At 44.1% G+C, this 57,671-nt stretch carries 46 protein-coding genes (2 of these 46 only partly in view); 23 read left to right on the forward strand and 23 right to left on the reverse strand.

Annotated features, from left to right (window positions below; translation table 11 throughout):
• The 7 genes from B6K83_RS06040 to B6K83_RS06070 all read right to left on the reverse strand — a co-directional run.
• Positions 1-1,446, reverse strand: the 5' portion of a protein-coding gene (locus tag B6K83_RS06040; protein ID WP_085284063.1) for a TonB-dependent receptor family protein. Its footprint begins 729 nt before the window's first position; only the first 1,446 of its 2,175 coding nucleotides appear in the window; its start codon is at positions 1,444-1,446; its stop codon lies beyond the left edge, outside the window.
• A 162-nt stretch (positions 1,447-1,608) separates the two neighbouring features.
• Positions 1,609-2,718, reverse strand: a complete 1,110-nt coding sequence (locus B6K83_RS06045; RefSeq protein ID WP_085284064.1) for a glycosyltransferase family 4 protein — start codon at positions 2,716-2,718, stop codon at positions 1,609-1,611.
• A gap of 71 nt (positions 2,719-2,789) precedes the next feature.
• On the reverse strand, positions 2,790-4,307 hold the full coding sequence (locus tag B6K83_RS06050; protein ID WP_085284065.1) for an oligosaccharide flippase family protein: 1,518 nt from the start codon (positions 4,305-4,307) through the stop codon (positions 2,790-2,792).
• Entirely contained in the window at positions 4,308-5,633 is a 1,326-nt protein-coding gene (locus B6K83_RS06055; RefSeq protein WP_085284066.1) for an O-antigen ligase family protein, read from the reverse strand. It abuts the gene before it with no gap.
• Positions 5,630-6,715, reverse strand: coding sequence for a glycosyltransferase (locus tag B6K83_RS06060; protein ID WP_085284067.1), 1,086 nt, complete (start codon positions 6,713-6,715; stop codon positions 5,630-5,632). The genes B6K83_RS06055 and B6K83_RS06060 overlap by 4 nt, the downstream gene beginning before the upstream one ends.
• Positions 6,708-7,859, reverse strand: coding sequence for a glycosyltransferase (locus tag B6K83_RS06065; protein WP_085284068.1), 1,152 nt, complete (start codon positions 7,857-7,859; stop codon positions 6,708-6,710). Before B6K83_RS06065 ends, B6K83_RS06060 begins: the two co-directional genes overlap by 8 nt.
• Positions 7,859-8,290 (reverse strand): serine O-acetyltransferase, encoded by a 432-nt coding sequence (locus tag B6K83_RS06070; protein ID WP_085284069.1) that lies wholly within the window; start codon positions 8,288-8,290, stop codon positions 7,859-7,861. The genes B6K83_RS06065 and B6K83_RS06070 overlap by 1 nt, the downstream gene beginning before the upstream one ends.
• Positions 8,291-8,371: 81 nt before the next feature.
• Between B6K83_RS06070 and B6K83_RS06075 the strand changes: the two genes are divergently transcribed.
• The 4 genes from B6K83_RS06075 to B6K83_RS06090 all read left to right on the forward strand — a co-directional run bounded on the left by B6K83_RS06075 (position 8,372) and on the right by B6K83_RS06090 (position 12,889).
• A complete protein-coding gene (locus tag B6K83_RS06075; protein WP_269844005.1) occupies positions 8,372-9,016 on the forward strand; it encodes a sugar transferase in 645 nt (214 codons plus the stop codon).
• The gene (locus B6K83_RS06080; RefSeq protein WP_085284071.1) at positions 9,013-9,660 is read left to right on the forward strand and encodes an acetyltransferase; all 648 of its coding nucleotides are present in this window, start codon (positions 9,013-9,015) and stop codon (positions 9,658-9,660) included. Before B6K83_RS06075 ends, B6K83_RS06080 begins: the two co-directional genes overlap by 4 nt.
• Positions 9,661-9,668: 8 nt before the next feature.
• Positions 9,669-10,850 carry a DegT/DnrJ/EryC1/StrS family aminotransferase gene (locus B6K83_RS06085; protein WP_085284072.1) on the forward strand — a complete coding sequence of 394 codons (1,182 nt, stop codon included), beginning with the start codon at positions 9,669-9,671 and terminating at the stop codon, positions 10,848-10,850.
• 134 nt (positions 10,851-10,984) lie between these two features.
• Positions 10,985-12,889: a polysaccharide biosynthesis protein gene (locus B6K83_RS06090; protein WP_085284073.1), complete on the forward strand. Its 1,905-nt coding sequence runs from the start codon at positions 10,985-10,987 to the stop codon at positions 12,887-12,889.
• Positions 12,890-12,974: 85 nt separating this feature from the next.
• On the opposite strand, the gene B6K83_RS06095 is transcribed toward B6K83_RS06090, so the two are convergent.
• Positions 12,975-14,105, reverse strand: coding sequence for an MltA domain-containing protein (locus B6K83_RS06095; protein WP_085284074.1), 1,131 nt, complete (start codon positions 14,103-14,105; stop codon positions 12,975-12,977).
• Between the two features lie 191 nt (positions 14,106-14,296).
• On the opposite strand from B6K83_RS06095, the gene B6K83_RS06100 reads away from it, so the two are divergent.
• Positions 14,297-15,376, forward strand: coding sequence for a site-2 protease family protein (locus B6K83_RS06100; RefSeq protein ID WP_085284075.1), 1,080 nt, complete (start codon positions 14,297-14,299; stop codon positions 15,374-15,376).
• 48 nt (positions 15,377-15,424) lie between these two features.
• Positions 15,425-15,829, forward strand: a complete 405-nt coding sequence (locus B6K83_RS06105; RefSeq protein ID WP_085284076.1) for a hypothetical protein — start codon at positions 15,425-15,427, stop codon at positions 15,827-15,829.
• A gap of 124 nt (positions 15,830-15,953) precedes the next feature.
• Here B6K83_RS06105 and B6K83_RS06110 read toward each other — a convergent pair whose 3' ends face one another.
• Positions 15,954-16,613, reverse strand: coding sequence for a YceH family protein (locus tag B6K83_RS06110; RefSeq protein ID WP_085284077.1), 660 nt, complete (start codon positions 16,611-16,613; stop codon positions 15,954-15,956).
• Between the two features lie 446 nt (positions 16,614-17,059).
• Between B6K83_RS06110 and B6K83_RS06115 the strand changes: the two genes are divergently transcribed.
• Entirely contained in the window at positions 17,060-20,395 is a 3,336-nt protein-coding gene (locus B6K83_RS06115; RefSeq protein ID WP_085284078.1) for a S8 family serine peptidase, read from the forward strand.
• Positions 20,396-20,745: 350 nt separating this feature from the next.
• Here B6K83_RS06115 and B6K83_RS06120 read toward each other — a convergent pair whose 3' ends face one another.
• From B6K83_RS06120 to B6K83_RS06135, 3 genes are all read right to left on the reverse strand, one after another.
• Positions 20,746-21,189: a DoxX family protein gene (locus tag B6K83_RS06120; protein ID WP_085284079.1), complete on the reverse strand. Its 444-nt coding sequence runs from the start codon at positions 21,187-21,189 to the stop codon at positions 20,746-20,748.
• Between the two features lie 616 nt (positions 21,190-21,805).
• Positions 21,806-22,642: a pirin family protein gene (locus B6K83_RS06130; RefSeq protein ID WP_085284081.1), complete on the reverse strand. Its 837-nt coding sequence runs from the start codon at positions 22,640-22,642 to the stop codon at positions 21,806-21,808.
• A gap of 54 nt (positions 22,643-22,696) precedes the next feature.
• Positions 22,697-23,659, reverse strand: a complete 963-nt coding sequence (locus tag B6K83_RS06135; protein ID WP_085284082.1) for a glutathione S-transferase family protein — start codon at positions 23,657-23,659, stop codon at positions 22,697-22,699.
• A gap of 1,073 nt (positions 23,660-24,732) precedes the next feature.
• Between B6K83_RS06135 and B6K83_RS06140 the strand changes: the two genes are divergently transcribed.
• The 12 genes from B6K83_RS06140 to B6K83_RS06200 all read left to right on the forward strand — a co-directional run bounded on the left by B6K83_RS06140 (position 24,733) and on the right by B6K83_RS06200 (position 39,399).
• The gene (locus B6K83_RS06140; protein WP_085284083.1) at positions 24,733-25,023 is read left to right on the forward strand and encodes a helix-turn-helix domain-containing protein; all 291 of its coding nucleotides are present in this window, start codon (positions 24,733-24,735) and stop codon (positions 25,021-25,023) included.
• Positions 25,013-26,377, forward strand: a complete 1,365-nt coding sequence (locus tag B6K83_RS06145; protein ID WP_085284084.1) for a type II toxin-antitoxin system HipA family toxin — start codon at positions 25,013-25,015, stop codon at positions 26,375-26,377. The genes B6K83_RS06140 and B6K83_RS06145 overlap by 11 nt, the downstream gene beginning before the upstream one ends.
• A 19-nt stretch (positions 26,378-26,396) precedes the next feature.
• A complete protein-coding gene (locus tag B6K83_RS06150; protein ID WP_085284085.1) occupies positions 26,397-27,395 on the forward strand; it encodes a YecA family protein in 999 nt (332 codons plus the stop codon).
• A gap of 358 nt (positions 27,396-27,753) precedes the next feature.
• Positions 27,754-28,086: an HVO_A0114 family putative DNA-binding protein gene (locus tag B6K83_RS06155; protein WP_085284086.1), complete on the forward strand. Its 333-nt coding sequence runs from the start codon at positions 27,754-27,756 to the stop codon at positions 28,084-28,086.
• Complete coding sequence (gene dcm, locus B6K83_RS06160; protein ID WP_085284087.1) at positions 28,076-29,338, forward strand: DNA cytosine methyltransferase; 1,263 nt, start codon at positions 28,076-28,078, stop codon at positions 29,336-29,338. The genes B6K83_RS06155 and dcm overlap by 11 nt, the downstream gene beginning before the upstream one ends.
• A complete protein-coding gene (locus tag B6K83_RS06165) occupies positions 29,325-31,598 on the forward strand; it encodes an McrB family protein (RefSeq protein WP_085284088.1) in 2,274 nt (757 codons plus the stop codon). Before dcm ends, B6K83_RS06165 begins: the two co-directional genes overlap by 14 nt.
• Positions 31,599-31,634: 36 nt before the next feature.
• Positions 31,635-33,980, forward strand: a complete 2,346-nt coding sequence (locus tag B6K83_RS06170; protein ID WP_085284089.1) for a DUF2357 domain-containing protein — start codon at positions 31,635-31,637, stop codon at positions 33,978-33,980.
• A gap of 132 nt (positions 33,981-34,112) precedes the next feature.
• Positions 34,113-35,147, forward strand: a complete 1,035-nt coding sequence (locus B6K83_RS06175; RefSeq protein WP_085284090.1) for a virulence RhuM family protein — start codon at positions 34,113-34,115, stop codon at positions 35,145-35,147.
• Positions 35,148-35,617: 470 nt separating this feature from the next.
• Positions 35,618-35,908: a helix-turn-helix domain-containing protein gene (locus B6K83_RS06185; protein ID WP_008110245.1), complete on the forward strand. Its 291-nt coding sequence runs from the start codon at positions 35,618-35,620 to the stop codon at positions 35,906-35,908.
• Positions 35,898-37,247 (forward strand): type II toxin-antitoxin system HipA family toxin, encoded by a 1,350-nt coding sequence (locus B6K83_RS06190; RefSeq protein ID WP_085284092.1) that lies wholly within the window; start codon positions 35,898-35,900, stop codon positions 37,245-37,247. The genes B6K83_RS06185 and B6K83_RS06190 overlap by 11 nt, the downstream gene beginning before the upstream one ends.
• An 18-nt stretch (positions 37,248-37,265) precedes the next feature.
• A complete protein-coding gene (locus tag B6K83_RS06195; protein WP_008110241.1) occupies positions 37,266-38,270 on the forward strand; it encodes a YecA family protein in 1,005 nt (334 codons plus the stop codon).
• Between the two features lie 10 nt (positions 38,271-38,280).
• On the forward strand, positions 38,281-39,399 hold the full coding sequence (locus B6K83_RS06200; protein WP_085284093.1) for a hypothetical protein: 1,119 nt from the start codon (positions 38,281-38,283) through the stop codon (positions 39,397-39,399).
• A gap of 143 nt (positions 39,400-39,542) precedes the next feature.
• Here the strand turns inward: B6K83_RS06200 and B6K83_RS06205 are convergent, their stop codons facing one another.
• Complete coding sequence (locus tag B6K83_RS06205; protein ID WP_085284141.1) at positions 39,543-40,856, reverse strand: ATP-binding protein; 1,314 nt, start codon at positions 40,854-40,856, stop codon at positions 39,543-39,545.
• 317 nt (positions 40,857-41,173) lie between these two features.
• Here B6K83_RS06205 and B6K83_RS06210 point away from each other — a divergent pair, with 317 nt between their 5' ends.
• From B6K83_RS06210 to B6K83_RS06225, 4 genes are all read left to right on the forward strand, one after another.
• Entirely contained in the window at positions 41,174-41,479 is a 306-nt protein-coding gene (locus tag B6K83_RS06210; RefSeq protein ID WP_036984862.1) for a helix-turn-helix domain-containing protein, read from the forward strand.
• A complete protein-coding gene (locus tag B6K83_RS06215) occupies positions 41,476-42,741 on the forward strand; it encodes a type II toxin-antitoxin system HipA family toxin (RefSeq protein ID WP_008110230.1) in 1,266 nt (421 codons plus the stop codon). The genes B6K83_RS06210 and B6K83_RS06215 overlap by 4 nt, the downstream gene beginning before the upstream one ends.
• 330 nt (positions 42,742-43,071) lie before the next feature.
• On the forward strand, positions 43,072-43,314 hold the full coding sequence (locus tag B6K83_RS06220) for a helix-turn-helix transcriptional regulator (protein WP_007146785.1): 243 nt from the start codon (positions 43,072-43,074) through the stop codon (positions 43,312-43,314).
• Positions 43,301-45,043, forward strand: coding sequence for a DUF927 domain-containing protein (locus tag B6K83_RS06225; protein WP_085284094.1), 1,743 nt, complete (start codon positions 43,301-43,303; stop codon positions 45,041-45,043). The genes B6K83_RS06220 and B6K83_RS06225 overlap by 14 nt, the downstream gene beginning before the upstream one ends.
• Positions 45,044-45,185: 142 nt before the next feature.
• On the opposite strand, the gene B6K83_RS06230 is transcribed toward B6K83_RS06225, so the two are convergent.
• From B6K83_RS06230 to B6K83_RS06275, 10 genes are all read right to left on the reverse strand, one after another.
• The gene (locus tag B6K83_RS06230; RefSeq protein ID WP_085284095.1) at positions 45,186-45,932 is read right to left on the reverse strand and encodes a M48 family metallopeptidase; all 747 of its coding nucleotides are present in this window, start codon (positions 45,930-45,932) and stop codon (positions 45,186-45,188) included.
• On the reverse strand, positions 45,932-49,195 hold the full coding sequence (locus B6K83_RS06235; RefSeq protein ID WP_085284096.1) for a type I restriction endonuclease subunit R: 3,264 nt from the start codon (positions 49,193-49,195) through the stop codon (positions 45,932-45,934). The genes B6K83_RS06230 and B6K83_RS06235 overlap by 1 nt, the downstream gene beginning before the upstream one ends.
• Positions 49,192-50,430 carry a restriction endonuclease subunit S gene (locus tag B6K83_RS06240; RefSeq protein WP_085284097.1) on the reverse strand — a complete coding sequence of 413 codons (1,239 nt, stop codon included), beginning with the start codon at positions 50,428-50,430 and terminating at the stop codon, positions 49,192-49,194. Before B6K83_RS06240 ends, B6K83_RS06235 begins: the two co-directional genes overlap by 4 nt.
• Complete coding sequence (gene dinD / locus B6K83_RS06245) at positions 50,427-51,272, reverse strand: DNA damage-inducible protein D (protein WP_085284098.1); 846 nt, start codon at positions 51,270-51,272, stop codon at positions 50,427-50,429. The genes B6K83_RS06240 and dinD overlap by 4 nt, the downstream gene beginning before the upstream one ends.
• 109 nt (positions 51,273-51,381) lie before the next feature.
• Entirely contained in the window at positions 51,382-53,016 is a 1,635-nt protein-coding gene (locus B6K83_RS06250; protein WP_198951664.1) for a type I restriction-modification system subunit M, read from the reverse strand.
• 80 nt (positions 53,017-53,096) lie between these two features.
• Positions 53,097-53,327, reverse strand: a complete 231-nt coding sequence (locus B6K83_RS06255; protein ID WP_085284099.1) for a hypothetical protein — start codon at positions 53,325-53,327, stop codon at positions 53,097-53,099.
• 8 nt (positions 53,328-53,335) lie between these two features.
• Complete coding sequence (locus B6K83_RS06260) at positions 53,336-53,581, reverse strand: DUF2188 domain-containing protein (RefSeq protein WP_005085359.1); 246 nt, start codon at positions 53,579-53,581, stop codon at positions 53,336-53,338.
• Positions 53,582-53,675: 94 nt separating this feature from the next.
• Positions 53,676-54,254 carry a restriction endonuclease subunit S gene (locus B6K83_RS06265; RefSeq protein WP_054823117.1) on the reverse strand — a complete coding sequence of 193 codons (579 nt, stop codon included), beginning with the start codon at positions 54,252-54,254 and terminating at the stop codon, positions 53,676-53,678.
• A gap of 463 nt (positions 54,255-54,717) precedes the next feature.
• The gene (locus B6K83_RS06270; RefSeq protein WP_008111250.1) at positions 54,718-55,404 is read right to left on the reverse strand and encodes a hypothetical protein; all 687 of its coding nucleotides are present in this window, start codon (positions 55,402-55,404) and stop codon (positions 54,718-54,720) included.
• 467 nt (positions 55,405-55,871) lie between these two features.
• Positions 55,872-57,671, reverse strand: the 3' portion of a protein-coding gene (locus B6K83_RS06275; RefSeq protein WP_008111251.1) for a TOTE conflict system archaeo-eukaryotic primase domain-containing protein. Its footprint extends 609 nt past the window's final position; 1,800 of the gene's 2,409 nt are visible here — the last part of the coding sequence; its start codon lies off the right edge, out of view; it ends in the stop codon at positions 55,872-55,874.

Genomic DNA, 57,671 nt, shown 5'->3' on the forward strand with positions numbered 1-57,671 from the left:
CGCTAATGAAGGTAATAATACTGAAACATCATTGCTAACATCTTTCTTTAACGGTTCGTTACGATCAATAACGCCTTTGGCCCAATCTTGACGTGAAATCGTCATGTCTTCATAACGTAAACCGGCATTAATAATGAAGTCACCAATCGTGTATTCATCATGAACAAACAAAGCCAACGCTTCTGCGCTATCGATACGGTTTGAATTAGAGCCAGGTACGCCTGCCGACAGTAATGACATCTGGTAGCTACTGTCCATGCTATAGCTATCTACCCACTGAAAACGGTCCATGTTATCTTCATGATAACGAGCACCAAATTTCAGCTGATGAGCACCAAAGTCTGCATCTAATACCGTTTGAATGCCTTGAGATTCATAGGCACGACTGTTGGCTTTAACATCAACATCAAGTGCAGTGCCGGCAAAGCTACCGTTATCAAAGGCTGCGGCGTCATTAATACCGCCACCACCTAAGCTGTTACCGTTGACACTGCTGGCTTTATACCAGTTACGGCTAAACTCATTGTAGTAGGCAGAAGTGCCTAACGTGAATTGCTCAGACAGCTTAATATGATGGTTGATTTGCAATTGCTTATGGCTAGTGGTCATTTTATCAAGCTGCGACGCAGAGTAACGTGCATACGGGTTAGCTTGGTAGTCTGTTGCCGTTAAGCCCATATATGTTTCATCTGACTCTTCATCAGAATACTTTAATTTTAACTCTAGCTCTTGATAGTACTTGGCATCAAGATCACTATTAATCATCACTTTCGCTAATAAATCATTTTTGACAAAACCAGTTTTATCATCGGTATGGTTTACATCTTTAAAGCCATCAGCTTGATAGCGAAATAATTCAAACACAGAGGAAACATTTTTACCCGCTCCCCCTACATAGGCATGTGCTTTTGCAAAACCGTCTTCGCCGGCACTTAAGTTGACTTGCCCCGCTAGCGCTTGCTCTGGGATAGCGCGCGATAACATATTAACCACACCACCTGTGGTGCGCGGGCCATACATGGCACTTGAGGTCCCTTTTAGTACTTCAATTTGCTGCATACGACCTGCGGTTGGAAAATAATAAGCAGAAGGCGCTGAGTAAGGCGCTGGTGCCGCTAATACACCATCTTCCATAATAGTAATTTTTTCACTACGGTTTTGACCTGTACCACGCATACCTATGTTAGGGCGTAAGCCATAGCCGTCTTCTTCTAGTACATAAACACCCGGCACTGAAGTCAGCGTGCGCATAATATCGGTAAAATCAAATTTTTCTAATTCAGTTTTTGACAACATGTGTGCACTACCTGGCACATCATTTACCGCATTTGCATTACCAAATATAGCTAAATGCTCCATATCATCGTCAGCAAAAGCGACTGTTGATAAGGCAGAAAAAACAGATAAAGCAAGTAACGCGGGTTTAAATGGAGAAGTATTTCGCATGGTTAACGCCTGTAAAAATTACACAATAATTGGAATTGCGTGCATTAAATCACGATTCTAAATGGGAATCAATATCATTTGCATTATTTATACTGACAAATTTGATCTAAAACAAGCTCAGCTTAAATTAGCAAAAATCTTCATAGTAATTGTCGCAAAGGCTTACAGCGCCAATATCTTAGCAATTTGTGCGTTAACCTCTGCCACATTAAATTGACCTTCTGCCATGCGGCGACTGCTGTTGGCCATTTGCGGCCAACGCTCTGGGTGTTCAATAAACCACAACATGCGCTGCACCAAGGCATCAACATCGCGAACCGGCACTAAATAACCATTTGCTCCTGCAACTACAGTATCGCGACAACCTACTGTGTCTGTGGTTAATATCGCTCGTCCTATGCTCATGGCTTCAAGCACAGTGCGGGGTAAGCCTTCATGATAAGAGGGTAAGGTGTAAATATGGCAAGCTGCTAAATACGGTTTTACATCATCCACGGCGCCTAAATAGTCAAGCTGCCCGCCGGCTTGCCATTGTGCTACCTCAGCCGCAGATATTTTATCTGGTGAGCTGTCATAGGGCCCAACAAGCTGAAATTTTGCTTGCGGATAAGTTTGTTTAACAATGCGCGCCGCTTGTGCGTACTCTCGAATACCTTTATCACCTAATAAGCGCGCTATCAGTAAAAATGTCACCTCGCCAGTAGGTAAAGGCTGTTGCTTAAATTCTTGCGTATCTATGCCTGAGCCAAATACCCGATAACACTGCTCAGCACGCGCTAAACCTAAGTCGATAAAACATTGTCGATTGTCTTGATTTTGAAAAATGACGTTTTGCGCTTTGAGCAATGAAAATTTATACAAACATTTCACAATAAGGCTAACTGAGTTGCGCAGCCAGTTGCCTTTTTCAAAGGCATAACCTAAGCCGGTTATCATGGCATTAAAGTTGTCAAAGCGGGTAATATGCGCAGCAATGCCGCCCCATATAATGGGTTTTATGGTGTACGCCAATACTTTATCTGGCGCTATGGCATGATAAGCACGTTTGATATCGAGCAAGGTTTGCAAATCGATAAACGGATTCAAGCCGTTGCGCGCCACGCGATAAGGCCGAAAACTCGCGCCAAGCGCATGTAGTTGTGCAATCACATCAGCGCTTGCCGGCGCACTCATCACAGTAACCTGATGACCGGCTGCAATAAAGTGGCGAATCAGATTACCGCGAAAGCCAATAATAGAGTTGGGATAGGCACCAATAATGAGGATCTTCATATGCCATACCTAGCCAACAGCCAACTAGCGTTAGCGTAACGCGCTTTCATACATTGATCAGCCCTTTGCACTTAAGCACCCCTCCTGCGAATTAGGCTTTTTAATTGCTGACGCTCGTTCGCGGTTAAAATGATAAAATAACTCAGCGGTAAATAAAGCATTGCAGTAAGCAAACACGCTACTACCAAACCGTCCCATGTTGTGCTGATATAAGGTGATATCGTTAACGCAAACAGCGCTACTAAGAGTAAAACCGGCACTGAATAACGCAATATGGCGTAATACAGGTGCAGAATATTAAGTTTAACCACCCGATATAAGTAGATATTAACCAGTAACAGCTCGCCGACTAACAAGGCCAAAGCCGTCGCCCAAACGGCCCCAAGCATGCCAAATTTTTGCACTAAGTATACCGACAAAATGACATTAACGATGGCGGTTGCCAATAACAACAAGCTGCGCACTTTATGTAGGTTTAGCGCTTGTAGAACCGCATTGATGGAACTTTGTGCTAGCACCAAAATAAAGGGCACCATAGCAATAAGTGCCACCCAGTACGCGGCTAAAAACGCTGGACCAACAAACAAATAAATGAATAACTCACCGAAAAAGGCAAAGATGAGCAAAATATAGCCCAAGACTATCATTTGATAGCGCGCTATGGTGCAAAGCTGTGCCATTAATACTTTATTGCTAGCTCCTTGCTGCACCATCTGCATAATTTTCGTAGTAAAAATATTAACAATGACACTGGCAAAAGCAATAAAGCTAAACACCAATTGATTGCCAATATTAAAGATACCCAGCATAGTACTATTGGTTAGCGTACCAATAATTAAGTTATCAACTCGCCAGTTAATTTGATTAACCAACACGTTTAAAGCAATAAATGATGTATAAACAAAAACTTCCTTTAGCGTCAGCCAATCAAGCAGTGTCGCTTTAAAACGAATATCAATATTACGGCGTATATAAATAAAACGGATCAGGCTATGCAAAAAGTTGGTTGTGGTGTCTATGATAACAATGGCTAAAACACCAAAGCCCATTTCTAAGCCTACAACGATGCTTAAACAGCGGACAATAAAAACAATTATTTCCGTACTTTTCTGAAAACGAAACCTTTGATTACTGCTAATAATCCCGGTCAAGGCATTACTCATTAAGGTGATGACAACATTAACCAGCAAAATCAAAAATGCTGATTGTAGTAACTGGTTTTCATTGGCAGACAGCGAACCCGAAAAAATAGCAGGTAATTGCCACCACAGAGCCATGCCAATAAAAAATACTAGTATCGCTAATACCGTGTAGATCAGCATAATGCTGCTGATAAACGCGGCTTCCTTAGCTTTATCCTGTTCGGCTTTATAGATGGCTAAAAATCGAATAGTGGTATTGGCTAAACCAAACTCTAAAACAATTAAATAGCCTGCTAATGCGCTAACTAAGCTATAAATACCATAATGACTGACACCTAGGTGGTTGATAATAAATGGGATCAACAACAGCGCCGCAATATTTCTGATCACAATAGCGCAATAACTTAAAGCAACACCCGCACGCCTTTCCCGACTTACATTAGTCATCTAATCATCTTTTCTGTAGGTATTATAAACAATAAGCATTAGCACAAAGTAACTGGTATATTTCGCTAGGTTTTGCAGACTAAAACAATACAATATAAACACTAAAATAGGTAACCACGCCAAGCGAAAAATGGGCGCTGATGCAACTCGACTGCGCTGGGCTCGAAACGCAAAATAAATATAACTAAACAAGAGCCAGCTACCAAGCAAACCAAAACTGATAAGGATTTCTAAAAACGTATTATGTGGCCCAACCGCGTCACTAAACACACCCGCTTGTAAAAAGTGATGATTGTAATAACCTAAATAGCCATTAATACCAGCACCAAACAGCATAAAGGCAGCACTTAACTGCAAAAACAGCGCACTATATTCTTGCAAAATAACACTGCGTGAGCCGGTGAGCTGTGCCAAATTATCGGCATTAAATCTTGTCAATATATCTAACTCCCCTAGTGAAGAAAAACCACTAAGCCAATAGAAACAAAATAAAATAAGTAAACCATTAAGCGCTAAAAGCATGCGAACTAACATATCTCCTAATGCTGAGCGATAATAGAGCAGAAAATAAGCCACTAGCGAACAGGTGGCGACAATAAAAAAGCTACGCGAGACAGTAAGTGCGCCAAAGCTCAACATTAACAACATGATAACACGCACAGACTTAGTAATTTTTGCGCGAGGTATGACGGGTAAATAAAAGTACAGCACCAACAAGCACAATAAACCGAAATTATTGGGGTCGCCTGCAGCGCCGGAAAAGCGGGTGATGGCCTTGACGGGTTCACTAGCTAACGGAGCAAAATAAGCACTTATCAAGCCATAAAAGGCCGACATGATCACGCCCCACAGCAATACCAAACGCAGCTGTGAAAATGCCACATATTGTGTGCGATCAAATAATAACAATGACGTAAAAAGGAACAATATGGCCCAGCGAATTGTGGTTGAAGCCAACATCACGGGATTATAAAAAACATGCATTAACTCATATAGCAACACCAATAACATGACAATCAAGCCGGGTTGATAAAATTGCGTTGCCATGACATGGGTTAATAAATAGCGACCAAAAATCGCCAATAAAATAAAGGTGAGTAATGAAATACTAATATAAGGAGACTGACTAAAAATATCAGCACAAGGCAATAAGAAAAATACTAATTGCAAGCTGCGCGCAAAGGGCAAAATCATGGCGGCGATAACGCCTAGACCCACAATGAGTAATAAAAATGGCGCACTGGCAGTAAAAGCATATAGCGCAATAAACAGCGCACACAACACGAGCTCAGCATGAGCGTTACGCGCTAATTCAAATACCCTCATGACGGCTCTTCTAATTGATAAAACGCGATTAATTGTCGTAATACACTGTCCGTTGTATAACCACGTTCAGCATAGGCAGCATGGATCTGTGCCTGCGACACCTGCACTTGCGGTAAGTTATTTAGTGTTGTTAACCAAGACGCGAGATCATCTAAGCCATGACGCGACACTATGCCTAAGCCCATATCAGACTCTGTGCTGATGGTGTCGGCAATTAAACATGGCAAAGCCGCTGCTTGCGCTTCGAGCAATGCCACCGAAACACCTTCAAATAACGACGGCATAATAAAACCATCTACACTTTGCAACAAATTGGCAATCGCTGCGGTGGCCGGCAAAACGGTAAAACGCGATTGTAAGTTCAGTCGCGTGATTTGTTGACAAAACTGTGCTTTAAGCGGTCCTTCACCGACACAAACAAAGTGAATATCGTCGGCTAAGCTAGGTTGCTTTGCCAACTGCAATAAAAATTGATGGTTTTTCACCTTAGAAAAACGTCCAACCTGTAAAAGCAAGGTTTTGTTGCTTGGTAAGTGTTGGTGCGGTTGCTTATGCCCCGAACTAACAGCAAACTTTTCAAGGCAGATGGCGTTATTAATCACGGTAAAAGGCTTGCCGCCATACAAAAATAAACCGGCCGCTTGGCCACACGCAAGGTGGACATTACTTGCGGCTGTGGTTAACGACTTAAGTAAGCCAATCACAGGCCGTAAGCGCGAGTTTTCTAACCCGCTAGTATGCGAGTGACAAACTCGTACCTTAACTCCAAAGCATTTTGCTAACCAAAGCAAAACCACATTCTTAAAACTATTATGAACATGCACCACTTGGTAGCGAGGCGCTGCGGATAAGAGCTTAATAACCGCTTTTAGATGTAAAAATGGCTGCTGCTTAAGGGTGGGAATAAGCCAAACCCTGCCGCCCATGGCGGTAATTTCTGGGTGCAGTGGTCCGTCATTAAAACTGATAAAGTCGAACTGATACTGCCGCTTATCCAGCTGTCGATACCAATTCATTACCACAGACGAGATACCGCCGTGCGTTAGCGCCGGCACTACTTGCAGTACTTTAATCTTATTCATCGGGTAAATACGCTGCTAAATAACGTTGGCGAGTGCTCGATAAACAATAACCCTGTTGTCGAAATTGCCGATCGATGTATTTTTTATCAACCTCAGGCAATGAGGCTTGTTGTAAAATGGCATCACACCATGCCGATGTGCCGGCCTGCAACGATAAAAACTGACATAAACCCACACCAATATCAGCTTCCTTGGGCATGCTTTGTGATAACACACAAGGTAAACCCGCAGCTTGAGCTTCCAGCGCAGCAACACCAAGCCCTTCATGCAATGATGTCATCACCATCACATCAAACAACGACAACAAGCGTTTGATATCATTACGGTTGCCCCAAAAGCGCACCTGCGCGTCTAATGCTAAGTCATGAACTTGCTGCCTTAACACGTCGCCAAGTTCACCATCACCAATTAAATGCAAACAAAAGTTGCCTTCAAGCTGCTGTAGTCTTTTAGCGATTGCTAATAAAAAGTGATGGTTTTTAACTGGATAAAAGCGGCCAACACACACTATGTTAATAACATCAGGGTCTAGCTGATAACGCTGTTTATCTAGCCTTGTGCTGGCACTTTTCGGTCTGATATTTTCGAAGTCAAAAGCATTGGCTATCACCTCAAAATTGGCGTTAGTTGTTAACTTAGTTCCGCTCGGCCGGCCATAGAGAAAGCGGCCCGCAGCCTCAGAAATTGCAAAGCGACGGGTCGCAAATTGCGCAATAAGTTGTCGCCCCAAGGCCAACATCAGTCGGCTCGCCCTGTTGTTTGCGCCTGTGTTGGTATTACGCGCATGGGCGATACGTACCGGCACCCTTGCTAAAAAGGCAATAAACACGCATAAACCAGAATAATAAGAGGTATGGGCATGCAGCGCGTTATATTTAGGCTGCTGACGAAGCACTTGATACAACTGCCAAAGGTTTTTAACAAGCGACTGACGCGGGCTAGTAATAATATGGATTTTCCCGCCTTTTTCTAGCACTTCCTCGCTAAAATAACAGGGCTCTTCTGTCATGATCAAAAAATCATTCTCTAAAACATTTTTATCTTGGCAGCGAAACATATCCATAATACGGCTTTCTGCGCCACCTAAGTTTAAGTTCATAAAAACATGGAGTACGCGTTTTGGCGAAGACAGCTTTGACATCATTAATCTTGCTTAATCGGTTTAGCAGGCGCGCCAACCACAGTCGTATTCGCGGCAACATCACTTAGCACTACCGCATTGGCACCAATGCGGGCATTATCTCCAATGGTGATTGGCCCTAATATCACCGCTCCAGCACCAATAAAAACATTTTCACCAATGACAGGTACGCCATTCTCCGCTGCCGACTTACCATTGCCGCCAATGGTAACATTTTGGTAGAGGCAAGTACCGGCGCCAATCTTGGCATGTTTATGAATAACCACACCCAGTCCATTATGAAAAAAGCCTACATTGGCGGCAATGTCGGCACTGTATTTAACGTCACAGGCAAACACAATACGAATAAGGTAATAAACAAACTTTGGTAAAATTGGAATTTTTTTTAAATAACACCAACGAGAAAAGTAATAGAGGCGAACCACGGCATGCATAAGACGACTTAGATTTAAAAATCAATTTGTTATTATTGTACTGTGCAATTTACTCCTGTTATATTGGAAAATAAAGTGAAAATGAGGAATTGCCAGTTTAGCGTATACTGCAAACTCGCCATTATGTATAACTTCATCAAACGTTGCATCGACATTAGTGTCTCATTGTTAGCACTGATAATACTCTGCCCTATTTATTTACTGGTGGCGTTGCTCGTGGCAAAAAAGCTCGGTCGACCGGTACATTTTAAGCAACCACGCCCTGGCTTAAACGGCAAAGTATTCATGATGACAAAGTTTCGTACTATGCACGATGCCACAGATAGCCAGGGTCAGCCATTACCTGACCGCCAGCGGTTAAACTCATTTGGCTTAAAATTAAGGCGTAGCAGTTTAGATGAGTTACCTGGATTATTTGCGGTGTTAAAAGGTGATATGAGCTTAGTAGGGCCACGGCCGTTATTGGTTGAATATTTACCGCTATACTCTAACGAACAAGCGCAACGACATAACGTCAAACCTGGTTTAACCGGCTGGGCTCAAGTCAATGGTCGCAACGCCATTAGCTGGCAAGAAAAATTTCAGCTCGACCTATGGTATGTAAACAATCAGTCATTGTGGTTAGATCTTAAAATACTCCTAATGACCATTCACAAAGTCTGCAGTCAAGCCGATATCAATAGCCAGGGTGAAGCGAGTATGAGCAAGTTTACAGGGCAACCATGAGCAATAAACAACACTTAGTCATTATTGGTGCCGGTGGTCATGGCCGAGTTGCTGCCGACTGTGCTGAGCAAATGGGTAACTACCCCAAAATCACCTTTTTAGATGACTGTTATTCGACCCGGAAAAGTAATGCACATTGGCCAATTACGGGTCCCGCCCATTGTTGGCAAGACTACCGACAAAGCGCTGACTTTTTTGTCGCTTTTGGCGATAATGCGCAACGTGCCGCCATGCTAACACAGCTAACCGCCGCAAATTGCCAACTCGCCACCTTGATCCACCCAAGCGCTGTGATCAGCAAGCACTGCACAATAGCGCCGGCAGTATTAGTGGCCGCAAACGCCGTGATTAATATTGGCAGTCGTATTGAGTTAGGCTGCATCATTAATACCGCCGCCACGGTCGATCATGACTGTCATATTCAAGCATACTGCCATCTATCTCCAGGCGTCAATATCGCCGGTGGCGTTAAAATCGGTCAATATTCATGGCTAGGTATCGCCAGCGCGGTTATTCAAGCCATTGAGATCGCAAAAAATACCCAATGCGGCGCCGGTGCGGTAATAACCAAACCCACCAAAAGCAACCAACTTTATGTAGGGGTACCTGCGACCCCTGTTCGTACACTTAACACTATTCGATAGGAGCAACTGTGCTCAATACCAAACTTTCCCCTTGGCCAAGCTTTAGCGAAGAAGAAATAGCAGCGGTTAGCCAAGTGCTGCAATCAAATCAAGTTAACTATTGGACTGGACAACAAGGACGACTATTTGAAAAAGAATTCGCTGCGTTTAGCCAAAGCCAGTATGCTGTAGCGGTTGCTAATGGCACATTAGCCCTCGATTTAGCACTAAAAGCCCTCGACATAGGCCAAGGTGATGAAGTAGTGGTCACCTCGCGCACCTTTATTGCGTCAATTAGCAGTATAGTAAATGCTGGTGCAACACCAATTTTTGCCGATGTTGAACTTGATTCTCAAAATATCAGTGCGGCAACTATTGCGCCAGTATTATCAAATAAAACCAAAGCTATAATTTGCGTCCATTTAGCCGGCTGGCCATGCGAAATGGACGATATAATGGCGTTAGCGACACAACATAAGCTGTACGTCATTGAAGATTGCGCTCAAGCTCATGGCGCTTTATATAAAGGCCGCTCGGTCGGCAGTATTGGTCATATTGGTGCATGGTCATTTTGCCAAGATAAAATTATTAGCACGGGCGGTGAAGGCGGTATGTTAACTACCAATGACGAAAATCTTTGGCGAAAAGCATGGGCCTATAAAGATCACGGTAAGTCATATGCGGCGGTTTATGAAAAAAATCATCCTCCGGGTTATCGTTGGCTACATGAAAGCTTTGGTACTAATTGGCGCCTTAGTGAAATGCAATCGGCCATTGGCCGCATTCAACTCCAGCGCATGAGCCATTGGCGAGATGCGCGTAATTGCAATGCGGAAAATATTTTTCAAGTTTGTCGACAGTATGCATGGTTAAGAGTACCAGATGTGCCCTCGTATATTGTCCATGCGTATTACAAGTGCTATGTCTTTGTTGAGCACAGCAAACTACCGAAAAGTTTATCGCAAGCAGCGCTTATTAATGCCATTAACGACGCTGGTGTGCCTTGTTTTTCCGGAAGTTGTTCCGAGGTATATAAAGAAAAAGCCTTTGACGGCACCAAGCTTAGACCAAAAATGCCATTAAAAAATGCACAAGCATTAGGGGCAACAAGCTTGATGTTTTTAGTGCATCCAACCTTAACCGCTGACGAAATTAGCGGCATTTGCCAAGCCTTGAAAAACCTTTTCGATAGCATTGAACATCAGCGTTAATGGCTTGCCTGCACGAACAATATTCATATCAGAACAATTAAACCATGACAATGTAACAAAATATTGCAAGAATAGCTGACAAAGATCGTTAATGCAGTTTATGCATATAAAGCGGCGTGTAAGGTAAAACATTCATGGTTAGACGTATTGATTTAATACCAAGCTCGATAAAACTGAGCTTGGTTTTGGCTTATGACTTATGGGCACTTGGTATAGCATTTTACCTTGCGTATCTCATTAGGTTAGGTGTCGAAAGCCTGACTATTTCTTGGCCAGAGCACTTAGTATTCTTCATTGTGCTCAGCGCAACCTTAATCTTGTTTTACCTGTTTGATGTTTATAATTCAGTTATTCGCTTTTTCAATGCTAAAGCATTCTTAACTATCCAGTTTTTATTAATAATCGCCAGCCTTACTTTTTACCTTAGTAGCTATGCCTTTGATGCTTTTGTGCCTCGCTCTGTGCCTATTGTATTTTTGGTGCTGGCTAGCGTACAAATAGCAGGGGCAAGAGCACTTGTCAGCCTAATAGCCAAAAACCATTGGTTTGATGAGCGTGAGGCCGTAGTTATTTATGGCGCTAGCAATGCAGGTAGGCAACTGGCACATGTACTAGCGCAAGGTAATCAATATCAAGCTTTGGCTTTTTTAGATGAAAAAAAACGTTACTGTGGTCGCAATATATTAGGATTAAAAATTCATTCTCCGCAACGCATTAACGCCTTACTGAAAAAGTATGGCAGTTTTAAAGTATTGATTGCCATTCCAAGTGCCGATCCCATTCGTCTCAAACAAGTGCTTGCCAAAATTGAGCCTTACGCCCTAGAGGTATTAATGGTGCCTGATATGTCAGATATCATTTCAGGTAAACGCAATATCGACGAATTTAGAGAAGTATCGATTGACGAACTACTCGGGCGTAAGCCAGTGCAACCCATACCAGCGCTACTCAGTGCCAATATTAGTGATAAAGTGGTCTTAGTGTCAGGTGCGGGCGGCTCAATTGGTCAAGAGCTATGCCGGCAAATAGTGCTGCAAAATCCGAAGAAACTGATTTTGCTCGACGTCAGTGAAGCGGCGCTTTATCAAGTGCACCAAGAGCTAAGCGAAACCTTAGCCAACAGCGGAGGAGGCACCACACTAACCCCCTTAATTGCTAATGTGCAAAATGGGCTGTTAATGACCAATATCTTTACGCGACATCAAGTGAACACCATATATCATGCTGCGGCCTACAAGCATGTGCCTATGGTAGAAAACAATGTCATTGCTGGGGTCAGCAATAATGTTTTAGGCAGCTATGAAATTGCCCAAGCAGCCATCTATTGTCAGGTTGAAACCTTTGTTCTTATTTCAACAGATAAAGCGGTTAGACCCACCAATGTGATGGGCGCCAGTAAACGCCTTGCAGAATTAATATTACAAGGCTTTGCTCAGCAAGATCACCACACCCGCTTTGTCATGGTGCGATTTGGCAATGTGCTTGGCTCGTCGGGCTCTGTCGTGCCGTTATTTAAAAAACAAATTAAACAAGGTGGCCCGATCACCATAACCCACCCGGAAATTATTCGTTATTTTATGACCATTCCTGAAGCTGCCCAATTAGTGATCCAAGCCGGCGCTATGGGCACAGGTGGTGATGTATTTGTATTAGACATGGGTAAACCCGTAAAAATTGTCGACTTAGCCTATAAAATGGCGCACTTAATGGGCTTAACAATCAAAGATGAAGACAATCCGCAAGGCGATATTGCTATTCAATACAGTGGCTTGCGCCCAGGCGAAAAACTTTATGAAGAATTATTGATCAGTGATGATGCAAAAAGTACCCAGCACCAACGCATTTTAACCGCCAATGAACAAGCCATTCACCACAGTGCGATGCGAAAAATACTGACGCAATTAATGGCAGCAATTCAAGCAGAAGACGAGATGGAAATTCGCCAGATATTGCTAAATGCGCCGCTAGACTACCAACCGCGCCCACAAGCGGTGGAGCAGACGAAAGTTAACCTTAAACGCAGCTGTAAAGTTGCTTAAATACGCCATTTAACCGTGAGTTAAGCAAGCGATATAACAATAAGCCACCAAGCTTGCGTAACGCTTGATGGCAAGCAATTAAAGATCAGTGCGCTGGTTTCACTAGCATAAGCCAAGCTTGCGCGTAATCTGCTAAATGCTTATTGGCTTGATGGTAATCTTGCCAGCCGTAGTAACTGTCGACTAATAAATCCAGTTGAAACAAATTATTATCAAATGCTCCACCTTGATCGGCCAGCACCCCTAGCCGAGATACACGCTGCCCTTGCTGTTGATAACTCACCATAAACAGTTTACCTAGCCCCAATTGTGCAACATTACCGGCAAATGCCACCTGTGGTGCTAACGCTATTTTACTGAGCAGTGTTTCGCCATAGCCCATAATGCTTGGCACTTCCGCAAAATACCAATAACGCGCTTGCTCACGCTTACCTATGGCATAGTCATAAGCCACACCGTTATTACGATGTACGTTAAAGTAGCGTCGTACACCATTAACCTCCACTACACCTGTGCCCTGTAGCAATACATCATGCAATGCTTCTTCTGTAAGCCAAATCAGTGGCTTAGCGAGTTTATTTTGTTCTAAAACTCCAGCAATCACCTGTTGGCGCGTATATTGATGACGCGTCAGACTTAAATCTTTATTCGCCTCAGCTAGACTGATACCCGCTTCATCATACGGCAAGGCATATAGCGCTTGGTTATACTCAGCAGTTTTGACCGCACTAGCCTTTAAAAGCTTAGTGTAATATTTAGTTAAAAATATTTTATCTTGGGGTATCGCATTTAACATCCGTGACTTAACGGCATTGGTGCTTTTTTTCGCAATAGCCTGCGCTGTCGCTCTATCCGGTGTCCAGCGATAAAAATCAAAATGTTTACGCAAAAATTCGGGCTCATGTAAGCGACTATTACGCTTGGCCCGCACATCTGCTCGGTAAGTTTGACAGATAAATGCGAGGGTTTTTTCAACCCTAGTTAGAGTAACTTCATCATCAAATACTGTACCTGCATGTACAGCGAACTTATCGTCGGAAAACTGCTGAATATAATTGTGGGTACCCTCGGCTACTTCACACAAAGCGCTGGCTTTAAAGTTTGCCATCAAGCCTAACTCTGGACTGTTATCGTGGCGAAAAAATGGCGGTGTGTCTTTTGCTACGCTATAAAAACTAACTAAGAAAAAAACCAACCAAGATAAATAAAAACGCATAAGCAAAAGTCATGAAATAAAACCTAGCGCTATGGTATGACAATCACCAGATCTACGCTACTGTCGTCAGTAAAAAATCGGCTATTACTGTAGCCATTATCTCGCCTAATTATATGAATCTTTCTCAATAACCCTTGCTGCTTGCGCAAATATAGTGATAATCGGGCAAGATTTTATCACGGAGTGTTGTAGTGCAATTATTAGAAATAGAGTGTCTTGGTAAAAAGCTAAGATTAGAAGGAACAATGGCCGGCTGGCAAGCACTGTTCTGGAACGAACAATGTGTCTCTCAAATAAATGCTAACGCCGACCATGAGTCATTTTCGCATCAATTTACGCTACAAAGTGAACAAGGTGAGATACAGATTGAGCTAAGTGGCTCATTGCAATGGCAACCTTTTACCCTGCAATTTCAGCTGCTAGTTAACGGCCAGTTAATAGAAAATAATACCCTCAACGAACACGATATCGAACAACGTAAAATCAGCGAAGGCAAAAAACAGCCGATGAATTTTAGCTGGTTTGGTATGGCAGGTCTTGGCTTAAAGCTCTTTAAAAGTGCTAAAGTGATCAAAGTACTGTTTGCGGCGGGCAGTTTGGCTGCCTATAGTTGGTTGTTCTCCATTGAGTTTGCTATCGCGCTGATCCTTTGCCTTGTGTTCCATGAATATGGTCATATTAAAGCGATGAAATACTTTGGGTTAAAAACCAAAGGCATCTACCTGATTCCCTTTGTCGGCGGTTTAGCACTCAGTGACGATAAAATTAATACCCGCTGGCAAGATGTCTTTATTTCGATTATGGGGCCATTTTTCGGTTTAATGCTGTCTATCGCCTGCTTAATTGGCTATTGGTTAACCGACCTTGAAATACTGGCAGGTTTAGCTGTATTTAATGCCCTGCTCAACTTGTTTAATTTATTGCCTATCTTACCGTTAGACGGCGGTCACATACTAAAAAGTATCGCTTTTTCAATGAACTCTACTATAGGTATCGTGGCCTGCATCTTAGGTGCTGCTTTCGGGGTTTATATCAGTTACCACTTTGGTTTAGCACTCTTAGGCTTTTTATTGGCCATTGGCAGTATTGAAATATTTTTTGAATATAAACGCCGCCATTCAAGCGAGTTGTTACCGCTAAACCGTTATGCACAAATTGTTTCAGCATTATGGTATGTGATAACCGTCGGTGGTTTATGCGCCATTATTTGGCTGGTCGGTCAAACCGGAAATGCCGCTTTATCGCTGCCGCTCAAGATTTTGGCCAGTTAGTCAAAGCACAAGCATAGATATTAACCGAGAGTTTAAAAAGGAAAATTCGTGATTTCAAAAAAAGTAAGAGAGTTTTTTGTCTCATTAATGGAAGCAGGCGATAACACTGCTGTTTGCTACGATAAAGAAACCGAACAATATAGCGGTTTTTTCAATAATACCGTGGTCGATAAATATATTGAGCTTGGCGCCATTGAGTTGGTTGAAGCCGACACTGGCGCCACGGTTATTTTGCTAAATAATCGTGACGACTTTTTAAGCTCATTTGCTGCCGGCGTGCGAGAAGCGAAAAATGGTAGTGATCAATCCTATGCCGACTACAATGCCAATCCATTTGCCTTTTCTGTCGGCTTTGAGCATTTTCATCAATTAGCAAAGAAAAAACGCCAGTTAATCGGCTATATCTGTCATGGTTTTGAAAATGATGCAACCGGCCTAATCCATCAGCAATAACATCTCACCCTAGTTTCACATGACTTTGCAATGACAGTCATCGGTTATATTGTCATTGACCATTGTTTGCTCGAGCAGTACTTGCTCGCGCAATATTTGCCTGACTAGATAAGAAAATGAACCATCACTTACCCTCAAGCAAAGCCGTCAAACAGGCAACCTGCTCTGTCAATGTTGTCACTTGTTGCTCTAATACGCTGACGCGCTGCGCAAGCGAGTTATTATCTGCTAAAGGGCTAACACTTTCTTGCACAGCTGGCGCTAAGCCATCTTCGCTAACAGCTGAAAATAAATGCACATAGCGAGATTCGCGTTTCCCTGGCTCTCGGGCAAGCTTTTTCACTAAGACTTGGCCGTTTAAGTTTTGCAATTGCGCTAAGGCCGATTCAACCTCATGTACATCGGCAAAGTCCGCTAAGCGAGTAGAGCGCGTTCTTAATTCACCGGGCGTTTGCGGCCCTCTAAGTAATAACAGACAAATAATGGCTCTTTGTTGGGCACTGAATTTTAAATGGCCAAACTCGCTATCACAAAAACGGTGGCTATATTTACTGACTCGCCCCGTCGCATGCTGGTCTAGCATTAATAGTTTCATGTTGAGCAATTTATCAACGTGTTCTTGTACCTCAGTTTCATCAAGCGACAGCACAGGCTCACGGTTACTTTTTTGATTACACGCCGTGGTAATGCCATTGATAGACAGTGGATATTGCTCTGGTGTGGTGGTTTCTTTTTCAAGCATAACGCCAATAATGCGGCATTGCTCTGCGGATAATGTGATCATCTTGAAGACATCCTTAATTAAACCCCTAGTTATACCAAGCGATATAACGCTTGACTACGCTAGCTTGATATATTTCCTAGCAAAAATTAAACCCGTTTCGATGATGCGCTCATTAATAGTTCAGCTGACAAAACTTGAAAGTTTACATTACTGGTCTAGGCTAAACATAATCCTTCAGTGGGCTTTAAAAACCAAATAAAGACCACTTACCCCAATAGAGAGCCCTTACATTCAAAATATTCACTTCGTTCAGCTTTTACAACTAAGTTAATATCAATGAATTTATAACGGATTCTAATGGATAAAGGAATCAAGACTAAAATAACTGGTGTGTTAACACTTTCAGCATTGTATTGTTTATCAAACTTTCAATCATGTTGGGCCTGTTAGTAGTTATATGAAGTATTAGTCATTGTTTAATTAATAATAAATGACGGAGTAAGCACATGGTAATGGTTAATAGAAATGCCCTGATGTTACTGACATCAGCGCTCTTTACCAGTATGACTGCCTTGGCAGCTGACGAACTGCACTTAGCAACACCCCAGCCCACTCAAATAACTTTTAACACATATAACTCATCTGGAAATACATACATTGTTCAGCTGGTTGAGCCAGCAATTGCGGTGTATGAAGGGGGTATTGAAGGTTTTGAGGCCACCAGCGCAAAAGCAAATGGCAAAAGAAAGTTAGATACTAAGAGCAATAAAGCCAAGAAATACCAAAAACATCTCAAGAACAAACAACAAAAAGTACTTGAAGAAGCCGCAGGAAAATTTAACAGAAACTTAACGCCCAAATATGAATATCAGCACGCAATCAATGGTTTTGCGCTTGAGCTCAGCGCGGATGAAGCAAAAAAGCTCTCGTCTATGGAAGGGGTTTTAAGCGTTCAAAAGGAAAAATATGAGCAGCTATTGACCGATGTCGGTCCGCAGTGGATTGGTGCTGAGCATATTTGGCAATCTAATAGCGACGGTCCGAAAGGTGAAGGCATGGTGGTGGCGGTATTAGATACTGGCATCAATAGTGATCACCCGTCCTTTGCCGATATAGGTGATGACGGCTACGACCACACCAACCCACTTGGCAGTGGCGTTTATTTACCCGGCAGTTATTGCGATACGGTTGATGCTAGCTTTTGTAATGACAAACTAATTGGCGCCTGGGACTTTGTTGCCTCCGATGGCATAGTGCCCGAAGACAACGATGGCCACGGCAGCCACACGGCCTCAACGGCGGCCGGTAATGTGGTCAATGGCGCTACCCTTGTGGCGCCAACAGCATCCGCTAGCTTTAATATTTCAGGGGTAGCCCCACACGCCAATATTATTGCCTATGATGTCTGTGACGATGGCTGTCCAGGCTCAGCCTTGGTGGCGGCAATCAACCAAGTAATCATTGACTCAAGCAACTTGCCTAATGGAATCGCGGCATTAAATTACTCAATATCCGGTGGTGGTGATCCCTACAATGACACGGTGGAGTTAGGTTTTCTCGCCGCTGTTGAAGCTGGTATTTATGTCGCTGCGTCTGCAGGTAATTCCGGCCCTGCAGCAAGTACTGTTGCTCATTTAGGCCCTTGGGTATCTACGACTGCCGCATCCACGCATAACCGAAAAATTGCCAATAACTTGATTAACTTGACAAGTGACGGTTCAGCTCTCGGCGATATCAGCGGTGCTAGCTTTAGTGCCGGTTATGGCCCCGCTCCAATCATTCATGCCAATACCACAGCATTTGATCCCGCTGGGCAATGTTTAACTCCCTTCCCTGCTGGCACATTTAATGGCGAGATTGTGGTCTGTGATCGTGGTACTATTGCCCGCACGGCTAAAGGACAAAACGTCTTGGCCGGTGGCGCTGGCGGCTACGTCTTAGCCAATTTAGGTCAAGGCGAAGGTACAGTGGCTGACGGTCACTTTTTACCGGCTATCCATATTGGCGACACCGCCGGCATTGCCTTGCGCGATTGGCTCGCTAACAATACTGGCACCACGGCCACTATCACACCGTCAGGTTTTAACTTAGACCAAGAAAACGGCGATATCATGGCCGGCTTTAGCTCTCGTGGCCCGCAGCTAGCCTTCAATGTCTTAAAACCTGACATCACAGCGCCAGGCGTCGATATTATGGGTGCTGAAGCGAATGGTCAGGCACCGGCGCCCGAATATCAAATTATTAGCGGTACTTCTATGTCGAGCCCACACAATGCCGGCGCTGGTGCGCTGATGGTGGCTGCACACCCCGACTGGACTCCAACGGAAATTAAGTCAGCTATTATGATGTCTGCGGTAACCGCCAATACCTTCAAAGAAGATGGCGCTACGCCAACGGATGCCTTTGACTTAGGTGCGGGTCGAATCGCACTTAGCGATGCCGACGAAGTGGGTTTGGTGATGAGTGAAACGGTCAGCAATTTTCTCGCGGCTAATCCTGCACTGGGCGGCGACCCTAAGTCGTTGAACTTACCTAGCATGATGGACAGTAACTGTGTTGGCGTCTGTTCGTGGACCCGTATTGTCACCAATAAAACCAAGCATACGGGACACTGGAATGTTACTGCCAGTGGCAGTGGCTTTGAAATCGAAGTGGCAGTTTCACCACAAGCAAAAAGCAAAAAACATAACCTGAAACTCAAAGCCGGCGAAAGTGCCACCATAACAGTCACCGCCCGTAACTATAGCTCGGCAGAAGACTGGCAATTTGGCACCTTACACTTAAACAGTAATGGTAACAGTAGTCCAGATTTACATATGCCACTGGCGGTATTCGCCTCAAAAGCCAGTAATGCTAAACTATTTAGCAAATCCGTTGATAAAAACACAGCCGCTAACGGCGATATCTTAAATTATGAGCTTAAGGTCATCAATGGCCAATTAGCCGGTGATATTACGGTAACAGACGCCGTGCCCGCGGGTGCTAGCTATGTAGCTGGTTCAGCCATGGAGTCTGTGGTCAACGGCATAACCACATCGCCTTGGGCGTATGATGCTAATAGCAACAGTCTCTCTTGGACTGGTGAACTTGTTGCCGGCGCTATTGAGGTTGCCTTAGATGCCGGTGGCTCGCCTGCTGGCGGCTATCTACCATTGTCAATCTTTGGTATTGCTCCACTAGAACTAACTTGTAACGGCGATTGTGATGACGGCGGATACGCCTTCAACGTGCCGCCCTTTACCTACAATGGCCAAACCTACACACAAACTATTATGTCGGTTAATGGCACGCTAGAAGCAGGCCTGGACAGTGGCCAGTTCAGCAGTTTTAACAACCAAAACCTCCCCGATGCCACAGCGCCGAATAATATTTTGGCGCCGTTTTGGCGCGATCTAAACCTCAACGATGGCGGTAATATGTATATGGGCAGGCTCGGTGGAGGCGGCGCTATATGGACTATCTATGAATGGGCAGCAGTACCGCATTGGGGGAGTAACAATGCTAAAACCGTCACTATGCAAGTGTGGATAGGGGAGAATGGTACAGCAGCTGAAGGTAATATTCACTTCGTCTATGACGATATGACGACAGGCACAGCTGATGGCGGCACGGTAGGGGCTGAGAATGCCACCGGCAGCCTAGGTAAAAGCTACTTTTATAACGGCAGTGGTGCTGCGCCAATGGCAGGTGACGAGATTCGGGTCTCAAGCGTTACCGGTGGTGAAGCAAGTTTAAGCTTTCAAGTCATAACAGATTGTAGCGAAGAGCTAGTGATCAACCAAGCCAACCTCAATAATAATGGCAAAGGCGAAGTAGCCATTGCAGTAACGTCATGTCAGTAATTGTCAATATCAATTGCAGCAAACGAGGCGTACTAGCGTAGCAAACAATAAAGCCCACTTAGGCCGTAATGCCAGTCAGTTAAGAGCTGACTGGCATTTTTATTTTTTAAGGGTACTTCTGAGGTTTCTTCTTAACTACGCAAGGATAATACCTATCTAGTAATTTATCTGGAAATAAAAATAGGTTTAAAGTTGCAAGTAACTCATGGTGATAATCGGGTAACTTACTTGCGCTATGAGTTGGAGTAAAGATAAAGAAAACAGCGCCCTTTGCTGATAGTCAGCTAAAGGGCTATAGCTAGCTGGCGGCGTTCAGTCAAGCTTAGCCGCCAATAACAATTAAGCAACCGTTATTTAAGCTTAGCGTTAATGACATTATCAATCGCTAATTTACCTGCCCCCGAAAATGCTAACGAAACACTAGCGGCAAGTAGCGCTAAGCCAAATTCATAACCATTGTTTGACATAAACAAACCATTTTCAAAATGTACGGCAAAAATCGCCACTACCATAGTACCCACTAACGCTATAGCTGCAGGTCGCGTAAGTAAGCCAGCCAATAACAATAGACCGCCAAAAAACTCAGCACTGCCGGCCATTAGTGCCATTAAAAATCCTGGCGCTAAACCAATTGACTCCATCCATTGACCTGTACCTTCAAGTCCATAGCCACCGAACGCACCAAATAATTTCTGCGCGCCATGAGCGATAAAAATAATGGCAACCGGAATGCGTAATGCCAATGCACCAAAGCCAGCGTTTGAGCTCGTGATTTTTTTCAATAATGTTTTCATGCTTTAATTCCTCAATTTCTATAAAAGTTAAATGTTTTATTCACATCTTCGTTAAAGAAGTTGAGTGTATTATTCATCATGCTTAACAGAAAGAAAATTGCTAAATTTAGCACAAATCATTCTATTTAAACGAATAAAGCTTTGCGTTGGCATTGGCATTGGCAAACTAAGGTATAAGCGCACTGCGCCCTCGCCTAGATTTGCGCTAATTATTACTGAATTGGTTACTACATATAAGCTAGCTTTGACATAACAGCCATACACTCTGACACAGCAAAATTACTTGCTAACTAGCAGGTTAATCGCGGTTATTGATAAGTGTACTGACCACTGGTAGTGGCATGGGTGGCTAAAAGCTGGGGCTTAATAAATAAAGCGAAATGGACTTAATGCCTGGTGTGGATATAAAAAGTAGCCAAATATCTGGCGTTAGAAGTACCTTAAAGCAGCTAGCGGCTTAAGCATTTGCTTGGTATCGCGCTTGGCGAGCCGATATATTAGTAACTCAAGTTATAAGGCTAATTGGCGTAATAGCGGCCAAATAGCGCTATTGCTGCAATAAAATACCTTATTCGTTGCAGCACTAGCGCTCGGATAATTGCCGATTAGCACTATGTTAGTCAACAAACCTATTTTGCTGATAATCCTCGATCGCCTGCTCTATTTCAGCGCGAGTATTCATCACAAAAGGGCCATATTGTTCAACCGGCTCTGCGATAGGTTTACCGCTGACAAAAATAAATTTTGTCTGTGCCTCTGCCATGACAGTAAGCTGGCTTCCTAGCGCTAATACCGCCAGTTGACCTTGGTTAATTGCTTTGTCGCCAAGCATCATGCTGCCTTCATAGACATAAACAAAGCCATTGTGGGTTTCATTAACATCAATGTTGATACTTTGCTTACTGCCGACATGAATATCATAAAACTGTGGATGCACCGCTTGGGTGCTCACCGCACCTTGCACCCCTTTCAGCTGACCCGCTAAAACCCGCGCTTTGCTGTCTGGTCCTAAACTCACTTCCTTGATCTCAGCGCTTTTAATGTCTTGATAGCCAGGCTCAGACATTTTTTCACGGGCTGGTAAATTCACCCACAACTGAAAACCTCGCATTAACCCAGCGGTTTGTTTTGGCATTTCTTCATGAATTATGCCCTTGCCGGCATTCATCCATTGCAAACCACCGTCTTCGATAATGCCTTGATTGCCCACCGAGTCTTTATGGCCCATTTTGCCATTAAGCATATAAGTCACGGTTTGAAATCCTCGATGCGGATGCGGTGGAAAGCCCGCAAGATAATCTTGCGCGTCATCAGAGCCAAACTCATCGAGCATTAAAAAAGGATCTAAACGTTTCAGCATGGGTTGCCCAATAATGCGCTTTAGCTTAACGCCGGCGCCATCAGAGGCAGGCATACCCTGCACCATTTGCTTAATTGTTGTTGCTTTCATCATGCGCTCCTTAATATATCAAGCGATTGTTCTTTGCATATTCTCATAGCCAACGCGCTATGACAGTGCAGCCCTGTTGTGCGCGGCGTCCAAATCCATGATCGGACCTAAGGGCACTATTTGCGTTGGGTTGATCATGTCATGGCTGAAGTAGTAATGGCGTTTGATATGATCAAAGTTAACGGTTTCAGCAATACCTGGGGTTTGATACAGATCACGCATATAGGCACTTAACACTGGGTAATCGGCAATTCTTTTTAAATTACATTTAAAGTGGCCCACATAAACTGGGTCAAAGCGAATTAAAGTGGTAAATAAGCGCCAATCTGCTTCGGTTTGCACATTGCCAGCTAAAAAGCGCTGAGTAGCCAGCTTTTGTTCAAGCACATCTAGCGCTGCAAATAACTCAACAACCGCCTCTTCATATGCTGCTTTACTGGTAGCAAAACCCGCACGATAAACACCATTGTTGATTTTCGGATATACAAAATCATTAATCTCATCAATGGCTTCCTGTAAGTCTGCCGGGTAAAAATCTTGCTGGTTGCCGGTCAAATCATTAAAGGCAGTGTTAAGAATACGAATAATCTCCGAGGACTCATTATTGACAATTTTATTGGTTTTTTTATCCCATAACACAGGCACAGTAACGCGCGATGTGATGTCTGGCGTATCTTTGGTATAGATTTCATGCATATACTTTGCGCCAAATAAATGGTCTTCAGTCGCGCCTTGGTATTGACCAAACTCCCAGCCATTGCTCAGCATGTCAGGGCTAACAACCGACACTGTAATGTGCTCTTCAAGGCTTTTTAATTTTCTAAAAATTAATGTTCGATGAGCCCAAGGACAGGCTAAAGAAACGTATAAGTGATAACGGCCTGATTCAGGTGTAAATTCACTGCCGGGCTCATTAGAAACTTGCTGTCTAAACTTTGAGTTTTGGCGAACAAACTTACCGTCTGATTTTTCGGTGTCATACCATTGATCAAGCCATTTTCCGTCAACTAATAATCCCATAATTTTTTCCTTCTGTAAGTGCTACAAGATAGTGTACTAACAAGCTTGCTTGTTTAGTCTGACTACTAATATAGGCGTTATTAGCCAATATAAAAATATCAATTAAACGATAGTAACGTTCTATTAAAGCGAATAATCAACGCATTATCAGCAATTATTTGCTGATAATGCGGTAGCGCTGCAGACAAAACTAACTAAGCGTAACGACACACAGCTTAGTGCCTTGAACACGCACAGCATGGGTAAAGGGTAATAAAAATGCTAAATATTGCCGGTAAAATCCGTTAACTAAAACAATTGTGAGCCTCACTAATAACTGCTCAATGTACAAGATAAAAGTAAACACAAAGCAACCGATAATTTAAAACCGGCATCAACGGCAAAAATAAATTCTTGATAACCGAACGATAACATAACGTCTGTAGATGACATTACTCACGAATGTAGTTGCAAGCTCGCATTATCGCGAGTGTAGAAGCCGCGGCTTGAAGAATTAACTTGTCGAAGTTGCCCAAAGGAGCGTTTTATTAAGAATTTAAAAACAGAATAAGCACCACAACTGCGCTATATCCTCAGCGAAAGCCTGACTTTATAACGCCATAAATTGTTAGCCAAAAACAATCACTTTGGCTAGACTGGCCTTAACTAGACAGTTTATACCCTAGAAAAACACACTTGCTGACAATGAGCAGATGAGAAAACTTTGCATGAATAGCGATAAAAAGCCCTTAAAAAAAGGGCTTTAATGAACGCTGAGTGAGATTGAAATCTACTCGATACTCTGGATCTGCTTATTGGTTTGTATTTTTAAGTTTATATATATCAACATCTTGAGTTGAAGTTTGATATGTAATATTGAATGCTACCCACCACTTTAGTCACCAGCTGATTGCTTCTTAACGTATAGGGGAGAAAGTTAAACGAATACTCCGAGTTACTTGCTCTACTAAGAATATACCAGCTTTGAATGCATTTCTCTATATATGGTCGAACCTCAGAGTTCTGGATATTACTGTATCTAAATATCGATTTTTTACACTATAATGGATACTACTGTATCCATGAGGTTGAGTATGAAATTTTCACTTTTAGATGACACTGATGTTAGCCAAGCTTTTGCAGCGCACCTTCGTGGCTTACGTGAGCAAGCTAAGCTATCGCGAGAAGCACTTGCCCAGCGTAGTTGTGTACCTGCGCCTACCATTAAAAAATTTGAACTCACTGGGCAAATTTCATTTCGCCAGTTACTACTCTTATGGCAGTCACTTGACTCACTCGATAGGCTTTATCAGCTAACTCAGGTAAGCACAGACCGTACTGCTTTACCTACCAGTATAGAAGAGGTCCTTAAAGATGAGTTTTAAATCAATTCAAAAGCTCAATGTGCAACGAACGCTTGCAACGGGTGAGACTGTACCGGTGGGCGTATTAGCTCAAAACCGCCAGGGAGTATTCTTTCAGTACTTTGATGAATACATTAGTAAGTTTGGAAATTTATCCCCGTTTACTTTACAAGCAAATGGACAGCTCCAACAAGCACCTAAAGAACCTCACCACGGGGTTCATGGCGTTTTTGGTGATAGTTTGCCTGATGGCTGGGGGCTGTTACTCCAAGATAGAATATTTCGCCAACAAGGTGTTTTACCTGCGCAAGTTACAGCCATGGATCGCTTAGCTTTTGTTGGCAGCCAAGGTATGGGGAGCTTGTCTTTTACGCCCGTATCAGCGTTTTCACCTGAGCAAAATCAAAATATTGATATAGCAACACTTGGACTAGAAGCACAAACCTTATTTGATCAGTCCGTTCTTGATTACAAAGGGCCTGAAGAATTAGATGGTAAGACTCAACACGTTTTAGCAACTTTGGTTGCTGTGGGTAGCTCAGGTGGAGCAAGGCCTAAAGCACAAGTTTATATGCCAGCTGGTGACGCAAAGCAATGCCGAACGCATGCACAGCCAGAGGATGAAGCATGGTTGGTTAAGTTTACGTCAAAGAACTTGGCACTAGGCCACGAAGAAGGTTTATGTGAAGCCGTGTATTTACAAATGGCTGAGCAAGCTAAGTGCCAGCCACCGGTTTGGCAGTTAATTGATGCGCCACCAAGTAGCGGTGCAAAAGCTTGGCTAGCAGTTAAACGGTTTGACTATTTACCTAATACACAAGGATTACCGGCAGATAAAGTCGATGGCGAACAACATGCAGGGCGTTTGCATATGCATAGTGCCTGTGGCTTATTAGATGCCGACTTTCGTACCCCTAGTTTAGACTATAGCGACCTTATTAAAGCCAGTCGTCAGTTGTGTAAGTCTCCTGCGGCAGGGCAACTGCAGTTTCGTCGTGCTATTTTTAATTTATTTGCTGCAAACCAAGATGATCACAGTAAAAACTGGGGCTTTTTGCAAGGGGATGATGGTAACTGGCAACTAGCCCCTTTTTACGATGTTACATTTAGCCCTCACCCCTTTAATGAGCATGCTACGGCCTTTGCAGGGCATGGAAAAGCGCCGCCACTCAAAGTAATGCAAAAGCTTGCAGCGAGTGCGGGCTTTGCCAATTGGAAAGAAGCGCAGCAATGTATTCAAGAAGTCGTTGAGGCGATTGGTAACTTTTCCTCCCTGGCAACACAACAAGCGGTTAGTAAAACAACTGTACAAGCAATTGCAGAAACACTTGCACAGCGCAAACAAGAAAATGCAGCGCTTTTTCTGCAACAATAAACAATAAGAGAGGCCAATAATGAAGCTCGGTCGTAACGAACCTTGTCATTGTGGCAGCGGTAAAAAATTTAAACGTTGTTGTATGAGCAGCGTCTCCAAGCAACATGCCCAAGTTTTTGATGATGCAGAAGCCATGCTGGCAATGAACCCCAGTTTGAGCCTTGATCAACTCAATGCGGCATTACAGCACAAAGTGCAAGATCGTAATAATCAACCTCATCCCGATTTTTGCGGTGTAACGCCAACGCAAATGGCCAATTGGCTTTATGCACCTTTCGATGAATTACAGTGGCTGACAATCAGCACACCAAATAAGCTTTTAGCTAGCCCAGTAATGCGCTACTTAGCCCTCATTCTTGATCAGGCCATGGCGCAAGAAGGGTCATTCAAAGCCACGAGTAAAGGCAACCTACCGGCCAAGTTGGTCAAACAGGCCAGTGAGTTATTACCTGAGTTTGCCGTTGCGCAGTTCCCCAGAAACATTAGTATCAGCGAGTTTGCCGGCAGTAACGAAGATAAATTTAATGCCTTGCACTACACCAGAGTACTAGCCGAAATTAGTGGCATTATTTACCGTCGCAGCGGTCGCTACCATGTGAAAAAATCAGCGCAAAAGCAGTATCAGGCCTCAGGTATACAGGCATTTTTTAAACCTATGTTAGCAGCGGCAATCAGCAAATATAACTGGGGATATTTGGACGGCTTTGAAGATGATGTCGACTTACGTACCTTTTGGTTGTTTATGCTGTGGCGCATTCAGAGTCACAACAGTGTCGAGCAGCTTGTTAAAGAGGTGATGATAGCATTCCCCGATTTACTACAGGCATTCCCTACAGAAGATTACTCATCACCGGAACGTAACTTAAGCGTGCTAATTGAATCACGGTTTATTGAACGATTTTTACAGTATTGGGGATTTGTGACGATTACTCCAAGACGTTATATAAACGCTGAATCGGTCGCTAGAGTGGTTCAGGTACAGCCTTTATTAACACAAACCTTTCAATTTTTGCTTTAATATGCGAGCTATGGTTACACAGGTTTAACAGGCCTAGAGGTTACTATTTATAAAGTATCTTGGATGAATAACGGGGCGATAAACGCCAGTACCAGCTTGTCACCTTTTAGTGCGCCGTTAGTCAACATAAGTGCTTGGCTAGGCTTGAAGTCCTCTACAGCCAATACCGCTATTGTAATGGTGGTGCAGGAGATTGCCCTAAACAGAAAATATCCTTGCGCTATTATCAGCCCTTGATAAGATATGCAGCTTATGTATAAGTGTACAGTCTTTTAATTGATTAAGTGCTGTATATGCACTCGCTGGCTATCTAGCAAGTCGCGAACAAACGATTCGAGTAAACTATGCGAGTAAAACAATGAAAAACGCAGAACAGTCGCGCTGCGTAATAGGCATTAAAGGTCAAACGCCCGACCCCGATTACCCCGTCGATATCTGGTTCGACTCACTTAAATCAGTGACTAATGTGCTGTCAAAAGAAAACCAGCAGCGATTAAAAGTGATTGCCGAGCAACAGCCGCAATCGGTGACTGAATTAGCCGCACTTACCGGTCGAGCAGTCAGTAATGTCTCGAGAACATTAAAAACATTGGGTAAGTACAACTTGGTCGAAATGCTAAGTACAAAAACCATGCTTAGCCCGAAAGTCATCCATCAAGAATTTTTAGTAGCAGTAAATAATGACAAATAAAACCAACGTCCTTCAGCAAGCAGAATTACTTATTAACCCTTTAGCACTTGCCCATGTACCAGAAGACAGTAATGCCCAAGCGGTGATTGATCAATGGATACATGCCATTGCGACCGATAGTCAGTTTTACTGTAACCCTGACTTAGGTAAACCTGAGCAACTCAAAGAAAATGCAATAACCCTGCTACAAGAAAATGGCTTATACACAACGCGAGAAGTATTTTTTAATGACGTTTTTGGTGAATTAAATTTAAAGCCGGATTTGCATCCAAATTTTCGATTTATTGACCTTTTCGCGGGTATTGGCGGAGTTAGACTCGGCTTTCAACAAAATGGCGGTGTTTGTGTATTTTCTTCCGAATTTGATAAGCATGCTCAGCAAACCTACAAAAATAATCATGGTGAGGTTCCATTTGGCGATATTACACAGGTCCCTGCAAATGAAATTCCTGATCACGACGTACTTTTGGCAGGCTTCCCATGCCAACCATTTTCACACGCAGGCCTTAAACTAGGAATTGAAGATACACGAGGCACTCTATTTCATGACATAGCCAACATTTTAGAAACAAAAAAACCAAAGTTTGCACTGCTAGAAAATGTAAAAGGGTTAATTAGTCATGATAAAGGCTACACGCTAAAAGTGATTTTAAAAACGCTAACTAAAATTGGATATAGTTGTAATATCCCGAAAAGTGTTATTGAACATGGTTCTACAAAGGAAATTCAAACCTTAGCCAAAGAAATGGTTCTTAAATCAGTAGACTTTGGAATACCGCAGAATAGACAGCGCATATATATAGTTTTATGGCGTGATGGCGAAGTTGATAAGTTTGAATACCCAAAACCACTAGACGTTGAAGTAAAAGTTGGTGACAAATTAGAGAAAAACCCAGATCCTAAATTAACTATTTCAGATAAGCTATGGGAGGGCCATCAACGCAGAAAAATTGAAAACAAAAAAAATGGCAAAGGCTTTGGTTTTGGCTTAGTTACAGAAGAATCACCATACACCAATACTATCTCAGCAAGATATTACAAAGATGGCAGCGAAGTTTTGATTGATCAAGCTGGAAAAAACCCTAGAAAGATTAGCCCAAGAGAAGCAGCTCGTTTGCAAGGATTTCCAGATGAGTTTGAGCCGAGCACTTCAAAAGTACAGGCGTATAAACAATTTGGTAATAGCGTTACTGTTAATGTAATTGATGGATTAGCTAAAAAAATTAGGAATATATTAGATGGCATTAATTGATTTAAGTGAGAAGTTTAGAGAAATAAGAAACTCGGTTGAGAAAGTCAACTTCACTGATGTTAGGCTCACAGAAAAATTCAAAAAAGAATATGAATTATATCTCAGTGAGAATAGGGCCAATGGTTATTCTAATGTAGAGTGGGCCGAATTTTCGACTAAAATCACTACCTCAACAGGTAAAGCTATTTTTATTACCAACTTTTGGTTTTATATTGCAGCAGAGCTTTCTAATTATTTAGATGGACTATCACAACAAAAAGATATTTTTAAGGATATATATAAGAATACGGATCTTCAGAAAGCAGCTGTAGCTTTAAGAGATGGCATTTCGGAGCAAGAAAAAAGTAAGATCGAAAGTTACTTCACTTCTAAAAATTATACAAAAAATGATCTTGAGTGCTTTTTTTCTTTCGTCTCTGATTACAAAAGTTGGGGAGGAGGTAAAACGATAGATCGCAATGATTACTATGTATCTCCATTGTTGCAGGCTGGCAACTTGTTGGCAGAAACTCAAAGTGCAGTAGCTGAAATAGCGAAGCAAATGTCTGAGAACCCAACCCTGAAAAACTCATTTAAGCCCATATTCATACCTAAAGTGCAAAAATCAACAGAAACTCTGTTGAGTAGTGGGAGTCGAGGAGGCTTTGCTTACTCATTAGTTTCCTTTTTAATTAAAAATAAGATAGAGAAACCTTTTTGGGAATGCTTAGTTGAAAAAAATAGGGAACAAGGTAACTTCAACATTGAGCATTTAGATTTCAGGTTAACTTCAATATTTAAGGTTGCTGAAAGCGAACTAGATAAACCTGCTTTAGAGCGAGGGGATAAGCTAAGATTTTTTGAAAAGCCATTCCTAGTTAATTCAAAGTATTACTATTTATCCAATCAGTGGACGGATGGTACTGATTCTCGGCTCGATATTGAAAATTTGAAAAACATATTTCATGCCTTGTATCCAGATTATGAAATTAAGACATTTGAAAGTGAGTATTTTCTAACCAAAAAAGAAAAAAATAGTAAATTTATTGGCTCAACTTTATCCAAACCTTTCCTCCTTCTCGCTGGTATCTCAGGTACAGGTAAAACCCGCTTTGTGCGTGAACAAGCAAAAACCTCTGAGCAGTTTGCTGAAACCTATTGTTTAACCTCAGTAAGACCCGACTGGCATGAGCCGAGTGATTTGCTTGGCTATATATCGCGTTTAAATGGCGACGCTGAATATATTACTACCGATGTATTGCAGTTTATCGCCAAAGCATGGCGTGCAATTGCGCATAGCGACCTAAAGGTTGAAGTTCAAGATAATAAAGAGCTAGGCGAGCGTTTAGTGGTAACTGGTGAGCGTGCCGCGCTTGCGCAGGTATTGCCTTACTGGCTGTGCTTAGATGAAATGAACCTCGCCCCTGTTGAGCAGTATTTTGCTGATTATTTATCGGTCCTGGAAACCCGCGAATGGGATTGGACTAGTGACAGCTTTACCTACAGCAGTGATGCATTATTAAAACCTGCCACCATTAAAGCGGTTGCTGATAAAGAAAAGCTACGCAAAGAGCTAGGCTTTGGCAGCGCTGAGGATGGCAAGTACAACGAGCTTTGGGCGCTTATTTGCCAGTATGGGTTAGGTATTCCGTTTAATCTGTTAGTCGCAGGTACGGTGAATATGGATGAAACCACTCACGGCTTTTCACGAAAAGTAATTGACCGTGCGCTGAGCTTTGATTTTGGAGAGTTTTTCCCTAACGACTATAACGATTTTTTCACCCCAACTAGCTGTAATAAACGCCTAAGCTACCCCATCTGGTCACACGCTAACAAAGCGGAATTAGTTAATACCTTTGATGCAGATGGCGTAAAAACCGTTGCCTTTTTATCGGCCGTCAATACAGTACTAAAAAATACCCCGTTTGAATTGGCGTTTCGCGCGCTCAACGAATTAATACTTGCGGTTGCTAGCAGCCAACCACAAGATGATTTGACCCTAAAAGCCGTGTGGGATGACTTTATGATGTGTAAGGTCTTACCCCGAATTGAGGGCGATGAAGATAAGCTAGCTGGGCATAGCGATAAAAATATTTTAGAAGCGTTACTAACAGTATTAGAACAGCAGCTGGCTGGGGCTTGGGAAAACGGACGACCGGATTTGTACCGTGAAAAACTACAGCCAAAAGGTGAAACTATTAATGTGGATTGTCGTTCTAAGAAAAAACTAAACTGGATGAATGAGCAACTTGTTCGTGGCTTTACATCTTTTTGGCCTTAAATTAACGGCGCTTATATACTTTGGCGGTAATGGAACATGGCTAAAAATAATGAATTGTTGAGCTATGTACATGATGATTTTGATATTCATGTATCTACAGATTGCTTAGATTCTCCTAGGAACAAGCTAAAAAGAACTTACTTGTCACGGTTTGTTGAGCTGCCAAAATATGAAGAAACACGTGTTTTGGTGGGCTCTCAGTCAATGTTACCTAGCCTTGATATTGTCGGGCCACCACATATTCAGCCGTTTTTTTTCGAAAACCGCCAGTATTGGTTTGAAATTGAGTTTAATGACCAAGTTGATAACGGCTCTTTTTCTGTTAATCACAAGTATACTTTGCTTGATCAAAGCTTTTCTACTCACCCCAAACGAAAATCATTGAATGCAGTAATTAACTTTGGCAATGATGTTGGGTTATGTGATTTTAAAATCCAATACAGTGTTAATGGGGTTTGGCAATCTGTACCTGTATCTTTTACCGTCTTTGCAACCAAAATGATACAAGCTCAAGATCTGAGCATTATGAATCAAGACATTGATGCTATTTATCCGCTGTGGCGATATGCCATTAGTGGTAAAACAACGCACACTCAAGGCAGATCATCTAGACAAGCGGAAAAATTTGAACTCTTTTGGTTAGCACAGTTTGAGCGTTTAGTTGCCGAGATTAATCAAGGCGTGAAAAGAGTACTAAACGCGCCGCATAACCGCTTGCAGTCTTATACTTTTCAGCAAAAATTAGCGAGAGTAAATAAAAGACTAGCAGCTAAACAGGAGCAGAAAGCAAAAGAGTTAATAGCGTCAAAAAGCGCATCTCGGATTACGATCAAAAAACAGCGCTTGCATCTTGATACCCCAGAAAACCGCTTTATTAAAATGGTGCTTGCGAAAATCAAAACGAACTTATCTAAGGTGCTATTAAGCGTTAATGCAGATAAAGATTCAAAAGTATCTAGTTCATTTCTTAAAGAGTTAGCAGTATGGCGTGATCAAGTTGGGCAGTATGCAAAGCACGCGTTATGGCATGAGGTAGGTGATTATAAAGGCCGGTATAGCGAATCAAAAGTACTGCAAGAAGCGGCTGGATATTCAAAGGTTTATAAAGTTTGGCAGCAGTTAAAATACTACTTAAACGACAGCCTTGGAGCAAGCCAATTATCCATGAAGTCTGTTGCCGATATTTATGAGATTTGGTGCTTCTTAGAGGTGAAGTCAATTATTGAGTCTTTGGGTTTTGTGCAACAGAGCAAAACACTTAGTCACCTGAAACAAGTGCAGTTTGAGAAACAATTTCCAAAAGACGAGATGGCTGCCGCTTTCGTATATCAACATGAAAGTGATGGTATGCAGCTAGAGCTTGCTCATGAACCTTCATTTACGCCTAAAGGCTCTGCTAATCGTACTTGGCTTGCAAATCATCGACCTGATATTGTGCTGCGTGTCACATTGAAAAATGGAGAAGCTTTCTTTATTTTGTTTGATGCCAAGTATCGTATAGATACTACGCAATTGGGTGATAAAGATGCCGTGCCTGAAGATGCTATAAACCAGATGCATAGATACCGTGATGCGATTATTCACCAACAACACCTTGAATACGAGTCAGCATTAAAAAGTCGACCTGTTCTTGGCGCGTTTGCTTTATATCCGGGCTTTTTTCCAGAACAAAAATCTGAACAAAACCCTTATGCCGACGCTATCAATGAAATTGGTATTGGCGCATTTCCACTATTGCCAAGTGAGGATAATCAAGCTGCTAATAACTATTGGATTAAAGAATATTTAGCTCAGAAACTTGGCAAAACGCAGCAGCCTTTTGAGTACAAAAAATCTTTGTCACTTGATTATCATTTTGTTGAAGACTCTGCCCGTATTGCGCCTTATGGCGTCAATGTGTCTAGACACCAAGGTTTGACATTCGTGGCACCAGTGAATGAACTGGATCGTGAGCAAACGTATTTGGAAAAAGCCAAAACTGGTGCTTTAAAGGGGTACCACACAAAGCTTATTGCAACTAATCGTCAAAATGTACACCGAAACATTGTCCGTGAAATACGTTATCTAGTGCTCACAGTCCGTGACAGCAATCAAGATAAAGAGCAATTCGGAAAATACTTGTATTCAGTTGCTAGTGTAAAGCTTTTACCGAGGCGCGGCATTGATAAGGAAATAACAGGAAAAGATAGTGACGCTACCGAAAAATACTGGGTATTTGAATTTTCTGGCGCGCCAGTGCTCTTACCCAAGATAATTGAAAAGCCCTATGAAGAGCACTTCAACTTTAAACTAATTCAAGCAGAGCGTTTAGCAGAGATTTCGCATTGGGGTGAGATTCAAGGCAGCTTAGCACTGTACGAAAATTTGAGTTCTACTTGGTAAGAACTCCCTAAAAGTCATAGCGTTTTCTGTTTTAATTGTTCGTGTACACGTCAATGAGGAATTGGAAAATGTCTCCGAAGAGGTAATGGCATGAGTAAGCGAGCTATATCAATTATGCAGAAGGTGAAGTGAATGACAGAGTATATCCCTCAAGCTCCACAAGGAGAGTTTGTTCTTTTTACTAGCGCAGACGGTCAAACGCGTGTTGAATGTCGCTTTGAGTCCGATACCTTGTGGCTATCTCAAGCTGTGATGGCAGAACTTTATGACAAAGATGTTCGTACGATCAATGAGCACCTAATTAATATCTACAAAGAAGGCGAGCTTGTACAAAACGCAACCATCCGGAAATTCCGGATAGTTCGATTAGAAGGTACTCGGCAAGTTTCTCGCGAAATCGACCACTACAATCTTGATGCCATTTTGGCCGTGGGCTACAGGGTTCGTTCACAGCGCGGTACACAATTTCGCCAATGGGCGACTGGGATATTAAAAGAATATCTTATCAAAGGTTTTGCCATGGATGATGAGCGTTTGAAAAACCCGCCAGTGGGTCAGTCTGCCGTACCAGACTACTTTGATGAAATGCTTGAACGCATTCGTGATATTCGAGCTAGTGAACGACGTGTGTACTTGCGGGTTAAAGAGATTTTTACAATGGCAGCTGATTATGAGCCATCAAAGCCAGATACAACCCGCTTCTTTCAAACCATTCAAAACAAACTGCACTATGCCTGCACACAGATGACTGCTGCTGAGCTTATTTTCAGTCGTGTAGATGCCAGTAAGCCAGATATGGGCTTAACCAGTTATAAAGGTGATGAAGTACGCAAGACAGATGTCACAATAGCGAAAAACTACCTTCGTGAAGATGAAATCAAAGAGCTAAATCGCATCGTTAATATGTGGCTTGATTTTGCCGAAGACCAAGCTTTGCGTCGCAAGCAGGTGTTCTTGCAAGACTGGGCCGAGAAGCTTGATCAGTTTTTGAACTTTAATGACAGAGATGTGTTGAACGGTGCTGGAACAACTTCAAAGAAAGCGGCAGATGAAAAGGCTAAGTTGGCGTTTGATAACTTTGCAGAAAATCGACGCCGCCTAAGAGAGGCTGAAGGCGCGCAAGCCAATATCACCGCCCTTAAGGCAATAATTAAAAAAGATAAATAGAAACAATAAAAGCAGCACACCAATTCTTCAGCAAAACAGCCCAAAAATAATGGGCTGTGAGTGTAGCAACTACACGACTCTCCTTTATGATTACAGACGACAAACCTTAACGTCTGATGGATTAAATGAGATCGTACTAGAAATTTTTTATTCTATATTTTGTATTTGCTCATTGAGTAGCGGGTTAGACCATAACAAAATCAATGGTTTATCGAAAAGAAACCGTTCAAAAATGCCTGTTTGCCCACCAAACTGCCCACCACTTGCCTATGGCTTTTACTAAATCTTAGTGGTTAGCAATGGAAAAACAGTGTCGTTTTTATGCTGCTGTTAGAGCTAAAACATAGCAGTTTTGAAGGGCTTTATCGAGTAATTTTTTCAACACTTTATTTAATAATGGATACAATAATATCCACTTTCTGTTTTATTTCGCTATAATGGATATGACTGTATCCATTTGGCCTTTGCGGATGAAATTTACCTTACTTGATGATACCGATGTAAGCCACGCCTATGCGGCTTATTTACGTGAGTTACGAAAGCAGGCAAAGCTGTCACGAGCGGCGCTTGCTGAGCGAAGCTGCGTACCTGCGGCCACCATTAAGAAATTTGAGCTGACCGGGCAAATTTCATTTCGTCAATTGCTGTTGCTATGGCAGACACTTGATTCGCTAGATAGGCTTTATCAGCTCACGCAACTTAGCAAAGAACGCGCTGCTATACCCACGAGTATTGATGAGGTGCTAAAAGATGAGTTTTAAACCGATTCAGAAGCTTAATGTTACTCGTACGCTAAGCTCAGGTGAGCAGATATCAGTTGGAGTCTTGGCGCAGAATCGGCAAGGCGTTTTTTTTCAGTATACTGACGACTATTTGCAGCAGTTTGGCAATTTATCACCGTTTACCTTGCAAGCGAATACGCTAGTTCAAGCCGCACCTAAAGCGCCGCACCAAGGTGTACATGGCGTATTTGGAGATTGTTTGCCCGATGGCTGGGGCATGTTGTTACAAGATCGTATTTTCCGGCAAAAGGGTATCCTACCTAATCAATTAACGGCGATGGATAGACTGGCCTTTGTCGGTGATAAAGGCATGGGAGCATTGTCTTTTTCTCCGGTGTCTGAGTTTTCAGCCACCACGCACGCGGATATTGATTTAGCGACGTTAGGCTTAGAAGCACAAACGCTGTTCGATTCTTCGATGTCAGATTATATGGATGATAATCACGATGAGTTAGATGGGCATACGCAACAGGTGTTGGCCGCATTAGTCGCCGGAGGTAGTTCGGGTGGGGCAAGACCAAAGGCGCAGATTTATATGCCTGCTGGAGAAACTCAGCATTGTCGAACCTTTGCTCTGCCTGGAGATGAGGCCTGGCTGATTAAATTTACTTCTAAAAATCTCGCGCTCGGGCATGAAGAAGGTTTGTGCGAGGCAGTTTATTTACAAATGGCAGAACTTGCTAAGTGTCAACCACCGCTATGGCAACTCATTGAAGCACCACCTACAAGCGGTGCGTCTGCCTGGTTGGCGCTTAAGCGTTTTGATTATGTCACGGAGCAGACCAATTTAAGCGGCAATCGCAGTTCAGGTCGATTGCATATGCACAGCGCTTGCGGGCTACTGGATGCAGACTTTCGAACGCCAAGTTTAGATTACATTGATTTAATTAAAGCCAGCCGTCAGTTGTGTAAATCGCCAGCCGCTGGGCAGCTGCAATTTCGCCGTGCCATTTTTAACCTGCTGTCGTCTAATCAAGACGACCACAGTAAAAACTGGGCGTTCTTGCAAGCGGATGACGGTCAATGGGATCCTGCCCCTTTTTACGATGTTACTTTCAGCCCACATCCATTTAACGAACACGCCACTGCGTTCGGAGGTTATGGTAAAGCGCCACCGCTTAAGGTGATGCAAAAACTAGCGACCAGTGCAGGCTTTGCGAATTGGCATGAGGCAAAGCAAGTCATTGAAGAAGTTGCAGAAGCCGTCAGCCAATTTAGTTATCTTGCACAGCAGCAAGGGATCAGTAAAACAACAGTGTCTGCGATTACTAAAACACTGGAGCTGCGCCGACAGGAAAATGCAGCGCTTTTTCAATAACAAAAAGAAGGGGTAGTAATGAAGCTCGGCCGAAACGATCCTTGCCATTGTGGCAGTGGTAAAAAATTTAAACGTTGTTGTATGAGCAGCGTTTCCAAGCAACATGCCCAAGTTTTCGATGATGTTGAAACCATGCTGGCAATGAACCCAAATTTGAGCCTTGATGAACTCAATGCCGCATTGCAACACAAAGTGCAAGATCGCAATAATCAGCCTAATCCCGATTTTTGTGGCGTGACGCCAACGCAAATGGCCAATTGGCTTTATGCGCCTTTTGATCAATTACAGTGGGTGACAATCAGCACTCCCGACTCTCTTTCTGCCAGCCCTGTGATGCGTTATCTAGCGCTCATTCTTGATGATGCCATGGCGCAAGAAGGCTCCTTCAAAGCCACAACTAAAGGCAACTTACCGACTAAATTAGTCAAACAGGCCAGTGAGTTATTGCCCGAATTTGCCGTTGCTCAATTCGAACGTAACATTAGTATCAGCGAGTTTGCGGGCAGCAACGAAGACAAGTTTAATGCTTTGCACTACACCCGAGTGCTTGCCGAAATTAGCGGTATTATTTATCGACGTAGCGGCCGCTACCATGTGAAAAAATCAGCGCAAAAGCAGTATCAGGTGGCAGGTATACAAGCATTTTTTAAACCTATGTTAGGAGCCGCCATCAGCAAATATAACTGGGGCTATTTGGACGGTTTTGAGTTTGATGCCGACTTGCGAACCTTTTGGCTGTTTATGCTGTGGCGTATTCAAAGCCACAGTAGTGTAGATCTGCTGGTTGAAGAGGTGAAAGTGGCTTTCCCAGATTTACTACAGGGTTTCCCAGCAGATGATTACTTCTCGCCGGAAAGAAACTTAAGCATACTCATCGAATCACGGTTTATTGAGCGATTTTTACAGTTTTGGGGATTTGTGACCCTTGATCCAAGAAGTTTTTTAAACACGGAATCAGTTGGTAGGACGGTACAGGTACTGCCTTTATTGAAACAAACTTTTCAATTCACAATAAATACATAGCAAGGTCATCGTGAGCGAATATCAATACTATAAATTTGAGTGTCTGGATGGGTATTTAGATGCTAAAGCACGTCAAGCACTCAGAGCCATTTCAAGCCGTGCCGAGATCAGCGCTACGGCCTTTCAGGTGTATTACACCTACAGTGACTTAAAGGCAGAGCCTTTTGAGCTGATGTTAAAATACTTTGATATCGGTTTTTACTATGCCGATTGGGGCTCAATCGATGCCTACATCAAGCTACCAGCAGGAACGCTTCCTGATGCGTTACTTGGCTTTTCAAGTGATGGGCTTCATGTTCACGAAAACGATGAGTGGCAGTTGCTGATTTTTTCCCTTGAGGAGTATGACGAATATTTTGACGATGAGCATGCCGACGAATTTTTCCAGCATTTAGCTGGGTTACGCAGCGGGTTAATGCAAGGGGATTGGCGCCTTGTGTACTTTATGTGGCTCAAAATGTTTGATTTTAATGATGACGTTGAGCGAGTGCCGTTAATTCAATTCGATTTTGAGCACCTCAGTGAAGAGGAGCAGGCGTTTGCTGCGCTGTATGATATTCCCTTAGCATTGGTTAAGGCGCTCGCCATGGTGCTGAGCGAACAACCCAGTCACCAAGCCAAACAAACTCAGCTTACGCTTGATGCGTGGATCCATAATCTCTCGCAAGCAGAGAAAGACACGCTATTACGCGCGCTGTTTGAGCAAGGCCAGCTAACCCGTCACCAAGCCTTAGCGCTGACGCGAAAAGAACCTGTCAACACAGACGAGATCTATCAGTATTGGTTAACCTCCGCCGTCATTTCTCCTTTCATTGAGCAAGCGCAAAGTCAATTACAGCAAGAGCAAGCCGCAGCACTCGCAAAAAAATTAGCCATCGAAAAAGCGGAAAAAGAAAAAGCGTTGACGGATATCTACAATCAACGTGAGCACTTCTGGCAGCAATCACAAGAGCAAGCGGATCGAACTTGCGCCAGTGGTTACGATGCGGCATCACGCTATCTGCATCAGCTGTTTGAGGCCTATCAGTTCAAAGCTGATGAAGCGGCGTTTGAACAACGCTTTAAGCGCTTTGTTGTGGCGAATAATAGCCGTAAAGCACTGTTAAATCGCTTGAGTGATTTGCTTTAAACGATGAGGCGATAGGCTGGCCAAATGACGTTAGCAAAAAACCGATTGAGGGTTGGTTGAAAGGTTGTAAGCCCACCAAAGGTCTACAAATTGTTACCTATGAAGTCACTTTGTGTAGACCTCGGGGTCTAAGCAACGCGCTTTTACCATCTCTGTGGTAAATACTGCGTGAAATACAAAGGCATCACGATATTGGTTTGCTCTAATGCGGATGAGCCTTGTGTACCCGTTAACTTAAAGGTTTTACTTGGAGTACATTTTTCAACGTAGGATGCCAACGATTTTGCTCTTGTACGTTTACCACTTTTGACCTCTACAGGGACGATATCGCCTTCATCGGTCGCCAAAATAAATTCGATTTCGGCGCGGGCGTCATTCCATGAATAGCTTGGGTCAACGCCAATGGCAGTGAGCTCTTGTTGCACAAAGTTTTCAGCCACATAACCTTTGTATTCATAGTTTTGTTGCTTAATTTCTTTATAACTGCTGCCGAGCATATGATTAAGCAGGCCCACATCAAACAGAAACAGTTTCACCATATTTTCTTTTTTATAGGCCGCTAACGGAGATTTCGGCAATCCTTCAATAGGGTAGTTTGGCAAAGTTAAGCGGCAGCAGTTAAGCCAATGGATCGCGGTTTCAAAATCGCTATAACGAGATTTACGCTCATGCACATGCTTAAATTTAAAGCGTTTAACCGACTCATCGCTGACAAGTGATAGCTGGGCTGGAATGCTATTAAATACCGATTCAGTCAGTGTGGCGTCGACCTTGCCCGCGTACTTACCAAAATCGCGGCGATAACCTTCCACTAAATCGGCATGAATTTTTGTGACTTTTTCAACACGCTCTAGAATGCTTGAATCCTTATACTGATACCAAGCAGAAACGGCTTCCGGCATACCACCAGTAAAAAAGTAGTCAGTGAGTTTGTCCATCAATTTGGTGTGTACTGCCGGTGTGCTTGCTTGACTATCAAACGCTTTGATCAGCGCTTGCTCGTTGGATGCGTAAATAAATTCTTGGAAGGTCAGTGGTCGTAAATTGTATTGTTCTACCTTGCCCACAGGGAAGGTGTTGAGCAAACCAATATTCGAGCCGCTGGCAGCGACAAAATAGGACGGTGCTTTTTCAGCAAAGTACTTTAGTGAGGTAACGGCACGTTCACATTCGCCAATTTCATCTAATATCAGCAGATCGGTTTCTGGGTTGAACGCTTGGTTGGTTAACAACTCAATGTTCATTACTAGCTCGTCAGGTGACAGAGAGCCATCGAACGCTTCTTTGTAGGCAGGGTTTTCAAGGAAGTCGATACGAAGGATGTTGGCAAAGGTGTTCCCAAATATCTCTTGTAGCAGATAGGTTTTACCTGTTTGTCTTGCACCATCGATCAATAATGGCTTGCGCACCGGTTGATTTTTCCATGCTATTAGGGCGTTTAGTAAGTTGCGCTGCATTGTCATTTCCCGCCAATTAAGACTGTTAACTGCCTGTAGTATAACTCAGTCTACACTTTAACGCGCAGAAAAGTGTGTAATTATACATTTTTATGCGCATAAAAGTGTAATCCGCAACTTTTGGCATTCAGGGATCCATTTCATCGCCTTGGCCAACGCGCAAGCTAAACCTAAAGGTGGGATATAAATCCAATTATATTGAGTAAAGTGGGAATATAGTCCTATATGTAAATTGTTGGAGTTGCTTGGGATTCAAAGTTGGACTATATTCCCATTAACGGTTAAATAGTGGGAATATAGTCCCTTTGGTTGGTGATATGGCTAAGCGTGACTTACACAATGTACTGTTTCCAAAGCAGCGCAAAATCCTGACGCATTTTGGTGAAGACTTGCTGTTGGCGATGAAACGACGTGGTTTTACAAAAAAGCTACTGTGTGAACGTACTGGTTTTGATCATAAAACCGTGAATAAAGTCTTCGCCGGTGATCCGGGCGTTGCCATAGGCACTTACTTAAAAGTGATGGCTGTTCTTGGCATGGAAAGCAACTTTGCAGAAATGGCCGCTCATGATGAAGTGGGTATCAAGCTGCAAAACATAAAATTGCTGGAAGGTTCAAAATGAGCCGTGAAATCGTCGAAGTCTATGCCGACTGGCAGCCAATTGAAGCGCCTTTGCTAATTGGGCTGCTTGCTCACAGTGATTCAAGCCGAGGTGGCGTATTTAGTTTTGCCTACGATAAAGCATTTTTAACCTCAGCCTATCGCTTGCAAATTGATCCAATCCTAACGCTTCACTCCGGTGAACTCTATAACGATGAAGCCGATAAAAACTTTCGCGCATTTCTTGATTCATCGCCTGATAGATGGGGGCGTATTTTAATGCAGCGGCGTGCGGCGATTGAGGCGCGCAAAGGCATTCGAGCAACAAGTCGATTAAACGAATTGGATTACCTGCTGGGCGTACATGACTCTTATCGGATGGGGGGGATTCGATTTAAGCGAGTAGGCTCGGATGCTTTTTTGGACGACAACTCTGAGTTTGCTGCGCCACCAATGGCTTCTTTGCGAGAGCTAGAGCACGCAGCAATGCAGATTGAAAAAGACGATAACATCGACAGTGACGAGTATTACCGCTGGTTGAAAATGCTGATTTCTCCAGGCTCATCATTAGGTGGTGCAAGGCCCAAGGCTTGTGTCACAGATGAACAAGGCCACTTGTGGATTGCCAAGTTTCCCAATCTAAATGATACCCATGACGTGGGCGCATGGGAGATGGTCTGTTATGAATTGGCTCTTGCGGCAGGTGTTCACATGTTTCCAAGTGAGATCAAGCAATTTTCGTCACAGCATCATACCTTTTTAACCAAACGGTTTGACCGCGACGGTGAAAAGCGGCTGCATTTTTCATCGGCCATGACACAGCTTCGCTATTTTGAAAGCGAAAAGTATGATGGTGAACAATCTCAAGGTGCCAGCTACTTAGAGATTGCTGAATTTATTTCCAATTGTGGTGCACAAACAGCAGCTGATTTAGCTCAGTTATGGCGTCGAATCGTGTTTAATATTGCGGTGTCCAACACGGATGATCACCTGCGTAACCATGGGTTTTTATTAACAAAGAATGGCTGGAAGTTATCACCTGCTTATGATTTAAACCCGATAGTGGGTAAGCATGGCCTGCATCTGAATATTACCGATGCAGACAACGCTTTAGACTACCAGCTAGCCTTTGATGTGAAAGACTTCTTCAGACTTTCGCAAACCCAAGCCACGCAAATTTACGATGAAGTATTAATGGCGGTTAAGCAATGGCAAACCGTTGCTAAGCGGCTAGGGATCAGCCGAGCGGAGCAAGCCATGAAACAATCAGCGTTTAACGTTTAATGAGTCAGTGAAACTATATTTTCATTTTTCAGCAGATAAAGAAGTTTTAGTTTCACTTTATGCTTTGCCTCATACTCCATGTGTTTTAACACTTCGCTCATCCCTTGGGCTTTTGGGGCAGTTTGGGCAAAGCCTTAGTTCACGCCACTTAGCCACGCACCAACCCTGCCCACAGAACAATTATTATTTGGGGCACTATCTACAAACTGGGGCAACTAGCTACCTGTACCCTCAGAAAGCTGCACGATCTGGGCATTTATCTGCCTACTGCGTCCGTTTAGTACTGGCAAACTCCTAACTGAACTTAACAGATCAGTGAGGAAGCAAACGATGAACCCAACTACACAATCATCCACCACATCAACACACCCAGCGCGTCAGCAGCGGATTTTGCGCTTGCCCGAGGTAAAGGCCAAAACAGGCTTTGGCCGCAGCACCATTTATGCCCTGATGGCCAACGGTGAATTTCCACGTTCCATTCGTATTGGTGCGCGTGCCGTGGGCTGGTTAGAAAGCGATATCGACCAGTGGATTGAAACCCGCCGTATCGGTGCTGCTTATGGCCGTGGATAAACCATCAGCATCAAACCAACTATCTTCCAGTGATATGGATAGCAAAGTGCCAACATTACCGGCTGGTTTTGCCTATAACGCGCAAAACTGGCTGGTGATGCAACCGGCAGGGCAAGATAGCCCAGTTAAAATCTGCTCTTGGTTGCAAGTAGCTGCTCGTACTCGCGATCCGCAAGGGGACAACTACGGCTATTTATTGCACTGGTTAGACGATGACAATCGCCATCGCTATTGGGCCATGCCCGCAGAACTCTTAGCAGGAGACGGCAGCGAGTACCGTCGAATCCTACTCAGCCGAGGCATGCGGCTAAGTAACAGTGTCAAAGCGCGGCAGTTGCTCTCCCTGTTTATTCAACAAATGGGCGAGCTGGCCACGCAAAAGGCCATTAGCGTGAACTGTATTGGCTGGCATCACCACGCTTATGTGCATCCGCGCCTCACCTTTTACCCAAGCGAACACAGCAACAACCCGCGCATGGTGCTGCAAACCATGCACCCGATAGAAGGCTTTATTCAACACGGAAGTAGCGACAGTTGGCGGCAGCACGTTGGCCGCTATTGTCTGGATAACCCGCTATTAATTGTTGGTGTCTGCGCTGCACTGGCTGCGCCTTTGTTGCATTTGTGCGGGGTGGATGGTTTTGGTTTACACCTCTACGGTGCCAGCAGTACTGGTAAAACCGCAGCGCTGTATCCGGCGTTATCGGTGTGGGGCGAGCCTAATCAGCTGCGCCACAGTTGGCGTGCCACGGCCAACGGTTTAGAAGGCACAGCATTAGCGCATAACGATGCCTTGCTGGCGCTCGATGAAATGGGCGAAGTTGATCCAAAAGAGGCGGGAGATGTCGCTTATATGCTTGCCAATGGCCAAGGTAAAACCCGTGCAGGCAAATACGGTGAAATGCGCTTACCCGCCCGTTGGCGTTTAGTGTTTTTATCTACTGGTGAAGTGACGCTCGAAAGCCATCTTGCCAGTATTGGCAAACGCGTGAAAGCGGGGCAGCAAGTGCGCGTGATTGATCTCAGTGCCGATGCCGGAGCGCAAATGGGCGTGTTTAACCAGAGTCATGGTATGAACGCTGCCGATTTAGCCGATCACCTAAAACAGCAAAGTCGCCAGCATTACGGCAGCTTGGCTTTGGACTGGTTACGGTATTTAACGCAGCACAGCGCTCAGGTGCGCCCCGTTTTCCAAAATGTACGCCAACGTTTTTTAACCGGCTTACCTCCCGAGTCAGACGGCCAAGTGCGCCGGGTCGCCGAAAAGTTTGCCTTACTGGCTAGTGCTGGGTTGTTAGCCATTCAAGCCAAAGTACTCGATTGGCCAGCTCAAAGTGTCGAAGCCGCTTGTTTAAGCCAGCTTAACCAATGGATACTCGCCCGTGGTGGTGTGGCCGCCAATGAGGACCAACAAGCCATTCGTCAGGTACGCAGCTTTATTGAGCAGCATGGCGAAAGCCGCTTTACGCCTAAGCAAACCGGTTACAGCAGCCAAGTACGCCAACGCGCAGGGTGGATAGACACCAGCGGCCCACAAACCCTCTACCTGTTTTACCCAACTGGCTGGCGTGAAGCCACCGAAGGCCTAAGCCCAGATCGCGCCGCCAAAGCGCTGATGGCCGCAGGCTACTTAGTCCCCGATGGTAATCGGCCACAGCGCAAAGTCAGCCTGCCCGACAACACCCGCCCACGCATGTATTGCGTAAAAAGCAGTATTTTGGATGACTAAAAAGGCGATGAATCCTGTGTGGGCTTGTCGCCTGGCAGTGAACTGCCAGTCAACATATGGACTGGGTTAAGTTTGAAGTCCATTGCAAACAAGACCGCTAGAGTACTGGCTGTGTACTTAGCTATTCGATACAGCGTATCGACTATATCAGTGCCATTTCCAGTTTATGTTTTCGCTTCACCCAATCTGGTAGAGAGCGTTCGAGCAAACGATAAAACTCTGGGCCATGGTTGTGGTGCTCTAGGTGACATAGTTCATGAATGATCACATACTCAATACACTCTTTCGGTGCTTTAATTAAGTCGCGGTTTAAGGTCAGCGTTCCGCTTTTTGATAGACTGCCCCAGCGTTTTTTGAGTTGCATTATTTTAATTTTTGGCTTGTCTGTATCTGAATATTTGAACTTCTCCCAACAATCCGAAAACACCTTATTTAAATGAAAATCGGCTTTTTCTCGATACCAATCACTCAGTAACGACTCCACATGGTCTGGTTTACCATTGGCAGACGTTACCCAAAAAAAGCCCGCTTTCAGCGCTACACCGTTGTCAGTGCCTACTGCAATTTTTAGCCGATACTTCTTACCAAGATACAAATGGCTTTCACCACTTACGTATTTGCGAGAAGGGGTTCTTGGGTCAAACTGGTCAAAGTAGCGAATTTGACGCTTGATCCACCGAGCACGCTTCTTCACCTTAGCTTCAATGGCCTCACGGTCGGTGCCTTCAGGGGCTTTCACAAAAACTGATTTATCAGGGTGAACTGATATTTCCAGCGACTTGCGTTTAGAAAAAGCCAGCTGGAAGGGGATTTCTCCCCCTCCGTATACAACCGCTAGCTTTTCAGCGCTTGCTGTTGGTATCTCGGCCTGCTTGATAGTTGACGACATCAAGAATGCCTCCGGTGCTTCGCAACTTGCATGGTTTTCTCAATGATTTCGTCCATTTGCTCTAGGCTCAGCGTCACGCCGTACTGCTCTTTGACTTCGTCATAAAGAAAATCGTCAATATCATTCATCGCCGTTTTTTGAACGTCGGCATCGTCCCAAAAATCGACTTTCCAATGAGCATCAATGATTTTTTGTATCGCTAACGATGTTTGTGCCGCAATCGCATCAAGCTGAGCATCATCTAACTCGTTGAGTGTTGCCACTTGCTGAAACTGCGGCTTAATCAAGCCAAAGTAGGCGCACGCTTCGTCGTTTTCACGAATGCAATCAGGCATATCATCATGCTGCTTTGTGGCCACTTTGTTACGAATATCAATCACTCGGTTGAGATATTCTAAGTCTGAGATGCGCTTGGCCTTAAAGTCATCAATGGCGGCTTGGATCAGCTTCGAAAACTTCTCATAAAACGCAGGGTCTTCGTCCATATTCTCCGAAATACTGCGCTTTGTAGCGTGGGCGATGGTGTCCGCTTTTGACGCTGTGGTTTTAGCTTGATAAACCCCTTGCTCTTCTTTCACGGCGGTAAACATTTTTTCATCAAAAATATTCACGGGCTCGTTAAGCTGAGTCACCTCATTAGCCTGAATATGGGTATCCAGCAGCTTTTTAATTTTCGGCTCGTAGTCGCGATAATCAATCGCCTCGGCGTAACGCAACTTAACTGCCGCCTTTAAGTTCTGAAAACGTTTTAAATCGTTTTTATAGGTTTGTAGCTTTTTCTCATCAGAGTTCATGATGAACTGCTCAGACGATAAAGCGATGGCTAAAGATTTACTGTATGCCGATAAACACTCGTAAAACTCTTCACGCAACTCGTCATCTGCCAACAACACCTCATAGGCTTCTTCGTCTTTTGAGTTTTTAACGGCTTTAAACAAATCCCATAGGTCAGAGTAACGCTGTGGCAGCTTAAACACTTCCTCATTAATGGAGGTGAGCGTGCCTGCTAAGTCATCTTCATCAAACCCTTCAAAGGCTTCGTACATGGTTAGGGCTTTATCCAACTCGCCCAATACGCTGGCATAGTCGATGATATAGCCAAACTCTTTGCCTTCGTAAAGGCGGTTAACCCGAGCGATAGCCTGCAATAGCGTGTGCTCTCGCAGGGTTCGGCATAGATACAGCACGGTGTTACGCGGTGCATCAAAACCGGTTAATAGCTTATCCACCACAATGAGTATTTCAGGGTCATCACCGTATTTAAACTGATTGATGATTTGCTTGGTGTACTCTTCTTCAGAGCCAAAGCGCTTCATCATTTTATCCCAGAATTTACCTACCTCATCGGTTGGTCCTTCGTCCACTTCGTCGTGGCCTTCACGGGTATCAGGGCCAGAAATCACCACCTCTGTGGTGACGGTGCCAATCTCTTGCAAGAACTGCTGGTACTTTAACGCCGCCGGTTTGCCTGGGGCAACCAGCTGAGCCTTAAAGCCGGTGCCTTGCCAGTTCGCACGAAAATGCTCGCTGATATCAAAGGCGCGCATATATATCACCTGATCAGCTTTGTTTAGCATTTCAGCACGGGCGTATTTCTTTTTAAGGTCGGCCTTTTGCTCTTTGCTTAAATCGGCGGTGTGGCGTTCAAACCAGAGGTCGATGGCCGACTGATTCTGCTCCATCTCAATATGTCGGCCTTCGTACAGCAATGGCAATACCGCTTCATCGGCAACCGCTTGTTTAATGGTATAGTGCGGCTCAATCAGGCCACCAAATTTGGCAAAGTTATTCTTTTCTTTTTTCAGTAGTGGCGTACCGGTAAAGCCAAGAAAACAGGCATTGGGCAACATTTGGCGCATTCGGGCTGCCAATGAGCCAAAGTTGGTGCGGTGACTTTCATCGACCAATACAAAAATATCGTGCGATTCATCCACAAATTTCTCGGCTACCCAGCCTTTATCAAATTTGTGGATCAGTGTGGTGATCAAACCCACTTTATTTTTAAGGTGCTTCACCAAATTACGGCCAGACGTGGCACGCTCGCGACTTAAACCACAGGCCGCAAAGGTATTACCCAGTTGTTTATCAAGGTCATCCCGGTCGGTAACCAAAATGATTCTTGGATTGATAAGCTGCGGATCAAGTGCCATAGCACGGGTGAGCATCACCATGGTAAGCGACTTACCCGAGCCTTGGGTATGCCAAATAACACCACCTTGGCGGTTTTCTTTTGCACCATTGCCTTTATTGGTCAAACGTTTAATTCGGGCGATGGTCGCTTTAATCACAAAGTATTGTTGATAGCGGGCTACTTTCTTAATGCCACCATCAAACAGGGTAAAGCGATACACCAAATCTAATAAGCGCTCTGGACGGCACAGGCTGTGAATGGCATTGTCTTGTTCCGTCACCAAGCGTTTACCTTCCGCCTCTAGCGCATCAAAAAATGGCCGTGCTGCAGCAAACTCACCACTGAATAGCTGTGCTTTAGTGTCTTCGTCTAAAGCGGTATTTACGTCTTTATCGACATCGGCAGGTTTGTCTTCTTGCTCTTTCCACACGCCCCAGAACTTCTTAGGAGTGCCAGCTGTGGCGTATTGGGCGGCGTTTTTATTCACTGCCAGCACTTGCTGCACATAAGTAAACAGGCGCGGAATATAGTCATCACCTTGGTTACGAATATTTTGTGATACGGCTTGCTCTACATCCACTTTGGGGGATTTACATTCAATCACGCTAAAGGGAATACCATTGACAAACAGGACGATATCGGGGCGCACGGTATCGGTGCTGCGTGCGCGCTCAACCGAGAACTCAGCGACTACATGAAAGCTGTTATTGCTCGGGTTTTTCCAATCAATGTAATTGAGGGTAAAGCTTTTTGAATCCCCCTCAATGGTTTGCTCCATGGCTGAGCCTAAGGTGATTAAATCGTAAATCGACTCATTGGTTTTTTGCAGGCCATCAAACTTAATATTTTTGAGCTTTTGGATCGCGGTTTGAATGTTCTCTTCGCTAAACAGATACTCGCCACCTTTATAGTTAATGCGATTAATCTTCTTCAGTTGCTGACGTAGTACCCCTTCCAAAATCACATTGGCACTGCGCCCACCCCGTTCGGCCAAGGCCTGCTCAGGGGTGAGGTACTGATAACCCAAATTGATTAACTGTTGCAGGGCAGGAATTTGCGACAAGTACTTTTCGTTAAACTCGAAGCCCGAAGGCTCCGAGTTTGCTGCGTAATTGACTGGAGGTGTGCTCATGCGATGCTCTCCTTAGAAAGCTCCTGACAAGTCTCCTCAGAGAGGTGTTGAGAACTACCAACTTGCCACTCACCAGTAAGCAGCTTCTGCATCAGACCGCGTTTTTGGCTGCGGTATTGTTCTAATGTCTTTTTGAGTAAGCTGATTTCCATTTGAGCAAGGTTGAGCTTGTAGGTTACGTCTTTTTGCACGTCCATTGCTGGTAATGGGATATTAATTGCGCCAAGATCTTTAAAACTAACCGTCTCACGTACGCTACCCTGAGCACTGTTTTTAATACGTTGGCGTGCTTCACTTGAATTAAGCCAGTGCAAAAAGTAGTCGCTACATACTCTTTTCGTATCTAGTTTAAACACAACGTACATTGGGCTTAAAATGCCATTTTCCCAGTCATCAAGACGAGCAATAGAGCCCACATTGATTCGAGACGGGTTGTAAGCGTATTGGCCTTGTTCAACTACTTTGTAGTTCGACACGTTTGCGCTGGCTACTCGCCGCTCAAATTGCTCTTCTGGCAACACAAAGCCACTGTGATTTGTTACGCTTAAAACGCGTTCAATCGTACTATTTTTGTTGCGTTTAGAAACCTCTGTCATCAAACCAGAAGCTGACGTACGTTTATGACCTACACGGTTGATCAAGTTAGAGGTTAGCCACTCAAACTGCTTTTCCTTGGCCGCAATTAACGTTTCCGTTTTTTCGATGGCGTTGTCCCAGCACTCAAGGAAAGATGCAATCTTTTTTTGTTCAAGAAAAGGCGGGATTGGTATAGGTAAAGTTAACAGTTCACTTTTAGTGATATTTTTCATGCTGTTACTTGTGCCCGTAGCTAGTTTCGACAACCTAAACCTCGCCCACGGTGAAGCCAAGAAGTAAGCGAGCCACTTATGCTCAACTTTCTTTTCTGGGTGAGGTACGGTCTGCCAAAGCTTATCTGGAAGAAAACGATTAGGATAATCTTCCGAAACGTAACAGCTCGCACCTACTAGGTCGGGAGTGTTGCTTCGACTAATAATAATTTGTCCTTTTTTAGGATTGCATTTCGCTCTTTGAAGCTCGCTTCCTGTTATTTTTTTACTAGCTTGCGGATTAAACTTGCCATATGTCACGGCGCTGACTTTTAAAACAGCATAGTCATCGTTGGAGGGAGTTCCATCCTCACCGTTTACACTTATGCCCGATTCTAAAGACGCAATCAGTTCGCCAACACGACCATTTTTCCATTCTTTAATCATTGATCACCCTCCAACTTCTTCTGCGCACGTGCCAACTGGGGAATGCCTTTTTCTGGTGTGGGCAAATCCTCTGGCATAGTGCCGCCAAGCTCCTCAATAGTGGCGCGCACTTTGGCACCCACCTCAAAATGAGTTTGGTTGGCATGGGCTTTATTGCTTACCTGATCGCGCTTTAGCTTTTCTTCCGTTTGCGTGGCACGGAACAGGTTGGCGGCAAGCTCAGTACTGCCCATATGGTCGAGGATTTTTTGGCTCTTTTTTAAGCCTTTGTGCTGGTGAATGGCTTTGTTGTCTAACCCACCATACAAGCCTTTGTAACCATGGTTTTGGAAAATGGCGTAGTCCAAACCAGACTCAACACCTGCATCACGGGCCGCCGCAGCCAGTTGCTTGTTGTGGTCGGCCAGCTCATTGCGCAGCATTAGGCGTTTTTGGTCTTCATTTAGTTGCTGAAAACCAGTGTCATCTTGTAGCTCTTGGCGACGAGTCTGAATGGCAAAATAGGTCTGGCCATTGGCGATCACCGGCTTGCTGGCATCACCATTTTGCACAATGAGGTAACAGGCGTAACGGGACAAGGCAAACGAGTCCATTTTGCGCTGGGCACCTGAGCCAATTTCGACCATCTCGTGGATCTCCACGAAATGGTCGGCCAGCGCTTGGCCACTGTTTTCACAGGCTTTTTTGGCTTTCTCGATAACCGGTAAAAAGTTACGGTACTCTGCATAGTCCAATACTTTCGCCAGCTGGCGGGCCAGCCAAATTTCGCCACCTTGTTCATTAATTACGCGAATGCTTTCAAAGCTGGTATGTTCTGGTTGGGGAAGTTGCTTGTTACTCATCGTGCACCTCCCACCATTTTCGTGACGTCACGCAATTGGTTTGTAGTGCCGTACTCACACTTAGACACCATTTTGTTGGCGTCAACAAAATGGTTGTTGTTCGTCATACTCATTCAGCCACCTCCGTTGTGTTGCTTTGCGCCTCGTTAGGTACGATATCCTTTAACAGCGCCGCCATTTTGTTGCGGACGTCGGCGAGTTCAGTTTCAAGGGTGGTGATTTCAGCCTGTACCGAAATAATATCGACCTCAACTTCCTCTTCGAAGGTATCGACGTATCGCGGGATATTCAGGTTAAAGTCGTTCTCTTTGATCTCATCAAAGGTGGCTAAATGGGCGTATTTTTCTACCTCTTCACGAGCTGTTACCGCTGCAACAATTTTGTCTAGGTGTTCATCCAGCAGGATGTTTTGGTTTTTCCCTGCTTGGTAATGATCTTTACCGCTGGCATCGACAAACAGCACGTCTTTGCGGTTTTCATTGGCACCGCCTTTCTCACGTGAGCGGTCGAATATCAGGATTGCGACAGGAATACCAGTGCTTGGGAACAGGTTACCGGGCAAGCCGATCACGGCATCTAATAGGTTTTCTTCAATCAGTTGTTGACGAATACGGCCTTCAGCTGCGCCTCTAAACAGCACACCATGAGGCACCACTACGGCAATGCGGCCTTCTTTTTCAACGGCGGCTTCGACCATGTGGCTGATAAAGGCAAAGTCTGCCTTTGATTTAGGTGGTAGCCCGCGCCAGTAGCGGTTGTATCTGTCAGATTCAACGTCTTCTGAACCCCATTTGTCGAGTGAAAACGGTGGGTTGGCAACCACGTTATCAAACTTCATCAGTCTGTCATTTTCGACCAGCGCAGGTGAAGTGAGGGTGTTACACCATTCGATACGAGCAGAGTCTGAGCCGTGCAAGAACATATTCATACGCGCAAGCGCCCAGGTACTGCCGTTGACTTCCATGCCATAGAGTGAATAATTGCGGTCGCCCACTTGGCGTGCGGCTTCAATCAATAAACCGGCTGAGCCACAGGCAGGGTCACAAATACGCGCCCCCGATTTTGGTGCAGACAGACGCGCAACCAGCTCAGAGACTTTATGAGGGGTGTAGAATTCACCGGCTTTTTTACCTGCATCGGAGCCAAAGCGCTCAATAAGGTAGATGTAGGTATTACCAATCACATCTTCAGACACGCGCGACGGGCTCATGTCGAGTGCGGGCTTGTTGAAGTCGTCCAGCAAGGTTTTTAGGCGGCGGTTGCGGTCTTTGGTTTTACCCAAGTTGGCTTCGCTGTTGAAGTCGATGTTTCGGAACACACCTTCTAACTTGGCTTTGTTCGCGGTTTCAATATGCTCTAAAACAATGTTGATCAGCTCGCCAATGTTGGGTTCGTTTTTACGCTCTAACAATGAATAGTAGTTGGCCAAAAAGGTGTCGGTAACAACGGTTTTCTTCTCTTTGGTTGCTGGATCTTCAACTTCTTCTGTGAGTTCTACTATTGGCAGTACAAAACGCTCGCGCTCAAGCTTACGTCTGATACGGACGTCGTCGTCACCGTACTGCTTTTTATATTCTGCGTAGTGGTCATTCCATACATCGGAGATGTATTTTACGAACAGCATTACTAGGATGTAGTCTTTGTATTGCGCAGGGTCTACCGCGCCACGGAAAGTATCGCATGCAGCCCATGCTGCATTGTTGATGTCTTTTTGTTGAATCTTGTCGTTCATATCTTTAGTCATATAAATTCCTCAAATCTGGTCAGTGTCATAAAGCGGGGCAGGCTATACCGGTAGCGCCCCGCTAGCTGTAAGTTAAAAGGTTAAGAATCGAGTACGGCTGATTGAGTCCAGGTAATCGACCGCCCAAATGGAGGGTAAATCGATGTACTGTCCTTTATGGTGTACCGTGCAATGACGTCACCTTGCTCGTTTAGCTCTTCACATTCATAGGTATCAGTGTCTTGGCCTTTTCGTTGCGACCACTGACTACTTACGATGTTGAGGGCATGCGACTCGGGTACACCTATTTTCTTTTTGTATTCATCACTCATAAGGGCTCCTATCCTTTAATGTCTTTTGGGTCGTTACCGTGGCTATCTTTGCGTTGTATCTGGCCGTCTTTGCCATGTACAACAAGCTCAGAACCTTCGCGCTTGCTTTGCTCGCGCGCCGCAGCTTCGGCCTCTCGTTTGGTGCTGTGTACGCTTGAAGCGCGTTCGGCACCGCCTTTTTTGTTCGCCCATCCATCAGGATGTGGTACGACATGTCGGGTATTGCCCTTGCTTGATGATGTATTCTTTGCCATAATTTCGGCTCCTGTTTTTTGAAATGAAACGTGGATTAAAGTTTTGCTAAAAGTGCTGTCACACTTTCGGCTCGTCTAAACCCAGTAACTGTCATTACTGGGTATTCATTGCTAAATTCATTAATATTGCGTCAGTTAACACCTCCTTTTTCTTTGCTAATGCATTCATTAGCTTCTGTTCGTTAATGGATAATTGGTAAATCTCAATAATCTTTTTCTGCACATCGAGATTAGGGACTACTATCTCCAGATCCTCAAGTGCAGGTTTGCCAATCATTCTTACCGCCGTGCCTGTTGCCTTACTTTGCAATACTGCTTGTGAAGTAGGTTGATTAATAAACCAGCATAGATATGCTGGCATAACCGAATCACTTTCAACTCGAATTCGCAACAGTGGCGCAGCGATAACAGCATCGCTCAACTCTTGGTCAATCAATGCTGCCGTATTAGTTTGACCTCTAGAGCGAAATGCTAAGTCGTTATGTTTAACTCTGTGATGATCCTTTAAGTCCTGCATTGCAATCTGCACTAGCTCTTGGGCATTAACTCGGTTATCTTCAGTTAAATCCTTCATCTGGATAACAGAGATATTTCCATTAGTGTCTGGCTCAAGCTTTGACCTAAAAGAGTGTCCCATCTGTACAGAGGCAATTTTTTTCAAATTAACTTTCATTGTCACCTCAAATGCGTTGTAATGGCGTTTCTGCAACTTGTGAGTAAGTTTAAGCTGAGATTCTCAAGTTGTCAAATGTTTATTTTGCAAAAACGTCGTTACTGTAAAATTGTTTTTCGTGTGGCGTTTGGAAATGCTTGAATTGACCGGATACCTGGCTGTAATGAGAGGGATGAGTGGTCGTTGCCTGGTACCGACATTTATGTCGGTACCAGGTATCTTGCTGATAAAAAAGAGTTAAATATTAAGAGACATATAATCAAGCTGGTAGAGCTGTACAAGACGAAACCATCTGGAAATTCCGAATAGTTCAAAGTGAAGCCTGAGTAAAACCTAACAGAGACCGCTCTAGCCAAAAATATCGAGCTATTTGGCGCTTTTGATATTAAAATCGCGTCAACAACACCCCTCCCGCTACCCGTTAGATCAGCGCCCCGCGAGGGGTTACTCGTTTTTAAGGCTTCTAATTTTTGCTACCGTAATCAGTTACGGCACCAAAATTAGCTTCCAACCACACATCATTCTCTGGCCCACAAAGGTGGTGCAGCAGCGCTAGGTTGATCTGGTGGCTGATCACGTTGCCGTTTCGTTTTTGGCTTTCTTTTTTCAAACCTCTCAGTAATAACCCTGTGCATGATTTTCCTATTTGCTCCGGCGTACTGGGCAGGCAAAAGGCGCGGTTTTGCTGTTTGGGGTGCAAGGTAGCGCGCTTTCCTGTTTTAGATAAAGGCGAAATGCACCAAAAGATACAGGCGTTGGCGGGCGTGTTTGCGAGCAATTTGTTGGTTTGGCTCGTGCCATCCTCATATATCGGTAACAAATGTGCTGGTAACAAAACTAACCCGCCTTGCGCGTGGCCTTCAACCTCAGGTAAAGGCAGCCAATACAAGTTTGGCCATTGCTCATGGCTCTGCCATTTTTCTACGATCACTTGTGCGCCAATACTATTCAGCCATTGGTGAATCGGGCAGCCTGGGTGTGCTTGTTTAACGCGTTGTAACTGAAAAGTCAGCCAGCGGGTTAAGCGTTCGGCGGCATTATCGCACTGGCTTAATGCTGGGTAGAGGGTAAATGCGCTATGCCCAACCAGTAAAGCGACCACCTGCTGTATCCATTCTCTATCCCAATCGTTAGCACTTGCCCATAACACGTCACTTATCACCTTGTTGGTTTTTCATGCCATCTATTTTCAGTCGTCGGGTGCAGACACGGTGGTGAAATAGATGAAAGAAATGACCATCAAACTAACCAGTCAAATCGGTTTTTTATGATGACCTGTGCGCGGAACTGTTTGATATACATAGTCCAATACGGTGCTGTTTGGCGGCATTCAACTAATGCAAAAAAATCGAGACGCCAAACGATCGTTTGCATTCTGGGTTTAAAAAATCAAACGGTTTGTACTTTGATGCCGAGGTTGGTTTAGGGTACAAAAAGTGCCAAACCTTGCTTTGATCCAGTAATGGCAAGGCCTACCAGCGTTGGATTTCAATCGAGAAGCCAAACAGTAAATGGGCTAATTTCCCTGTTTGGCGTTTCGATCCAAAAGCCAAACGGATAGTGGTTTTGGCGTATGGGTATAAAGGCATGGGGAAGTGTTTAATGAAGTGCTGCTGTTTATTTTGGCTTGGTATTTGATGAAGAGATGTCTTCCAGCTTTAATGAAGGTTGCTTGTCACGGTTACCCTCAAAGTATTCAAGGGCGTACCCCATTGTCTTGTAGCTTTTCTCGCGTTTTTTAAACATGCGTTGCAGCATAGGGAGGGCGCAGTCCACATAGTCGTGAATGGTGACTTGTGTTTTTCCTTCCGATTCACGATGAATACGACCGGCATATTGAGCCAATGTGCCTTTCCATGCGATGGGCATGGCCAAAAGCAAGGTATCCAGTCTTGGCAGGTCAAACCCTTCGCCCACATATTTTCCTGTTGCGACGACGACTTGAGCCGATTGCAGATGATTGTCAGCGTTCTTGCGTTCCGCAGCTTTCATGGCGCCTTTGAGTACGACAGTGCTCATACCCATCTCGGTAAGTCGTGAGTGTATGTACTCTGCGTGCTCTCTACGCTCTGTAAGGACTAACGGGTGTCCGCCATTTTGAACACACTGAGAGGCGTCTGAGACAATTTTTGACGTGCGCTGCTCATTATCGACGAGCCAGCGGTAGGCATCGCTTATTTTTGGGCGCTCATCTGTTTTTATTAGCTCAGCTGGCGGTATATCGTAGAGCTGATGAATCATCACGGTTTGAGTAAATTGCTCATCAGGGCTTTGTTTCACTTTGCAGCGAATGGGCCCTGCCGCCATAAAAATGATTTTTTGATGACCATCTTGTCGTTCTGGTGTTGCTGTTAGGCCCAATACATACTTTGCTCTTACCTCGTTGAGTACCATTTCAAACCTTGGCGCAGATAGATGGTGGCATTCATCAACAATAATGTGGCCGTAGTCTTGGATGAGAGGCGTGATGGAATTGTCTTTTTTATTGACCAAGCTTTGGTAGGTGGCAATGTCGATAATGCCACTCGGCTTTCTTTTGCCTCCGCCTATACTGCCAATGGTTACTTCGGGTAGGAACGTGCGTAATCGCTCTTGCCATTGTTCGAGCAGTTGTCGGCTATGAACCAGTATTAGGGTATTTACTTTGCGTTTTACGATCATGCCAATGGCAGTAACCGTTTTTCCAAATGCAGTCGGCGCATGCAAAATACCGAAGTCGTGTTTAGTTATTGCGGCCACTGCGTCACGCTGGTTTTTTCGCAAAGTGAACTCAGGGGTAAGTTTTAATAATGGTTTGCCGGTTTCACGCTTATCGTCAAACAGTGGCGAAATATTGTGCTCTTGTAGCAAAGCAATCGCGTCATCGAGACAGCCACGCGGTAGTGCTAGGTAACCGTTTTCAATACGAGCACAGGAAATAAACCTTGGAATGCCATGGGTTGAAAAGCGCAACGCTTGTGTTTTAAAAAACACAGGATTAGAAAAACTCGCTAATCGCTTTAGTCCTGCCAGTAGTGGTCCAGGTAACTCGCTCATCAAAAAGTAGATATGGTTGGCCAAGGTAATGGTCACGTTTTTCGGCAAAGACTCTAATTTTATTGGTGCGGCTTTGGTTGTGATTTCCCAAGGTGGGCGGTTATCTGTTAGCCCTTGTTCGGACAGTAATAGGGTGTTGGGTGAAATAGTTGTTATGAGTTGATCAATACTCGATTGCGTGAGCGTTTTAAGATCTGCAAGGTGCCGCCATTGATCGTCAATCGCATTCAGGTCACTGTCAACAAAGCAACTGCGGCCTGAAAGGCGGGCCTCCTTTTGAAGTGGTAGCGCAATGAGATTGCCAAACCCGCCTTCCGGAAGGACATCTTGGTTAGGAAAGAGCCTGTCATAGGAGTCAAACGATAGATTTGGAAATATTTC

It is taken from the genome of Colwellia chukchiensis (genome assembly GCF_002104455.1).
Classification (GTDB): domain Bacteria; phylum Pseudomonadota; class Gammaproteobacteria; order Enterobacterales; family Alteromonadaceae; genus Cognaticolwellia; species Cognaticolwellia chukchiensis.

Coding starts and splice junctions, on each gene's coding strand:
- B6K83_RS06045 (WP_085284064.1), bottom strand. CDS start 2,718: ATGAAGATCCTCATTATTGGTGCCTATCCCAACTCTATTATTGGCTTT.
- B6K83_RS06050 (WP_085284065.1), bottom strand. CDS start 4,307: ATGACTAATGTAAGTCGGGAAAGGCGTGCGGGTGTTGCTTTAAGTTAT.
- B6K83_RS06055 (WP_085284066.1), bottom strand. CDS start 5,633: ATGAGGGTATTTGAATTAGCGCGTAACGCTCATGCTGAGCTCGTGTTG.
- B6K83_RS06060 (WP_085284067.1), bottom strand. CDS start 6,715: ATGAATAAGATTAAAGTACTGCAAGTAGTGCCGGCGCTAACGCACGGC.
- B6K83_RS06065 (WP_085284068.1), bottom strand. CDS start 7,859: ATGATGTCAAAGCTGTCTTCGCCAAAACGCGTACTCCATGTTTTTATG.
- B6K83_RS06070 (WP_085284069.1), bottom strand. CDS start 8,290: ATGCATGCCGTGGTTCGCCTCTATTACTTTTCTCGTTGGTGTTATTTA.
- B6K83_RS06075 (WP_269844005.1), top strand. CDS start 8,372: ATGAGGAATTGCCAGTTTAGCGTATACTGCAAACTCGCCATTATGTAT.
- B6K83_RS06080 (WP_085284071.1), top strand. CDS start 9,013: ATGAGCAATAAACAACACTTAGTCATTATTGGTGCCGGTGGTCATGGC.
- B6K83_RS06090 (WP_085284073.1), top strand. CDS start 10,985: ATGGTTAGACGTATTGATTTAATACCAAGCTCGATAAAACTGAGCTTG.
- B6K83_RS06095 (WP_085284074.1), bottom strand. CDS start 14,105: ATGCGTTTTTATTTATCTTGGTTGGTTTTTTTCTTAGTTAGTTTTTAT.
- B6K83_RS06110 (WP_085284077.1), bottom strand. CDS start 16,613: ATGATCACATTATCCGCAGAGCAATGCCGCATTATTGGCGTTATGCTT.
- B6K83_RS06115 (WP_085284078.1), top strand. CDS start 17,060: ATGGTAATGGTTAATAGAAATGCCCTGATGTTACTGACATCAGCGCTC.
- B6K83_RS06120 (WP_085284079.1), bottom strand. CDS start 21,189: ATGAAAACATTATTGAAAAAAATCACGAGCTCAAACGCTGGCTTTGGT.
- B6K83_RS06130 (WP_085284081.1), bottom strand. CDS start 22,642: ATGATGAAAGCAACAACAATTAAGCAAATGGTGCAGGGTATGCCTGCC.
- B6K83_RS06135 (WP_085284082.1), bottom strand. CDS start 23,659: ATGGGATTATTAGTTGACGGAAAATGGCTTGATCAATGGTATGACACC.
- B6K83_RS06140 (WP_085284083.1), top strand. CDS start 24,733: ATGAAATTTTCACTTTTAGATGACACTGATGTTAGCCAAGCTTTTGCA.
- B6K83_RS06145 (WP_085284084.1), top strand. CDS start 25,013: ATGAGTTTTAAATCAATTCAAAAGCTCAATGTGCAACGAACGCTTGCA.
- B6K83_RS06150 (WP_085284085.1), top strand. CDS start 26,397: ATGAAGCTCGGTCGTAACGAACCTTGTCATTGTGGCAGCGGTAAAAAA.
- B6K83_RS06155 (WP_085284086.1), top strand. CDS start 27,754: ATGAAAAACGCAGAACAGTCGCGCTGCGTAATAGGCATTAAAGGTCAA.
- dcm (WP_085284087.1), top strand. CDS start 28,076: ATGACAAATAAAACCAACGTCCTTCAGCAAGCAGAATTACTTATTAAC.
- B6K83_RS06165 (WP_085284088.1), top strand. CDS start 29,325: ATGGCATTAATTGATTTAAGTGAGAAGTTTAGAGAAATAAGAAACTCG.
- B6K83_RS06170 (WP_085284089.1), top strand. CDS start 31,635: ATGGCTAAAAATAATGAATTGTTGAGCTATGTACATGATGATTTTGAT.
- B6K83_RS06175 (WP_085284090.1), top strand. CDS start 34,113: ATGACAGAGTATATCCCTCAAGCTCCACAAGGAGAGTTTGTTCTTTTT.
- B6K83_RS06185 (WP_008110245.1), top strand. CDS start 35,618: ATGAAATTTACCTTACTTGATGATACCGATGTAAGCCACGCCTATGCG.
- B6K83_RS06190 (WP_085284092.1), top strand. CDS start 35,898: ATGAGTTTTAAACCGATTCAGAAGCTTAATGTTACTCGTACGCTAAGC.
- B6K83_RS06195 (WP_008110241.1), top strand. CDS start 37,266: ATGAAGCTCGGCCGAAACGATCCTTGCCATTGTGGCAGTGGTAAAAAA.
- B6K83_RS06205 (WP_085284141.1), bottom strand. CDS start 40,856: ATGCAGCGCAACTTACTAAACGCCCTAATAGCATGGAAAAATCAACCG.
- B6K83_RS06210 (WP_036984862.1), top strand. CDS start 41,174: ATGGCTAAGCGTGACTTACACAATGTACTGTTTCCAAAGCAGCGCAAA.
- B6K83_RS06215 (WP_008110230.1), top strand. CDS start 41,476: ATGAGCCGTGAAATCGTCGAAGTCTATGCCGACTGGCAGCCAATTGAA.
- B6K83_RS06220 (WP_007146785.1), top strand. CDS start 43,072: ATGAACCCAACTACACAATCATCCACCACATCAACACACCCAGCGCGT.
- B6K83_RS06225 (WP_085284094.1), top strand. CDS start 43,301: ATGGCCGTGGATAAACCATCAGCATCAAACCAACTATCTTCCAGTGAT.
- B6K83_RS06230 (WP_085284095.1), bottom strand. CDS start 45,932: ATGTCGTCAACTATCAAGCAGGCCGAGATACCAACAGCAAGCGCTGAA.
- B6K83_RS06235 (WP_085284096.1), bottom strand. CDS start 49,195: ATGAGCACACCTCCAGTCAATTACGCAGCAAACTCGGAGCCTTCGGGC.
- B6K83_RS06240 (WP_085284097.1), bottom strand. CDS start 50,430: ATGATTAAAGAATGGAAAAATGGTCGTGTTGGCGAACTGATTGCGTCT.
- dinD (WP_085284098.1), bottom strand. CDS start 51,272: ATGAGTAACAAGCAACTTCCCCAACCAGAACATACCAGCTTTGAAAGC.
- B6K83_RS06250 (WP_198951664.1), bottom strand. CDS start 53,016: ATGACTAAAGATATGAACGACAAGATTCAACAAAAAGACATCAACAAT.
- B6K83_RS06255 (WP_085284099.1), bottom strand. CDS start 53,327: ATGAGTGATGAATACAAAAAGAAAATAGGTGTACCCGAGTCGCATGCC.
- B6K83_RS06260 (WP_005085359.1), bottom strand. CDS start 53,581: ATGGCAAAGAATACATCATCAAGCAAGGGCAATACCCGACATGTCGTA.
- B6K83_RS06265 (WP_054823117.1), bottom strand. CDS start 54,254: ATGAAAGTTAATTTGAAAAAAATTGCCTCTGTACAGATGGGACACTCT.